The following is a 57,671-nucleotide window of genomic DNA, read 5'->3' as shown; positions in this document are numbered from 1 at the left end:
CAAATTGTGCATCAATTTCAAACGTACCTTCCTCAATTTGTTGTGCCAACACCTCTAAACCTTCTAAAAGCTGTTCTAATTCTTCAGAAGTCAAAATACCAATGCTTTGTAACATTTTAGCATGCGCTTTGGATGCGATAACATCGTACTTTGCTATATGAATATCAATTTCACGGTCGTTCCCAACTGTAAATTGCTCTATTTTATTATCTATTGATATGCCTTTATCCCAGAGTTTCATTATAAAGTTTTTTGTCATTCCCGCGAAGGCGGGAATCTATTTTTTAATTTATTGGATTCCTGCCTTCGCAGGAATGACAGAATTGCTAAACGATAACCCGTTTCAGCAATTCAACATATATTTTAATGCCTTCTTCTATTTCTTTTAAATAAATAAATTCATCTGCACTATGTGAACGTGTACTATCGCCTGGACCTAATTTTAAACTAGGGCAGGATAATACGGCTTGGTCTGATAATGTTGGTGATCCGTATGTACTTCGTCCCATGGCAACTCCAGCTTTTACAAGTGCGTGGCCTGTTGGTATGGAGGATGAATTTAATCTTAAACTACGTGGTGTAATGCTGGTTACTGGTGCTTCTTTTTGTAAAATTTCGGCAATTTCAGCATTACTGTACGCATCATTAACACGAACATCTATTACTAAACTTAAATCGGCTGGTACGGCATTGTGTTGCTTCCCTGCAATTATCTGACTTACGGTTAACTTCACATCGCCTAAAGCTTCGGAGCCTTTTTCAAACCTGTAATCTTTGAACCATTGCAAAGTGTTAATTGCTTTGTAAATCACGTTGTCGTCGTTTGGATGTGCTGCATGGCTTGGCGTTCCTGTCAATACAGCATCGAACACTACGAGACCTTTTTCAGCGACAGCCAAATTCATCAATGTTGGTTCTCCAACAATAGCTACATCTATATTTGGAATAACTGACAGCATACTATTCAACCCATTTGGACCGCTACTTTCTTCTTCCGCGGAAGCGACAATCACTAAGTTATAGTTTAGGTTTTCATGGTTATAGTAATAGGTAAATGTTGCTATTAAAGATACCAAACAACCCCCAGCATCGTTACTGCCTAAACCGTATAGCTTTCCATCTTCTACAATAGCCTTAAATGGGTCTTTTGTGTAAGCAGAATTAGGTTTTACCGTATCGTGATGTGAATTTAAAAGTAAAGTTGGCTTTCCTTCTTTAAAATGTTTATTTACTGCCCAAACGTTATTTTTTGTGCGCTTGTAATTTATACCATAACGCTGAAACCATCCTTCGATATGAGATGCTGTTTGGTCTTCTTCTGATGAAAACGATTGGGTTTCTATCAGTTGTTTTAACAAAGCTACAGCATCATGCGTTAATTCCTGAATCATAATTACAAGGTTATGGTTGTAAAATTATCATTTTCTTGGGTTAACATTGCTGTGTTTCCCATGTTAATAGAATGTACACCATTGTTTAAAGCATCAAAACAATTTTCTAGCTTTGGCAACATACCGTCTGCAATAATACCTTTTTCTAATAATTCGGCATACAATTTAGTATCAATATGTTTAATTACAGAGTTTTTATCGTTAATATCTTCTAATACCCCATTTAGCTCAAAACAATAATAAATAGAAACATCATATAAATGACTCATTCCTACAGCTACCTGACTTGTAATAGTATCAGCATTAGTGTTCAATAATTGTCCATTTCCATCGTGCGTAATGGCACAAAATACTGGTGTGAAATCAGCTTTAATCAATTTATCTATGGATTTACCTGATACGGTTTTTACATCGCCTACAAAACCGAAATCTACATCCTTTACTGGCCTTTTATCAGAAGTAATACTGTTTATATCTGCACCTGTTAGACCAATAGCATCAATATTTAGCCCTTGTAATTTAGCTACTATGTTTTTATTAACTAATCCGCCATACACCATAGTAATGACTTCTAAGGTATCGGCATCAGTAATACGTCTACCATTAACCATTTTAGACTCAATACCCAATTTTGCAGCTACACTAGTAGCGCGTTTTCCACCACCATGTACCAGTACCTTTTTGCCTTCTAACTTTGAAAATAATTGTAGAAAGTTATCTAAAGCATTAGCATCCTCAATGATGTTTCCTCCTATTTTTACGATGGATAGTTTTTCCATTGGCCTCTCCCTCCACCCTCTCCAAAGGAGAGGTAACTTTTTAAGTTCGTTATATGTTTTCTAACAATTTCTTTAATACCAATTGTGCGGCGTAAGTTCTATTATTAGCTTGTTCAATAACTATAGAACTGTCGCTATCTAATACGGTATCCTCTACCACTACATTACGTCTTACTGGTAAACAGTGCATAAATTTTGCATTGCCAAGTTTTTCTTTGGTTATCATCCAATTAGGGTCTGTATCTACCACCTTTCCGTAGTCTTCATAAGAACTCCAGTTTTTGGTGTATACAAAATCGGCATCTTTAAATGCCTCTTCTTGGTTATGATATATTGGTGTGTCTCTTGTTATCTCTGGGCTTAAATCGTAACCTTCTGGATTGGTTATTACAAACTCCACATCCATTTTTTGCATGGCTTGAGTAAAACTATTGGCTACAGCGTGCGGTAATGGTTTTATGTGGGGTGCCCAACTTAACACTACCTTAGGCTTTGCTTTTGTAGCATGTTCTGAAATGGTCAAAGCATCTGTCAACCCTTGTAGTGGATGACCAGTAGCACTTTCCATATTTACAATTGGTACAGACGCATGCTCCATAAAGGCATTCATCACTTGTTCGCTTTCATCTTTGACTTTATCTGTAAGCGTTGGAAATGCGCGTACCGCTATGATATCGCAGTATTGTGATACTACGGCTGCTGCTTCTTTAATATGCTCGGCGGTATTGCCGTTCATAATTGTACCATCTTCAAACTCTAATCCCCAAGCATCTCCCGACACATTCATTACAATAGGATTCATTCCTAAATTTAAGGCTGCCTTTTGCGTACTTAAACGCGTACGTAAACTAGAATTAAAAAATAACAGACCAAGTGTTTTGTCTTTTCCTAAAGTTATATGTTTTAAAGGATTTGTTTTCAAAGCCTTTGCTTCTTCAATCCAAGTGTTAATATTATCAATATCTTTTATGGATGTGTAATGTTTCATTGTTATTACTTTAATTTAAAATAAGTTGAACATCGGACGGTACATTTTGAAGCATCTGGTTTTCTAGAATTTCAACTTCTTCGTTTAACATTTCCTCAAAAGTATTCCAACTATTAGTTAACTCACCACTCTTTCTAAAGCACATTATTTTCTCACCATCAAAAAAATAACCTACATTTTCATCATAAGTATAGGTTCTGCTACCAAAATGAAATAAATCCCTATTGACATCATATCCTAAAATCCAGTTCGAATTTGCGGTTGTCAAATCATGGCATTGCAACCTTCCTCTTGTGAGCGTTCCTTTTGTGTAAAGAGAGGTAGGCAATCCATATAAAGACATTCCATAAATAAATCCTCCATTTATATTTTGCAAAAAACTCTTATAAAAACCAGGAATAATTTTCTTGGTATTGCTCTCAAATTGACTAAACCAATTATTTTTAGCTGGAGAATACAACATAAGTCCCCAGTTTAATTTAGCCACCCATGGCCTATGCAAAATGTTCAGAACAGAATCATCGATTTTTGAATCGTTTCTTAAATATTTTTTTGCTTGCTTTGAAATAGCATCTAATTCAATAGAAAAGCTATTTATTCTTTCTTCAATATTCTGCATAAAAAAACTATATTACCTTAGTAAACAACACATTGTCTTCCATAGCATTGATTATAAAATCATCTTCTAGCCCGTTTACAATCCATGTTTCAACCTCAGCTTCTTTCGCCACTTTGGCAGCTTCTATTTTGCTTTGCATGCCACCACTACCGTGCGAAGATTTAGAATTAACCACCTCGTCTGCCAATTCACTGAAATTAGTAACTTCTTTAATGGTTTTAGGTGTACCGCTTTCTATAGATGCTTTGGTATAAATACCGTTAGTATTGGTAGCAATGATAAATAAATCGGCATTCAACAATGAAGCGGTTAAAGCTCCAAGTTTATCATTATCACCAAATTTTATCTCATCGGTGGCTACCGTGTCATTTTCATTAATTATTGGAATATAATTATTGTTGACCAATACGTTAATCGTATTTGTGATATTCACTTTGCTTTCTTCCTTTTCAAAATCTGAATACGACAACAAACACTGCGAAGTTAACAACCCATATTCCCTAAAAATTTCCTGATATATGCGTATGAGATGTGGCTGACCAATAGACGCTAAGGCTTGTTTTACAAACACCTCTTCTTGCTTACTCTCTAACTTTACAAATTGTTTTGCTACGGCAATTGCCCCAGAACTCACAATAATGAACTCGCAGGTATCTTGAAGTCTCGCTATCTGATTTGCAATGTCTTCAATCTTACCTCTGGAAATATTATCGGTTTCCTTGGTTAGGGTATTAGACCCCATTTTTAGTAATATGCGTTTCTTTTTTTTCATATTAGCTATTGCTAAATTCTAAGAATACCCATTTAAGGTTTAACGAATTTGTCCATTACCATGAACATACCATTTATTGGTTACCAAATGTTGTAAACCAATAGGTCCACGTTGGTGTAATTTATCTGTACTGATGGCTAACTCGCCTCCTAAACCTAATTGTCCACCATCTGTAAATCTAGTTGAAGCATTGTGATACACTGCTGCTGTATCTACATTTTCCATGAAGGTTTTGGCTTCACTATCATCTGTTGTGATGATAGAAGATGAATGTCCCCCAGAATAGGTGTTTATTTTAGCGATAGCGGCGCTGTTAGACTCTATTTCTCCAATTAAGATTTTATAATCTAAAAATTCCTCGTACCAGATATTTTCTGAAGTGATGGCTTCTAAATTATTAGATTGACAAATAGCATCATCGCCTAAAACTTCAATTTTAGAGTCTTTCAATTTTGAAATTAGGGTCTTCACAAATGTATCTTTGTTCTCTAGATTTTTATCAATCAATACCTTATCTACAGCATTACATGCGGATATTTTTGACTTTCCGTTCAAAATAACATCTACTGCAACCTCCAAATCGGCTTTTTCATGTACATACACAAAATTATTGCCTCTACCACTAACAATTACAGGGCACGCTGCATGTTGTTTTACAAAAGCAATTAAACGCTCGCCACCACGAGGCACGATTAAATCTACACGTTGTGTTGGTTTTTCTAAAAATGCTTGGGTTTCTGTTCGGTTAAATTGTAAATATTCCACCCAATCTGTAGACGCACCATTTTCTTTAAGTGCTTGATGCCATAATTCTACGATTTTCAGGTTAGAACGAAGCGACTCTTTTCCGCCTTTTAGTAAAATCTTGTTACCTGATTTAAAAGCAATTCCAGCAGCCTCCACAGTTACGTCTGGTCTAGATTCGTATATGATTAATACCGTACCAAAAGAGGCCGTTTTGTTATACACTTGCATACCGTTTTCGTGTTTAAAGCTAAAACGCTCCACACCAACAGGGTCTTCTTGCGATGCTAGGTGTTTTGCAGCCTTAATCATTTCATCAACTTTGGAGTCGTCTACTTTCAAACGGTCGAACATTGAAATATCATCGCCATTATAAGCCTCTAAATCTGTTTTATTTATTGCGATAATATTGTCTCTTTCTTGTTCTAACAATTCTGCCATTCTTAATAAAACGGCATTTCTTGTTTCTATGGATAATAGTGTATTCATTTTTAGTATTCTGTATCAGTTTGCAGTCAATTCCACATGATTTAGAGCCATTTCTAAAGCTTCAAAAAACTGGTCAATATATTGCTTTTCTATATTTAGTGGTGGTAAAATTCGCAACAACTTTTTATTGGCTGCACCTCCTGTAAATATCTTATAATTATAAATTAAATCTTTGCGTAGGTCGCCTACTTCAAAATCAAACTCCAAGCCTAACATTAAGCCTCTTCCTTTTATTTGTTTTATCTGCGACATTGCCTTTGCTTTTTCAATAAAATAAGCTCCCATCTCGTTGACATTATCTATTAGATTTTCATCTTCAATGGTATTTAAAACGGCCAAACCAGCAGCACATGCTAAGTGATTACCCCCAAATGTAGTGCCCAACATGCCGTATTTTGCTTCGATATCTGGATGGATTAAAACACCACCAATTGGGAATCCATTCCCCATACCTTTGGCAATGGAAATAACATCTGGTATAACATTGTAATGCTGAAACGCAAAGAATTTACCAGAACGCCCGTAACCAGACTGTACTTCATCAGCAATAAACATGGTATTGTTCGCTTTACACAAGGCATCTACTTGCTCAAAGAATTCTGCCGTACCTTGGTCTAAACCACCAACACCTTGAATAAACTCCACAATAACCGCGCAAACATCTCCTTTTTCGAGCTCTCTTTTTACACCTTCAACATCGTTTAATTCTAAAAAAGTTACTTTTTGTTGTGCGTTTAACGGTGCTACCACATTTGGATTATCAGTCGCGGCAACTGCGGCTGATGTACGTCCATGAAATCCATTTTTGAAAGCAAGTACACGAGCCTTCCCTGTTTTAAACGAGGCTACTTTTAAAGCGTTTTCATTTGCCTCAGCACCAGAATTACATAAGAATAGCTGATAACCTTTACAGCCAGAAAGCTGCTCTAATTTGTCAGCTAATTGTTTTTGCAACGGATTTTGAATCGCATTAGAATAAAACCCTAAGGTTTCAACTTGTTTTGTAACTGCCTTTACATAATCTGGATGTGCATGCCCAATGGAAATAACGGCATGTCCTCCGTAAAGGTCTAAATACTCAATCCCTTGGTCATCATATACATGAATGCCTTTCCCCGAAACTGGTGTTACATTATATAATGGATAAACGTCAAATAATGGCATCTTTTCTGTTTTTTAGTTATTGGTTGCTGGTTAACAGCTATTAGTGTTTGACAACTGCATACTGAACACTGCATACTGAATACTGCAATCAACTCTCTTTTAATTGATTAATTTTCTCAAACGAAGCCGTAATTCCTTGAATTAAGGCAGAGCTCAATCCTTTGTGCTCCATTTCATTTAAGCCTGCGATAGTACATCCACTTGGTGTGGTAACCCTATCAATTTCTGCTTCTGGATGCCTACCAGACTCTTTAAGTAAACTAGCAGCGCCATAGCAGGTTTGTAACGCTAAATTATGGGCTTCATCAGCTTCAAAACCTAGCTGAATAGCTCCTTGAGTAGTCGCACGCACAAGGCGCATCCAAAATGCAATACCACTGGCGCAAATTACAGTAGCAGCTTGTATTTGTTCTTCAGGGATTACCATTGTTGTTCCTAACTGATTAAAAATACTTTTCGCTAATTCAAGCTTCAACTGCCCTACATCGTTAGCCGATAAACAGGTCATCGATTTCCCTATAGAAATCGCCGTATTTGGCATCACACGAATAATATGTTTATCATCGCCAATAATATTTTCAATTTTAGCTATAGAAAAACCAGCAGCCACCGACATTATTACATGGTCTTGAGTTATTAAAGGTTCCAATTCCTTTAAAACACCTTCAATATGTCGCGGCTGAAGGGCAAAAATCACAACATCACTGTTCTCTACAGCAGCCGCATTACTATTCGTAATTTTTACATAATCTTCATCTACAAACTCATTGACTTGCGCCGTATTTCTATCACTTAAATACAACGATGTAAACGACTTGTTTTTAATAAGCCCCTTTGCAATTGAGCTTCCTAAATTCCCGGTTCCAATTATAGCTATTCTCATGTCCAAATTCTTTTTTCATTCCTCAAAAGAGGAGGTTTACTTTTATTATTCTTTTTTATGGCGTTACCCACAAGGGGTCGGGCTTTCCGTTCCAAGTCCTCGCTGCACCCTAAAGGGATTCCGCTGTGGGCTTTCCTCTACAATCCCTAACGCGCTCACTCAAGCGCAACAATACGCATGAGTAAAATTCCTCCCCTTCGGGGAGGTTAGGTGGGGCTAAAAATAAGTGCCTTTCAAACCTAAGCCCATAGTTTCTTCCAATCCAAACATCAAATTCATATTCTGTACAGCTTGTCCAGAAGCACCTTTCAATAAATTATCAATCGTACTTGTAATTAATAATTTACCATTATGTTTATGTAAATGCACTAAACACTTATTAGTGTTTACCACTTGCTTCATATGTAAAAACTCATCCGACACAAATGTAAATTTTGCATCCTTGTAAAACGACTTATAAATAGCTTTGGCATCGTCTACAGAACCATCAAAATCGGTATAGATAGTCGCAAAAATACCTCTAGAAAAATTACCTCTATTTGGCATAAAAATAATTTCAGAAGAAAAATTGGCTTGCAACTGATTTACCGACTGGTTAATCTCTCCTAAATGTTGATGCGTAAAGGGTTTGTAATACGAAAAATTATTATCGCGCCAGGTATAATGTGTGGTAGCAGATAACGACGTTCCTGCTCCAGTAGCTCCAGTAACCGCATTAACATGTACATCCTTTTTAAGTAATCCAGCATCAGCCAAAGGCAATAATCCTAGCTGAATAGCCGTAGCAAAACAACCAGGATTAGCAATGTAATTCGCATTTAAAATAGCCTCTTTATTCAATTCTGGCAATCCATATACAAATGTTTTCCCATCAAAAACTTTATCAGCTTCCAATCTAAAATCGTTACCTAAATCAATAATTTTAGTACTATCAGAAAACGTATTAGCCGATAAAAACTTAACCGAATTTCCGTGCCCTAAGCACAGAAACAATACATCTACGTTTGGGTTAACTGTATCAGTAAACACACGGTTTAAAGACCCCACCAAATCTTGGTGTACTTTAGAAATTTGATTTCCTGCATTACTTGTACTATACACAAAATCTATCTCAACCTCAGGATGATTAATCAACAATCTAATAAGTTCTCCTGCAGTGTAACCTGCGCCTCCTATGATACCTACTTTTATTTTCTTCATTTCAATTTATATTCTATTGAGATGCTGAAACGAGTTCAGCATGACAATAAGATTAAGAGTTTACCTGCTGATAAATCTTGTTTTGATTTCCTATAATTTTGATAAAACCTTTCGCATCGTCGGCAGTCCATGCTTTATTTTCTTCGCCGTAACTTCCAAACTTCGCACTCATTAAATCATGTTCTGATATGATACCGTCTAATGAGAAATGATAAGGTTTTAAGGTTACCGTAACGTCTCCAGACACTTTTTCTTGACTGTTAGATAAAAACGCTTCAATATCTCGCATTACAGGGTCTAAATACTGTCCTTCGTGCAAATGCATACCATAGAAACTAGATAAATATTCCTTATGTTGTAATTGCCACTTTGTTAGCGTATGCTTTTCCAATAAATGGTGTGCTTTCACAGTAATTAAAGCAGCTGCTGCTTCAAATCCTACGCGACCTTTTATACCCACAATGGTATCACCTACATGAATATCTCTACCTATAGCATAAGCCGATGCTAAATCATTCAATTTTTCAATATTTACCTCTGGTGCATTAGTTGCGCCATTCAAAGCTACAAACTCCCCTTTATCAAAGGTTAAAGTTACCTTTTCTTCGCCTTCTTTTTCTAATTGCGACGGATATGCTTCACTTGGTAATGGCTTTTCAGAAGTTAATGTTTCTGCACCACCTACACTCGTACCCCACAACCCTTTGTTTACAGAGTATTGTGCTTTTTCCCAAGACATATCAATACCATTAGCTTTTAAATATTCTATCTCTTCTTGTCTTGATAGTTTTTGGTCTCTAATTGGTGTGATGATTTTAATACCAGGTGCCAGCGTTTGAAAAATCATATCAAAACGCACTTGGTCGTTTCCAGCACCAGTACTTCCGTGAGCAATATATTCAGCATCAATACTTTTGGCGTACTCAATAATTTCAATAGCTTGTACAATACGTTCTGCACTTACAGATAATGGGTAGGTATTATTTTTCAACACATTACCAAAAATTAAATACTTCACTACCTTTTGGTAAAAGGTTGTTACAGCATCTATATTTTTATAGGTAGACACACCCATTTTATAGGCATTACTTTCAATGTGTTTAATTTCGTCTTGTGTAAAACCTCCTGTGTTTACACTTACCGCATGCACATCGTATTCTTTGGATAAACTTACTGCACAATACGATGTATCTAATCCGCCACTGTAGGCTATTACTAATTTTTTCATGAATTTGTTTTAACTAATATTTTTAAGAATCTTATTAAACTGATTGATTTTAGATTCGAAATATGGATTAACGTAATACTTATATTTAAACTCATCCCTCAATTTCCCTAATTTCTCAAGTGTTTCAATTAAAACAGGAGACAAGTCTTTTAATGTAATAAACTTCATGCCTAACAACTCATTGTTAAGGTGCACGGTTTTATCTTGGGCTATTGAAATAAGAAATGCTTTTGAAAATTTTTTGGTCAACGCATCCATTAATAACAACCCTAAATTATGATTTCTATAGGTTTTATGAATCCATAAAGAGGAACGCTCGTATACAGAATGCTTTTCTATAGTGTGCCTGTGTGCAAAAATATGACCAACGATATCATCATCTTTTAAAAGCAAAAAACAACCATTATTGAGTCTATCAAGTAACATACCTACACTAGCATGATACATCGCAGGAAGATTTTTAGTTCTTTCTGAAATAATCTGTAGCTGTGTTTTGGAAACCTCATGCGTAAAAACAAGCTCTAAGCCTTTATCTTCGCAAAAGGCTGTTGCTTCTAATAAAGCTTTATTAATATCTTTTTCCAATGTCGTTTCCATGTTTAGTTGTTGTTTTTTTCAAAACACATTTCTAGTTTAATATTCAACTTTGACCTAAATAGGTGTGAATTTTAAATTACTTTTCTGCTGAAATTTTCCATAATGGAATAATCCCAATAAACTTTAATACTTCAATACATAACGAAAATCGCGAAAGTGAATTACTTTCTTAAACAGATACACCCCACTAGGGGCGTGTTTGAGGAAAACGCACAACAACTGCCTCAGCATTGGCTGCTGAAACAAAAGAGATAAAAGATATGTTGTTTCCTGTTTTCACTGAATAACCATCTTAACTATTAACTCTAAATCGTCGGCGTGAGCCCCTTTCGTTAATATGAGCGGCAAAATTACAACTTATTATGAATTAAACAACTACTAAATGTAAAAAATAAAACCTACGGAAATAAAAGTTGTTTTAATCCAACGCTCTAATCCAAATATTTCTGTAGCTCACACGGCTATTATCGCCATGGTCTTGTAACATTAAAGGTAGTTTACCATGGGGGTTATACTTTGGAAAACCTACATGTGCCACAGCACCTTGGATTTCAAAATTATCCTGAATTAACACACCATTGTGCAACACTGTAATGGTTGCTTCTTTAATCACACGTCCTAAATCGTTAAACCTTGGTGCGTGAAAAATTATATCGTAAGTATTCCAATCGCCGCTTGCAACCGATGCTTTTACTAATGGTACCGATTGTTTGTATATGGCTCCAACCTGTCCGTTAACATAAGTATCGTTGTTGTTATTATCTAAAATCTGGACTTCATATTGACTTTGTAAAAACACACCGCTATTAGCACGATGTTGCCCATTCCCACGAATATCTTTCGGCGATTTCCATTCTATATGCAACTGTACACTCCCAAATTGTTGCTTGGTTTGAATGTCTCCAGATCTATCTTTTACCGTCATTGAACCATCTTCATTTAAAATCCATTGTACGGCACTGCTATCCTTTACGTGCTCCCAAGCCCCAAAATTGCTACCATCAAAAAGCACAATGGCATCACTAGGCGCTCCGTTTTGCCCTTTGGGATTTACCGTTGGCGGTACAGGTTTATATAGCTCTGTCTCTTCAGGAGTTGTGGGTTCTTCTTTATTGAGTGCTTTTTCTTTGGCTAACTTTTCACTTTTATCTTCTAGTAAATAGTTACAGGAACTTATTGCAAGCAATAATAACAGTAAGGGTAAAATTCGCTTCAAAACCATGGCTTAGATTCCTAGTATATTTTTTAAATAATCTTCATCTATATCGCCTCCTGCAAAATCATCAAAACTACGTGTAGCGGCTTCAATAATATGCTTTTGAATGAAAGGAGCTCCCTCCCTTGCGCCTTGTTCAGAGGATTTAATACAACACTCCCATTCCATAACCGCCCATAAATCGAGTCCATATTTTGTTAATTTTGAAAAAATGGCACTAAAATCCACCTGTCCGTCTCCCAAACTTCTAAAACGTCCTGCTCTATCTTTCCAATCGGCATAACCGCCATACACACCTTGTCGTCCTGTTGGGTTAAACTCAGCATCCTTTACATGAAACGCTCTTATATGCTCATGATAAATATCAATAAACTGCAAATAATCCAGTTGCTGTAATACAAAATGACTGGGGTCGTATAATAGATTCGCTCTTGAATGATTCCCAGTAGCTTCTAAAAAACGCTCGTACGACACACCATCGTGCAAATCTTCGCCTGGATGAATCTCATAACACACATCTACGCCACAGTCATCAAAATGATTCAAAATAGGCAACCAACGCGCCGCTAATTCCTTGAATCCCATTTCTACCAAACCTGCTGGCCGTTGTGGCCAAGGGTACACCGTATGCCACATTAATGCTCCAGAGAACGACGCGTGCGATTTTAAACCTAAACGCTTACTTGTTGTTCCAGATTTTTTTACAAAATCTATCGCCCACTCGGTTCTAGCCTTAGGATTGCCTCGAACAGCTTCTGGTGCAAAACCATCAAACATAGTATCGTATGCTGGGTTTACGGCAACTAATTGCCCTTGTAAATGGGTAGACAATTCCGTAATTTCTAACCCATAAGACTGTACTTTTCCTTTAAGCTCGTCGCAATAGGTCTGACTTTCTGCTCCTTTTTCAATATCTATTAAGCTAGATTCCCATGTTGGGATTTGTATACCTTTATAGCCTAAATCTGCTGCCCATTTACACATACCATCTAAACTATTAAATGGCGCTTCACTACCTGCAAACTGCGCTAAAAATACTGCTGGTCCTTTTATTGTTTTCATAGGCCCCTCCCTTCCTCCCCAAAGGGGAGGTGTTTTATTTTATTATTAAATTTTTTTAAATCTTCGTCCAATTAGCATTGTTCTTATCACTTTCCACAGCAGCGTAAATAAATTTCATGCCACGTACACCATCTGCGATAGTAGGATAATCTGGATTTTCAATAGTTCCCCCTTCATTTACAGCTGTTATGTGCAATGCGAAATTCTTATATATCGTAGCAAACGCTTCCAGATAACCTTCGGGATGTCCTGCTGGAATTCTACAGACCGCCAAAGCCTCGTCATGCAACCCGTTACCGTTTGGTGTGTAAATTGTTTTAGGTGCTTCCAGCCAGCGCGCTGTCAGTTCATTTGGGTTTTCTTGATACCATTCTATACTGCCTTTTGTACCATATACTTTAATGCCCAAATTGTTTTCTTCGCCTAATGCTATTTGCGAAATGGAGATTGTGCCTTTTGCGCCATTTTCCATACGTATGAGCATATTGCCATCATCATCCAATACCCTGCCTTCTCCAAAGCGTCCTAAATCGGCTGCAATTTCTTCAATTTTTAAGCCTGTAATGTATTCTATCAAGTTTTCAGCATGTGTACCAATATCGCCTAAAGCACCTCCAATTCCTGAACGTTTAGGGTCTACCCGCCATGCAGCTTGTTTTTGTTCGGTTTTTTCCAATGATGTAGATAACCATCCTTGCAAATATTGCGCTTGTATTTTTCTAATGATACCTAATTCGCCTTTAGCCACCATAGCTTTGGCTTGTTTTACCATAGAATTCCCCGTGTAATTATGGGTTAGCGCAAATAATTTTCCGCTTTTAGCAACCACATCTTGTAATGCTTCAGCTTCCTCTAAAGTTAAGGTTACTGGTTTATCGCACACCACGTGAAAACCATTCTCTAAAGCCAATTTTGCAGGTGGAAAATGCATATGATTCGGCGTTACGATGGCTACAAAATCCATTCTAATATCTTTGGGGAGTGCTTTCTCCTTTGCAATCATTTCTTCAAATGTTCCATAGCATCTTGTTTCGTCTAGACCTAATGCTATACCAGATGCAATCGATTTTTCGGCAGTGCTACTAAAGGCACCGCACACCAACTCAATCATCCCATCTATGGCTGCAGCCTTTCTATGCACATCGCCAATAAATGAGCCAGCACCACCACCAACCATTCCCATTCTTAATATTCTACCCATATATTTTTAGACTTCTGCTTTTTGTTGTTTTTTCATGTAAATATGCAATCCTAGAAATGCCACAATTAATATAGCTGGTAAAATAGACATGGTTTGTAATGCCTCGGCAGCATTAGCATCATCCATGAGTTTTCCCATAACAGGTAATACTAGAGACACAGAAAACATACCCACACCTCCCATAATGGAGAGTCCAAGTGCACCCGTTTCTGGCAAATACTCTGCCACAAACCCAAGCATTGTAGGCCAAAAGAACGTAACGCCTACAGCAAAAACCGCAGCTGCTACAAAGGTCATTCCGCCACTGGTAATTGTTAACAACCATAAACCAATAAAGGTAAAAATAGCCGAATATAACAACATGCCAGACGGACTCAACTTATGCACTACCTGTCCTGCAAAAAGTCGTCCCAAAGCCATAATACCATTAATAAACGCCAACACCAATAAAGGTGCGGTTACCGATTCTTTTAGCAAGGATTCTATACGCTGCGTAGTCCCTAATTCCGAAGCCGCTGTTAAAAACATACAGATTACCATGAATAGAAATAAAGGTTTTAATATGCTAGAGAACATTTTTTTATTGCTTATGCCCATTTGCACACGTTCGGTAACAGGAATCTTTTGCCCCCAAAACAACACCCCATAAATAACAAGCGGAATGAATAATGTTCCTACCATAACTTGCCAGCTTAATCCTAAAACATCCATAACCAACCAACCTACAAGTGCACCAATAACGATACCTCCTGGAAACCACACATGAAATCGGTTTAGCATTTTGGTTTTTTCATCAGGATACATAGAGGCTACCATAGGGTTTAGGGCTGCCTCTACAAAACCATTACCTATACCTATAAACAAGGTTGCTATGAATAGTGAAGTCATGGAATCTGCTAATAAAGTCAATACGATTCCAACAGCGTGGGTTATAAACGCCATCCAAGTAATTTTTTTGATACCCAATAAATCCACCAAAGGCCCACCAATAATCATAGCAATGGTAAACCCGAAAAAGGCTGGCGCAAAGGCATAACCTATTTGCTCTAGTGTTAAACCTACGCCTTCAGGACCAAAAACCGTTTCTAATCTTGCCCTAATAGCAAAGGTCATGGCAGTCGTAATTAAAGCCAAACAACTCCCAAGGAATAACCTGTTCTTATTAATCGTCTCCATTTATATTTAGTTTGGTTAGTTGTGTTTTAAGCAAGTTGTTTTCCAACTTTCTTTAGCAAGTCTCGCGTTGCAGTAATACCTGCTTCTTCAGTCATACCTCTACCTTCAAACTCAATACCCACAAAGCCTGTATAGCCAACTTCCTTAACTAGCTTCATTAATCTTAAGTAGTCTAGTTTCGTTTCGTTTCCTTCGGCATCAAAATTATATGATTTTGCACTTACTGCTTTTGCAAACGGCAATAGTTCTTTCACGCCTTTATAAGTATCATAGGCCTCCAGACAATTTCTGTCTTTGTCTTTTTGGATACAGAAATTACCAAAATCAGGCAATGTCCCACAATTTTCATGTTTTATTTGAGAGAACACCTGTGTCATCCACTCGCCATTTGAAGAAAACCCACCATGATTTTCCACCAAAACATTGATATTGGAACCTTTTGCAAATTCAGATAATTTAGACAAAGAATCTATACTAGCCTTAACGGCATCATCCTTATCTATACCGCCTGCAAGATTCACGCGAATGGCATGACAACCTAAAAAATGAGCAGCTTCCACCCATTTGTAATGATTTTCAATAGCCTTTAAACGCTTTGGAGTATCTGCGTCAGCCAAATTTCCCTCGCCATCAATCATTATTAAAACGTTTTGTTGCCCTTCTGTGTTAGCTCTAGCATTCATTTCTTTTAAATAAGACCTATTTTTGGCCTTATCTTTGAAAAAACTATTAACATATTCCACACCTTCACAATCAAAATGGCGTGCTTTTGCTGCAAAGTCTAAGTTATCCATAGTACCATTACGCAACGAACGATTAAACGACCATTGTGCCAATGAAATTTTAAAATGCCAGGCAGGGTTTTCTATTACTGCCGTAGACGCTTCATTATTCTTGTTTGTATTTTTGCAAGAAGAGAGCCCTAATAGCGACAACGCCAAACCTGTTTGACCAGTTTTATAAATAAAGTCACGTCTTTTCATTGTTCCTAATTTAGATGTGTTAGTAAACACGTGAAAATATATAAATATTAGCCTCTTTCTGTTTATTTTTATTCAGTGAAAGATTTTGAACAAATACTTTACAACTCAGGATAAGTAGTAAGCGATTGCTTTTTACTATATAACTCGCGATATTCATTTGGAGAACATTTTTCATGTTTTCTAAACACCGTGGAAAAGTACTGACTTGTTGAAAACCCACACATATAAGCCACCTCCGTAATAGTTAGATTTTCATTTTTAAGTAGTATTTCTTTAGACATCTTCAACCTGCACATGGTCAAGTACCGCATTGGCGTTAAATTAGTCAATTGCTTACAATGATGCGTAAACCTAGTGAGGCCAACACCTGCGGACCGAGACATTTTACCTATCGTCCAGTTCTCAGCAAGATTTTTATCCAGCTCCTTTAAAAAGTAAGCCACACTTCTAGAACTATCGGTTAAAGATTCATTGAACTCAATGTTTTCGTTATCCAACAAATCTAAAATCAATATTAAAAGATAGTTTACCAAAAGTCGAATTCTAGACGCATTACTTCCCTTTTCATCTGTATTAACCGCCATATTGATACGTTTAAAACAGTCTCGTACCCTTTGGTCTGTTTTCAATATCGATTTTTCGTTCTGCCTTAAAAACTTAGTTAATCGTGACAGGTCGGTTTCCGTTAGGGTAATCCAATCTGGCCAAACCCATTCTTGATGCGGCCTACGCACACCCAAATCGATAATAACCCAATAAAATTTCCCCATGCCTATATAGGGATTTCCAACCTTATGCACCTCCCAAGGGCGTGTAATTGTTAAATGATTTGGCGTTAACAACACCTCCTTGTTTTCTTGGGAATACGGCATAGAACCAGACTCTAAAAAATGAAATTCTATCCCTTCATTCCTATGCCAATCCAACCCCCAATCCTGCGGCTCGTTGGCATCCCAATACCCTATACTGTTCAATCCAAGCGTGTTATCATCTAACCTGTCGCCAGGATATGTGTGGCGAGCCAAGGCCTTAAATTTCAATTTCTTTCTCTCAAAAGCATCAATTAACGGCAAACATGTATCGGCATGATACACCACTTCTCCCGACTCGTAGGGCTCTATCTGTTGTATATTTATTTTCACTGAAATATTTTAGACAATTAACCTGCACAAATTAGTTATTTTTCCGAATATTATAAAGAAACTAAGTCTTTTGTAATAATTCTTAGGTTTTTAACATGTATTATGTCCCAAATCAACAATACAAACCTATGCTATAGAAAAACTGAGACATTATGAACACTAAGGAATCAATAAAAATATTAAGTAAGTACGATGCTATAGTTATAGGAACTGGCATTACTGGAGGATGGGCCGCTAAAGAGTTGTGCGAAAACGGACTTAAAACCTTAGTCTTAGAACGTGGCAGAATGGTAGAGCATATTAAGGACTATCCTACAGCGCATTTAGACCCTTGGGATATGGAACTTCGTGGCGAACCCACCGCTAAAGAACTTGCCCAACAACCCAAACAGTCTAGAACGAGCTATGTGGTTAAAAAGGATTCTCGACACTGGTTTGTGAATGATTTAGAACACCCCTACAACGAGAAAAAAAGATTTGATTGGATGAGAGGATATCACGTTGGTGGACGCTCAATTATGTGGGGCAGGCAATCTTACCGGTTAAGCGATTTGGACTTTGAAGCCAATATAAAAGATGGTTATGGTGTCGATTGGCCAATTCGCTATAAGGACTTAGAACCTTGGTACAGTTATGTGGAACGTTATGTAGGTATAAGTGGAGAGGCATTAGGTCTACCACAATTACCCGATAGTGTTTTTGAACCACCTATGGAACTCAACTGTGTAGAAGAACATCTTAAAGCTGAAATGGCAAAAAATCAAGGACGTGTTTTAACTATTGGTAGAGTTGCTAATGATACAGGAAGTACTCCTCGCGAAGGACGAGGTAAGTGTCAATTTAGAGCAAGATGCAGGCGTGGATGCCCTTATGGCGGGTATTTTAGCAGTAATGCGTCTACACTACCTGCTGCTGCCCGTACTGGAAACATGACTTTGAGACCTCATTCTATTGCCTATGAAATTGTGTATGATGATACACACAAAAAAGCAACAGGTGTTAAAATAATTGATGCAGAAACCAAAGAAAAATTGGAGTTTGAAGCCGATATTATTTTCTGTTGCGCTTCTGCTATTGCATCGGCTTCTATCTTGATGCAATCGAAATCCTCCCGATTTCCAAACGGATTAGGGAATGATTCTGGAGAATTAGGTCATAACATTATGGACCACCATTTAGGCTCAGGAGCTTCTGGAACTATTGATGGTTTTGAAGACAAATACTATAAAGGGCGAAGACCCAATGGTATCTATATTCCACGTTTTAGAAACCTAGGCGATAAAGCTAGTGAGCAAAAAACATTTTTAAGAGGTTATGGTTACCAAGGCGGTGCTGGAAGACGCGGTATTTCTGAGCACGTGGCAGAACTAGGGTATGGGGCGGAATTTAAAGAAAGAATACTTGAACCTAAACCTTGGCGAATGCATCTTGGCGGCTTTGGAGAATGCCTACCGTATCATGATAATAAAATGACTTTAGATTATGAAAAACTTGACCAATGGGGTTTACCTACCATAACGTTTGATGCCGAATGGAAAGAAAATGAACTCAATATGAGAAAGGATATTGTGGAACAAGCTGTAGACATGTTGGATAAAGCAGGTTTTAAAAATATTGTACCATATGATAGACCTGCTGCTCCAGGCATAGGGATTCACGAAATGGGAACCGCTAGAATGGGTCGAGACCCTAAAACCTCAGTACTCAATAAGTACAATCAAATTCACAGTGTACCCAATGTGTATGTAACTGATGGCGCCTGTATGACCTCAGCAGGGTGCCAAAACCCTTCATTAACATATATGGCGCTTACCGCTAGAGCAGCCAATCATGCTGTTAAACAATTTAAAACCAAACACTCATGAAACGTAGAGACGCCATAAAACAAATTGGCCTAACACTTGGTTATTCTGCCATAGCTCCCAGTGCTTTAAGCATTTTACAAAGCTGCACAAGTGACGTTGAAAAATGGACACCAGTGTTCTTTACGGAAGAAGAGAGCATTGTTATAAAACATCTAGTAGATTTAATTTTACCTAAAACCGAAGCTACGCCTGGCGCTTTAGACGTTAATGTCCCCAAATTTATAGATTTATATGCTTCTAAAGCTTATGATGAGGAAGATAAAACAAAATATAAACAGGGCATAGAAAGTATAGTTAAGGCACTACCCATTCCTGAGACTGGAGCAAAGGACCTAAACACACAAGATTACACCGCTCTATTAGATAAATACTTAAGAGCATCCAAAACGGAAGAAAAACAATTTGAAGCAGAAAAAAACTTAGTTTACAAAGCTGTCATCAATTTAAGAAATCAAACCGTTTGGGCTTACCGCACTAGTGAAATGGTAGGCGAACAGGTGTTGGCTTACGACCCTATTCCCGCATCACAAAAAGGATGTGTTTCTTTAGAAGAGACCACCAACGGAAAAGCTTGGTCTTTATAAACATCTACTATTATGACGTTTTTTAAACAATTATGCCTTATAGCATTAATACTGAGTATAGCCTTTTCTTGTAAAAAAGAAGACCATTGGACACCAATTTTTAATGGTAAAAACTTAGAGGGTTGGACACCAAAAATTAAAGGATACGAATATGGGAACAACCATAACAATACTTTTATAGTAGAAGATGGTATTCTAAAAGTAAGCTACAAGGCTTACGACTCCTTTAATAATACATTCGGACACCTATTTTACAAAACACCATATAGTAATTACAGGTTTAGAATGGATTATCGGTTCACAGGCAATCAAATTATAGGAGGAAGACCGTGGGCATTAAGAAATAGTGGTATTATGATTCATTGTGAAGACCCTAAAAATATGGAACTAGACCAAAACTTCCCTGTGAGTATAGAAGTGCAACTTTTAGGCGGAAATGGTGTGGATGAACGCACTACAGGAAACTTATGCACACCAGGCACACATGTGTTTTATAAAGACACTTTAGTCACAGAGCATATCATAAAATCATCATCAAAAACCTATCATGGCGAGCAATGGGTACATGTTGAAATAGAGGTTAGAAACGATTCCATTATCAAACATTTTATAAATGGCGAAGAAGTGTTAAGTTACACTAAACCACATATTGGAGGCGGTGCGGTAAACACAGGAGATAAATGGAAACCAAAAGAAAACCAACACCTAAAAGGTGGTTATATTTCACTACAAAGCGAAAGCCACCCAGTGGAGTTTAAGAATATTGAATTATTGGAGTTGAAATAAAACTCACATCTAGCTTAACTAAAATAGAAAGTTTAACCAGTTACAAATCCGTTAAGTTAATTAAAAAAATCAATTATTGATATATCAATATATTTGCTATATTTGTACTCATAAATTTTCATTCATGAAAAAGATAGAAGATGTTATATTATTTCAAATAGACTTAACTAGCAAGGTTTCTAAACAGTACTCACAAAAAGAATTCAACAAAAACAAACTAGGGATTACTGTAGAGCAGTGGATTATACTGAAAATTATTTCAGAATCATCCAACCTTTCACAAAGAGATATAGCTGAAAAATCTTATCGTGATACCGCTTCAATAACACGTACTATTGATTTATTAGAGAAAAAGGAACTTCTGTTGAGAAAATCATTACCTAATAATAGAAGAACCTACCACGTATGTTTAACAAAAAAAGGACAACAGTTTATTGACAATAATATGAAACTCATACAATCTCACAGAAATAAAAGCATAGAAAACCTTACTACAGATGAGCTCAATCTTTTGAGCAATCTATTATTGAAAATTAGAAAAAACATGACATAATATTTTTTAATATATAAATTGATATATCAATAATTGATTTTATAACATAAATATATAATGACTAAAGTGTGTATTAAAATGATGAAACAAATATTGACAATGCTTATGGCATTACTTACTACGGCGTGTAATGCCCAAGAAAATGAAAACAAAAGCATCACCAAAAATAAAATGACTGTAAGTTGGCATTTCAAAAATGACAGAATATACTTTGAAATGACCGCTCCGACTAGCGGTTGGGTAACTATAGGTTTCAATACAAAAACTGGAATTTCAGGAGCGTATTTACTTATGGGAAATGTAGTTAAAGACAAAGTTAATCTTGTTGAACATTACACAAAAAGTCCAGGCAACTATGACCCAATATCAAAATTTGGAGTTAAGCCACAAGTTGAAAATATTGAAGGTAAAGAACAGTTTCGTAAAACTACCATTAGATTTTCACTTCCAACAACTTCAATAAGTAAATATCAAAAAGACCTGTCAGAAGGCATGAAGTATTATATGATTATGGCATATAGTCAAGAGGATGATTTTCAGCATCACTCTACCATGAGAACATCAGTTAACGTTAAACTTTAAAAAAATTATGAAGGAAATGAATTATCATTAATCAAATTATTTAACAAAAAAGAGTATTAATTAATAAAAACAAAATTATAATGAAATCAATAAAAAAAATCGTTTTGACTTGTTTCATATTTTCTGCTTTGTGTTGTAGTGCTCAAAATTCAGAACTTGAAAATATAAAAGAAGTAATTACAGCCTTTGCAAAAGCAGGAGACAAAAATGATTCGCAAGAATTGGCTACGTATTTAGATGATAATTATCGAATAGTTATGAATCGTCTATTTGGAAGTGAGTCTGTTGTTATTATGGACAAATCTACATATCTTAAAAAAATTGAATCAAAAGAATTTGGAGGAGACAAACGTCAATTAAACTTCGAAAACATTACAATTAACGGTTCATCTGCAAGTGTCAAGGTAGCCTTTAAAGGAGAAAAAATGACATTTGTTGCTATTCTTTGTTTAATACAGAATAAAGAAGGAAAATGGAAACTTGTGAGTGATATCCCTGTAATAACATAAGGTACATTAAAACGTTAGGAAAGAGCAAATCTAAAGATTTGCTCTTTTTTTACTTTAAAAAAGAAAGGGTAGTTTTTAGTAAGCTTCTTTTCATACTCTAATCGTAAACAACCCAAAATAAAACGAATAAAAAAAGACTGTCTTGAGACCAGTCATGGTCGGAAGATTTATTCTTCCGACTTTTTCGTTTTACTCTATAGTTACCTGGTTTTTAGAATCTGGTCTTAAACAAGTAATATCTTTATTCTCACGACGTAACTCCGCCAATTCTTTGAGTATATATCTTATCTCTACTCTACAATAAATTTTCCTTTCATTAAGGCATAGTGCCCAGGGAAACTACATAGAAATTCATAAGTACCAGGTTCAGGCGCATCAAACTCAATAACATCTGTTTCGCCTCCTCCAAGCATTTTAGTATGTGCAATTATATCTTGAGTAGACGATTCTGGAATATAACCGTTATCTCTGGCATTAGCTGCTTTATTACCAAATGCGGTAAGATTGACTCCATTTTTAAGTAAAACAAAATTATGTCCCATAACATCTTTACCCATTTTACCAATGTGCCTTAGCGTAATTTTTACAGTTTTACCTGCTTTTACCCTAATTTCCTTTTTATTGAATTGCATGGCATCGTTACCCGTAATAACTACATCATTAGAATTGCTCTCTACGCTTTTTTCTTCTTTTTTTGTCCCTAGTTTAATTTTTTCTTCTGATGCCTCTTTCTTTTTATCTCCTCCACAATTGAATAAAAGTGTTACGGCCAATACTCCTGTACATAGAAATTTAATACTTTTCATGTGTTATATTTTAATTGATTTTACCTTTTTGCAAAGATAATTATTACTTCTTGGGTTTTTGTATGATTTTAGTCAATGAAAGGAAATGAACTTTTGAAAAAAGCAATCTATATTTTAGTCTGTTACTTTTGATTTTCTAGTTCAAAAAATTTAAACCTCCCATTCTTCCTATTTTCCTTTTTAAAACCTTTAGCATCTCTATGCTCAGGAAGCTTAAAGACTGTACGGTTAAGTTTAATGTTTTTAATATCAACTAAACTGAATTCTTGCAATACGTTAGAATTTTTAGCTTCTAACCTGTAATAATAAATTATAGAATTATCTATTTCAAGTGCTATTTCTTTGGGATGAATTTGTTCTCCCATGTTCCTTAAAATATTTCTATTATCGGTCAGTTTTAAACTATCATTTTCAGAAAACACATAAGTTTCATAACCATACTTTCTCTCAACAAAAAGTTTTTTGAGACCATAAGTCTTATTTCTAAATTTTATAACCGTATCTGATTTCTCTAAAGCTATTATTGTACCAAAATGGGAGTTTTCTCGATTATAAAGTTTACCATAATTCAGATTGTCCTCATTCATGGATAGATTCTTTGATTTACTTAAATTGTCTTTATAAATGACATATTCCTTTTTCAAGGAATCAATAAAGATTACTTTTTCGTATTCAGTTGAGTTTTTAATTTTTATATAGTTCTTATTTCCATAAATGACTTTTAATGTGTCGAAATATTTTTCCGAGTTTAAAAAATCTATAGAATCCACTTTCATACTATGATGATAAATCAACTCTCCTTCGAATATCCTTACTGAAGACGATTTCGAAATGAATAGAATAAAACAAAGTAATACGGTAATTCTCATAAAATAACTACAAAATATAATCTGTGCTAATAAAATTAGATGATTTCTGATCTAACAATTCATTTAAAATCGCATTATTATAAGCGTTATCCTTAGAAGCCACAAAAGTTCTTATAGAAAAAGAACGCAACGCATCTGTAACACTTAAGGTGCCTACGGCAGAATCTTTTCGTCCTGTAAAAGGATAAACATCCGGCCCACGTTGACATGAGCTATTTAAGTTAACACGACACACTAGGTTTACCAAAGTATCAATTAACGGTGAGAGTGTTGTAACATTTTTTCCAAACAAACTTACTTGCTGTCCATAATCAGATTCTGCCATGTCATCTAACGGTTCTTCAATATCTGAGAATGACACTACTGGTATTACTGGTCCAAACTGCTCTTCTTTAAACACGCGCATATCTTTGGTTACAGGAAACAACACTGCTGGGAAAATAAAATTATCGGTTGTTTCTCCTCCTTTTTTGTTTAAAATTTTAGCGCCTTGCGCTGTAGCATCATCAATTAATTCTTGAATGTATGCTGGTTTATCTACTTCGGGTAGTGGTGTTAGTTTAGCACCTTCTTCCCATGGTTTTCCAAATTTTAATTGATCTACTTTGTATGCAAAACGCCTATTAAATTCTTCTACAATGGATTCGTGAACATATAACACTTTTAATGCGGTACAACGTTGCCCATTAAAAGACAATGTTCCTGCGATACATTCCTCTACAGCTAAATCTAAATCGGCATCAGGTAATACAATTGCTGGATTTTTTGCTTCTAAGCCCAACACCATTCGTAACCTGTTTCCTTTTGGGTGCTGACTTTGTAATGCATTTGCAGATTTACTGTTTCCTATTAAGGCCAACACATCTACTTTACCAGATTTCATAATTGGTGTTGCCAAAACACGTCCGCGACCATACACAATATTTACAACTCCTTTTGGAAAGCTATTTTGAAATGCTTCCAATAACGGAGAAATTAAAAGCACACCTAATTTTGCTGGTTTAAAAATGGTGGTATTTCCCATAATTAAAGCTGGTATTAACAAGCAAAATGTTTCGTTTAGTGGATAATTATACGGGCCTAAACACAATACTACTCCTAGAGGACCTCTACGAATATGGGCATGTACCCCTGAATGCTTTTCAAATCGTGCAGAATCCCTATCTACTTCCTTGTAAGCTTCGATAGTATCATAAATATACTCAATAGTTCTATCAAACTCTTTTTCAGAATCTGGTAGGTTTTTACCTATTTCCCACATTAATAATTTTACTATTTCTTCCCGTTTGGTCTTCATTTCTCCTACAAAGGTCTCCATACAGGCAATTCTATCTGCCACTTTCATCGTTGGCCATAGCCCTTTTCCCTTATCATAAGCTTTTTCTGCAGATTCTAGAGCTTCTAAGGCTTCTGCTTCTCCAAGCTGTGGAATTGTTCCTAATAAAGTAGGCTTATAGGTTTTCGTACTAGAAATGGTAGAATATATTTCTGCCGTATCTCCATTCCATTGCTTTAATTCTCCATCTACCAGATATGTAGATTGGTGCAACAAATCGTTTATTTTATATTCATTTGGAATTTCAACTTGTGCTTTGCTCATAGTTATAGTTTTAATGGTGCTAAGATATCCAATATTTAAGAAAAATACTTTCTAAAGAGGTCGTCAAAACCTTTACAAACTTATGATTTTCAAAGTGATTTTATATTAAAATGCACTAAAACGTTTGCGAGGTTTCTAATATAGAATATGTTGGAAATAATGATATTTAATAGCTTTCTAAACTATTGAATTAGTTAGATTTAAGCATATTTAAAAATTTTGAAAGTTAGGTTTAACTAATAAAAAAACCTCACATATTAAATATGCGAGGCCTTCCAACATTTAAAAATGTTTAGTTTAGTTGAATTGTTATACTATTGGTTTCATAGCGGTCATAGACGCTCTTAAGAATGTTCCAATTTTTTCAACTGGATGGTTTCTTAACGCTGCATTTACTTCTATAAGTTTTGCATTATCAACACCTTCTCCGTTATCTTTTGCGTAAGTTTTACCAATAACATCAGTACTTACTGTTTTCATAAAATCTGCTAATAAAGGCTTACAGGCATGGTCGAATAAGTAACAACCATATTCTGCAGTATCAGAAATCACACGGTTCATTTCATACAATTTCTTTCTTGCTATGGTGTTTGCAATTAGCGGTGTTTCGTGTAATGACTCATAGTATGCAGACTCGTCTATAATACCAGATTCTGTCATAGCTTCAAACGCTAATTCTACTCCTGCACGTACTAAAGCAACCATTAACACCCCATTATCATAATACTCTTGCTCGCTAATTTCCATATCGCCAGCCGGTGTTTTTTCGAATGCTGTTTCGGCAGTTTCCGCTCTCCATCCTAAAAGTTTTGCATCGCCATTTGCCCAATCTGCCATCATACCGCTAGAGAAGTTACCTTCCATAATGTCGTCCATGTGCTTTTGGAATAACGGGCGCATGATATCTTTTAATTCTTCTGATAATTCGAATGCTTTAATTTTTGCTGTGTTAGATAAACGATCCATCATGTTTGTAATACCACCGTATTTTAAACCTTCAGTTATTGTTTCCCAACCATATTGAATTAATTTTGAAGCATAACCTGGATCAATACCTTCTTCTACCATTTTATCAAAACAAAGGATAGATCCTGTTTGTAATAAGCCACAAAGAATGGTTTGCTCTCCCATTAAATCACTTTTTACTTCAGCTACGAAAGAAGATTCTAGAACTCCAGCTCTATCTCCTCCTGTTGCTGCAGCATAAGCTTTTGCTTGCGCCCAACCCTTTCCTTCAGGATCGTTATCTGGGTGTACTGCTATTAACGTTGGCACACCAAAACCTCTTTTATACTCTTCACGTACTTCAGATCCTGGACATTTAGGTGCACACATAATTACCGTGATATCTTCACGTACTTTCATTCCTTCTTCTACAATATTAAAACCGTGAGAATAAGATAATGTAGCTCCTTTTTTCATCAATGGCATTACTGCATTTACAACATTGGTGTGTTGTTTGTCTGGAGTAAGGTTTAACACTAAATCAGCCGTTGGAATTAACTCCTCGTAAGTTCCTACATTAAATCCGTTTTCGGTAGCATTTACAAAAGAAGCACGCTTTTCTTTAATTGCCGCTTCACGTAATGTATAAGAAATATCTAAACCAGAATCTCTCATATTTAGTCCTTGGTTTAACCCTTGAGCACCGCAACCTACAATTACAATTTTCTTGCCTTTTAATGCAGCTACACCATCTGAAAACTCAGACGAATCCATAAATCTACATTTAGACAATTGGTCTAATTTACCTGCTAATGTAAGTGTGTTAAAATAATTTTCCATTGTTTGTTTATTGATTTAATAATCTAGTTTGCACCCATCAAATTAAGATGCTTTTTTTAGTTTTAATTTATTTATTGATTTCTAAATTCTTCTAATATTTCTGAAACTTTCATTTCATCCTTGGTAACAGCAATACGTCCTGAGCGTACAAATTGCATAATGCCAAAGGCATCTAATTTCTCTCTAAGCTCTTCTATTTCGTATCGTCTCCCTGATTTTTCTAAGACGAAAAATTCCCGATTTACAGTTACTATTCTAGAATCACTATCTTTTATGATATTTTGAATCTGTGGTTCCTCAAAAAGCAATTCGCTCTTTATTTTAAACATACAAGATTCTGTAAATATAGTGTCTTCGTTAGTATGATAGTACGCACGAATAGCCTCTACTTGCTTTTCTATTTGCCCTACTACTTTAATAGCTTGCTCTTCTGTAATTTTAACAACGATTACAAAACGATTTACATTTTTAATTTCTGATTGCGACGTTGTTAAACTCTCTATATTGATGTGCCTACGTTGAAAAATAGCAGATATACGATTGAGTAGTCCAATATTATTTTCTGTGTAAACAGATATGGTATATGTTTTTATCTCTTGACTCATTTTAATCTTTTTAAATACTAGCTTAACCTGATATCAGAAACCGATGCTCCTGATGGAATCATAGGGAATACATTATCTTCTTTTTCCACACACACTTCTAAGAAATATGAGGATTTAGAGGCCATCATTTCTTGTACCGCATCTGCTAACTCCTCTCGTTTTGTAACACGTTTTGCATCTATGTAATAGCCTTTTGCTATGGTTACAAAATCTGGATTTGTCATTTCGGTAGACGCATAGCGTTTATCAAAAAATAATTGCTGCCATTGACGCACCATACCCAAGAATTCATTATTTAAAACTACTATTTTAACTGCCGCTTTTTGCTGAAAAATAGTACCTAATTCTTGAATATTCATTTGGTAACCTCCATCGCCTATAATAGCTACAACCTCTCTGTGGGGTTCTGCCATTTTAGCTCCAATAGCTGCTGGTAAAGCAAACCCCATGGTACCCAAACCTCCTGATGTAATATTACTTTTGGAAAGATTAAATTCTGCATAACGACAGGCAATCATTTGGTGTTGCCCAACATCTGAAACAATTGCTGCATTACCATCGCTGTAATTATTAATTTCCTTTAAGACTTCGCCCATGGTTAAGCCTTCTTTTTCAGGCAATAAATCGTCCTTAATTACGGCATCATACTCAATAGCATACAAGTCTTTAAATTCTTGGTGCCAAGACTCATGGGAATTCTTATGTAATTCTGAAAGGAGTAATGCCAGACTTTCTTTTGCATCTCCTAAAACCGCAATATCAACTTTTACATTTTTGTTGATTTCGGCAGGATCAATATCAAAATGAATGATTTTTGCTTGTTTTGCGTAGGTATCTAAACTACCCGTAACACGATCATCAAAACGCATACCTATAGCTATAAGCACATCACATTCGTTGGTAAGCTTATTTGGCGCATAATTACCATGCATACCTACCATACCTACGTTTAATGGGTGTGAGGTTGGTATTGCAGAAGCTCCTAAGATAGTCCAAGCAGCTGGTACACCAGATTTTTCAACTACTGCTTTTAATTCTTCTTCGGCTTTGCCTAAAATAACACCTTGTCCCCAAACAATCATTGGTTTTTTAGCATTATTAATAAGTGCAGCTGCTTCCTTTACTTTATTTATATCGGTTTTTGGTACAGGTTTATAACTTCTAACTCCTGTACATTTTTCGTATTTAAAATCGAATTCCTCAAACTGTGCATCTTTTGTAATATCTACAAGTACTGGCCCTGGTCTTCCACTTTTTGCAATGTAAAACGCTTTAGCCATGATCTCTGGAATTTCAGATGCTTTGGTAACTTGGGCATTCCACTTTGTAACTGGTGTAGAGATACCTACAATATCGGTTTCCTGGAAAGCATCTGTACCCAATAAATGTGAAGGTACTTGCCCTGTAATACACACTATTGGTGTAGAGTCTATTTGTGCATCAGCTATACCTGTTATCAAGTTGGTTGCTCCGGGTCCAGAAGTAGCCATGGCAACACCAACCTTTCCTGAAATCCTGGCATAGCCTTGTGCTGCATGCGCTGCGCCTTGTTCATGACGTGTTAATACGTGATGAATTCTATCTTGATATTTATATAACTCGTCATAAACTGGCATTATGGCCCCTCCAGGGTATCCATAAAGAATGTCAACACCTTCGGCTATCAAACATCTAATAATAGCTTCACTCCCGCTAATGCGCTCAGTTTTGTCTGTGTTGTTTGTTTCTTTTTTAATGGTTTCTGTATTCATAATCTCAACGTATTATTGATGAGATCCCGATACCGAAATTTCGGCACGGAATAACAAAATGTTTTAAAATGCATCTGTTACACAACCTTTGGAGGCTGATGCAACCGATTTTGCATATTTATATAATATTCCTTTTTTATGTTTTAGCTCTGGCATAACCCAATTGGCTTTTCTTTGCGCCAACTCTTCTTCTGAAATCAATACATTAATAGAGTTATCTTCTGCGCTAATTCTAATGTTGTCACCAGTTTCAATCAACGCGATAGCTCCTCCAGATTGTGCTTCTGGTGTAATGTGCCCTACCACGAAACCATGGGTTCCTCCTGAGAAACGACCATCAGTAATCAATGCTACAGATTTACCCAAACCTGCACCCATAATTAACGATGTTGGTTTTAACATTTCTGGCATCCCAGGACCACCTTTAGGGCCTACATAACGAATGACGACGACATCACCTCTCTCAACCTCTCCATTGGATATCCCTGTATTGGCTTCTTGCTCACTATCATAAACCACAGCTTTACCTTCAAACAACAATCCTTCGTTACCAGATATTTTTGCTACAGCCCCTTCTTCTGCTAGGTTTCCGTAAAGAATCTGTAAGTTTCCAGAAGATTTTAAAGCTTGTTCTTTTTGGTACACTATATCTTGTTCTTCAAACTCTATAGCTTCAACACCAGCTAAATTTTCTGCTAATGTTTTTCCTGTAACCGTCATACAATCGCCGTGCAAATATCCGTTTTCCAATAAATATTTCATAATTGCAGGAATACCTCCTATACCGTGTACATCTTCCATTAGGTATTTGCCACTAGGTTTTAAATCCCCAATTAAAGGTGTTCTATCACTTACTCGTTGAAAATCTTCTAATGTAAAATCTATATCAGCAGCATGTGCTATAGCCAAAAAGTGTAACACAGCATTTGTAGAACCTCCAAGTGCATTTACCAAGGTAACTGCATTTTCTAGAGATTTTTTAGAAATGATATCTAATGGTTTTAAATCTAACTCCAATAAATTTTTAATAGCTCTAGCATATCGCTCTGCTTCTGATAATTTGTTTGGATTTTCGGCTGGGATAGACGAGTTATAAGGCAATGCAAAGCCCATACATTCTATGGCAGAAGCCATTGTATTTGCAGTATACATACCACCACAAGCTCCTGCTCCAGGAATTGCTCTTTTTATAATCTCTTTATATTCTGCTTCATCTATTTCCCCAGCTACTTTTTGTCCTAACGCTTCAAAAGCCGAAACAATATTTAATTTCTTGCCTTTGTAGGCTCCAGAAGCTGTAGAGCCTCCATACATCATTATGGCAGGACGATTTAAACGCAACATAGAAATAATAGATCCTGGCATATTTTTATCACACCCCACTATAGCTATTAAGCCATCGTAGCTTTGCGCATTCATAACCGTTTCAATAGAATCTGCAATAATATCACGAGATACCAAAGAGTAATTCATACCAGAGGTTCCCATGGAAATACCATCACTAACACCTATGGTGTTAAAACCTAAACCAACTAAACCAGCAATATTACATTCAATTTTAACCTCGTCTTTTAATCCATTTAAATGCATGTTACACGGATTTCCATCATAACCAGTACTCGCAATACCAATTTGCGCTTTTAGCATATCCTCTTCCGTCAAACCTGCCGCATACAACATGGCTTGAGATGCTGGTTGAGATTCATCCTGTGTTAATCTTTTACTGTATTTATTAAGTTCGGCCATTTTTATTGAAAATAATTTTAGGGTTTAGCTTATTTAGTTGCAAAAATTTCAAATTCTTTAAGAATTTCAAAAAGAATCCTTAATTTCAGAGAACGAAAATACTTGTTTATGTCATTTTCATCTTTTTCATGCTTACTTAGCGGTTAAATTCACTACATATAAAAAACACACAAATCTCTGTTTTTCAATAGTTTAAACTATATTTTTTATGATGTTCAAATGAAAAAAAAGTCATAAAAAAAACCTTCTTAGAAATCTAGGAAGGTGTTTTATTATTTTAAATATTAAATAACGCTTCCTATCACTGCGAAATGATCACAGTAATACTAATTAGGCTATTTAAAATTTGATTTTTCATTTATAACACATCAAATATTTAAAAATTAAATGAAGTTACCAAGTCTTGGATGAAAAATCTAAAAACATATTTACATATTCTTTTATTTTTTTACTTTTGCATCCATAAATCACAGAGGAAAGATTTGACTGATTGCAACCTCTTTACACTCTAATATTTCAGTGTAAATAAAAATGCTAAAGGCAGTGTTAACTTCCTTGACGTTTTCCGTCAAATCTTATCTCATAAATTAAAAATATACAATGTCGTATTTATTTACTTCAGAAAGTGTTTCTGAAGGACACCCAGATAAAGTTGCAGACCAAATAAGTGATGCCTTAATTGATAACTTTTTGGCTTTTGATGCCGACTCTAAAGTAGCTTGCGAAACCCTTGTAACAACAGGGCAAGTAGTGCTTGCTGGCGAAGTAAAATCTAAAACCTATCTAGACGTACAGAAAATTGCCCGAGATACTATTAATAGCATAGGATATACCAAAGGCGAGTATATGTTTGATGGAAATTCTTGCGGTGTATTTTCTGCAATCCACGAACAATCCCAAGACATTAACCAAGGTGTAGACCGTGCCTCCAAAGAGGAACAAGGTGCTGGCGACCAAGGTATGATGTTTGGTTATGCTACCAACGAAACAGAAAATTACATGCCGTTGGCCCTGGATTTATCACATCGTATTTTAATTGAATTGGCTGCTCTTAGAAGAGAAAACAAGGATATTACCTACTTAAGACCAGATTCTAAAAGTCAGGTAACTATTGAGTATAGTGACGATAATGTTCCGCAACGTATAGATGCCATTGTAGTATCCACACAACATGATAATTTTGCTGATGATGCTACCATGCTAGCAAAAATTAGAACAGATATTGTTGAAATTTTAATACCTCGCGTTGTTGCTAAACTTCCCGAGTCTATTCAAAAACTATTCAACAACACGATTACATACCACATTAACCCAACAGGAAAATTTGTTATTGGTGGCCCTCATGGTGATACAGGTTTAACAGGACGTAAAATTATTGTAGATACCTACGGTGGTAAGGGCGCCCACGGTGGCGGTGCGTTCTCTGGGAAAGACCCCAGTAAGGTAGACAGAAGTGCTGCTTACGCTACCCGCCATATTGCAAAAAACTTGGTTGCTGCCGGTGTGGCTTCAGAAGTTTTAGTACAGGTAAGTTATGCCATTGGTGTTGTAGAGCCTATGGGGATTTTTATTGACACCTATGGCACCTCTAAAGTAGATTTAAGTGATGGCGAAATTGCAAAAAAAGTATCTGAAATTTTTGATATGCGCCCGTATGCCATTGAAACACGACTAAAACTACGGTCTCCTATGTATAGTGAGACTGCAGCTTATGGCCATATGGGACGCAGCAACACAACCGTTACAAAAACCTTTACACAGCCCAATGGCGATAGTAAAACCCTTGATGTAGAATTATTTACTTGGGAAAAATTAGATTATCTGGATAAGGTTAAAAATGTATTTAACCTATAATTAAAAGCCAACATAAAAAAGAAACCCTTTAAACGCTGTAGTTTAAAGGGTTTTTTATTTTTTTAAAACTAAAGGGTAGGAATTTTACGAGCTCACTTGTTATATAAGCAAATGACTGCTTTGGCAGTCATTAACCCAAATTGTTTAACCTACTAATAAAGTAATTATGAAACTTAAACTTATTTTTACACTATTCCTTTTTGGAATTTTTTTGTCGTGCGATAAAGACAGTATTTCAAACGACGACCAACAAGATGATACACCATCAAACTTTAGCGAAAATTTTGGTAGTGAAATTACCCGATCGTTCCTAGGCAACGTAATGGACAGCAACGGAAACCCACTACAAGATGTTACCATTACTATTGGTACAGACCAAACACAAACCGATGAAAATGGGGTGTTTTATATTGAAAATGCCAAGGCAAACCAACGCTTTGCATATATTAAAGCTGAAAAAACAGGCTATATACATGGCTCTAGATCTTTAGTACCATCCAACGGTGTTAATAAAGTATCTATCATGCTTTTAGAAGAAACAGTGGCTGGCTCAACTACCAGTGGCACTGAAAAAACCATTTCTATAGCAAACGGTGCTTCCGTGAGTTTAAAAGGAGATTACATCAAGGAAGATGGCACGCCTTATTCAGGAAGTTTAGATGTTATCATCCATCATTTAGATCCCACAGACGAGAATGTTACCTTACAGATGCCAGGAATGCTTTATGCTGAAAACGAAGCCAACCAAGAACGTATGCTACAAACTTTAGGCATGTTGGCAGTAGAATTAAGAGGTGCTACTGGTGAGGATTTAAACTTAAGCAAGGACAGCTCCGCAGAAATTAAAATTCCTGTTGATGCTAGCTTATTATCTATAGCACCTAGCACCATTCCGCTTTGGTATTTTAACGAAGCCAAAGGGTATTGGATTGAAGAAGGAGAAGCTACTTTAGTGGGTAGTAATTACATCGGAACCGTTAAGCACTTTTCGTTTTGGAACTGCGATATACCAGCAGAAGCCGTAAACCTATGTGTTACTGTAACAAATGAAGACAACACGCCTTTTGCCAACACTAGGGTAACTATAACAAGTAACACCTATGGTACACGTACCGGCTATACCAATGAGTTAGGAGAAGTATGTGGATTAGTACCTAGCGGAGAAACTCTAGAAATTAACATCTATGATTTTGCAATTTGTGGTGCAAATAGTATCTACTCTGCAATGATTGGCCCTTATACTACAGATGACAGTATTGCTGTAGTGGTTGAACAAAACTCAGATATTATAGAAGAAGCAGTATTTGGTACATTTGCCGATTGTAACGAAAACCCTATTACTGAAGGTTATGTGATATTAACCTACGGAGCGCAAACCTTCTATGATACCGTGATAGATGGTGCTTTTGAAATTAACTTGTTGCGTTGTACTTCATCTGATAGCTTTTCAATTGAAGCAATAGACACCAGTAATTTACAAACTACCGGGGCAATAAACTATACTTTTAATGATACTGAAACCAATTTAGGAAACCTACTTTCCTGTAATACTATTGCTGAATTTATTCAGTATACTATTGATGATACTGATGAATTATTGATAACCACAAATATCCAAGCTAGCTTTATGGCTACAGGTGGTAACATAAACAACAGTTTAAGCATTTCTGCAGAAAGAGAGAGCTCCGGTAACACCAATGGTTGTTTTTACTTATTTGGTGTTTTAAATGATGCACCGCACACTGGCACTTATGACAATTTAAATTTTGACAATGAAAATGATACTGGTATAAATATTTCTGAATGTCTTGGTATATCTGGGGATAATAATACTATTATTTATAACGTAACAGCCTTGGGAGCAGTAGATGAATATATTGATATTAACTTTAGTGGTAGTTATGAAGATTTTAACGGTAACCCACATACCATTACAGGTGTAATCCATGTATTGAGAGATTAGAATAATGAATCCATTGACTAGTCCTAAAAAGACCACTTTAAACGGTGGTCTTTTTGTTTTCAATCATTTTAAGCGTGTGTAAATTTACCTTTAACTTGCTCCTTGCCCATTTTTATAAAACATGACAACTCTATTTTTATGTTAGTTATAATAATTGCTTATTCTCGCCTTCTTAAAAAAACGTATTAATTTTTGGTTTATTCCATTTGTTATTTAAAATTTCTTTTACGGCAATCTTAAGTGCTACATGATGTTAGCAAGTAGTATAAAAATTCACAAAACAACAGTTAAATACAAGTATTTACATACGTGTATTTTGTATATCAAGTTTATAAAAAAAGTGAATTTGATATACAAAATGCATGACTATAAAAAAGCATTTTTCTTAGTGTTTGCAGATGTTATGTGAATTTTATTACTATTTTTATGCATGTGCAAAACTTGCATATATATACTAGTTAGCCACAATTTAAAAAATGACGTTTCCAATAATAAACATATCGACTGAAAAATGGAATGATGATGATATTCTTGACTATATTCTATTTAGCAATCTGATATATACAGACAAAAAATCAATTTTTGACAAGTATTATCGTAACAAAATGTTTTGTGATTGTAATGGAAAAGTTTTTAGAGTTAATGGTCTTGAAAAACCGAAAGAAAAATGGCGGAATTGGTTAAAATTTCTACCTGGAATTTATAAATGTAAGATTAAATTTGAACCGACTCAAAAGGAAATGACTGTTAACGAATTGCGAAATCATTTTTTAAATGGAATTTCAGACTTAACAAAGAATGACTATACAGAAAAATGGATTTTGGACATAAAAAACGCTGAAAATCATTCGGAATTAATAAATGGAAAACAAAAAAACAGTGGCTAACAATGTATCCTATGAAAAGCCATTGTTTAAGCAAGTACCTTAGATGAGTTTAAATTTACTATTTTATTTTTAATTATATCATAATGCTAATGTGGTGTTGGAATGTTGGCTAACGCGCAGCGTTATCAACATTACAATGCCTTTTTATATAACTCGCTCAGCATCCTATATGTAATCAGCTTTCTTAAGCCGTTACCAGCATCTGTATGATTATGAGTTATTAAACCTGATCACTTGCTAACCGATGTGGTCGATTTTGAAAACCGCCACCTACATTGTTCTGTGTTTCAGGTTTTTATCTTTTTGAGCTTAGTTATCTTGTTAATTATTGTTCTCTTTGCAAAAGCGTTATTACTCTATTACTCCTATTTCATAAGGTATTTCTGTTTTTATTACTGCCAAGGTGCGGCTCAATAGTTTTCTGGCAATCTTAACAATTATTGATTTTACGTTCTTGCCCTGATGCTTGCGGTAATATGCCTGCATCACAGGATCTGCACGTATCGCTTGCCAACTTGCTTCTATAAAATAGCTGCGCATCAACCTATGAGCACGCATACTTACTCCTGTATGTCTTAAGTTATCCCCACTTTGATGAATCCCCGGACACAAGCCTACATAGCCCGCTAGATGTTTTATACTTGTGAAACGGCGTAGGTCGCCTAGCTCACTGAGTATACCGCTGGCTACTATGGCCCCTATACCTGGTATGCTGCGCAATAGCATATAGTCTTTCTTGTAATATTGCTTTGTATATTTACGAAGCGCTGTTGACACAGCCCTAAATTCCTGATCTATAAACCGAAAGCTGCGCATCCTGCTTTGTAATGCTTCATCTCCTGTTACGTATTCAAAACGCAATTCGTCCAACCAATTTCTAAAATCATGGCTCCAATGATCGTTATCGTACTCCTCTGGAATCTTGACACCGTAGTACAATAACTGCATCTTGATATAACTCTTTATTTGACGCATATCCTTGACCAAATCGTTGCGACGTCTAAATAGACTGCGCAACTGCTCGCGCTTTCGATCGGGTACCTCTATACTCTCAAGCCTGCCATCTTTCAGCTCTCTGGCTATCAACTGTGCATCTATCCTATCTGTTTTTGTATACCGCTCTTTGCCCTTTCTAAAAATATCAGCAGGATTTACTACCAGACTGTGCCATCCGTAACCCCTAAATGCACGATGCGCTCTATATCCGCAACAGCCCGCCTCATAGGCACAACTCACTTGGTAATTCTTAAAATGTTTATCTACATAGGACTTCAATAAGTAAGGCTCTGGAGGCATTGAAAACGTTTTGCCTGCAAATAAATCACTCGAACAGTGAACTTTCCAACTTCGCTTGTGTATGTCAATACCAATGTATAATTTAGGGGTAGCAGTTTGTCGTTCCATATCTCTATTTTTTTTTATCATCTTAAAGATACTCGATAGACTGCTTTTACATAGATGCTAACCGCAATTACGGCGGATTCGACTACGTCCGAATCCATTCGGAATTGCTAACGTCAGTGCTTATCCGAAAATAATCGCTAATTTAACCCGTAACTGACGGTTATACGAGACCGTTGTATGCAATGCCGAAAAACACCAGTAATCAATGAAAATTAGCCAATTTTGGATTAGAGTTTTTGGAATTTTTGGAATATTAGGTGGATTGACTTTATTTGCTGGAGATATGCTTTTATATTATGACCCAGTCAATATGAATTTAAAGCGGAATATGGGAAATGCATCTGACTTTAGAATTATTGCAAGTGGAGTCTGTGCATTATTTGCGACTTGGTTTTATATGCTCGGATTAGGTCAAGTTTATTACGCATTTAAACCGACAAAACCGATTTATAGAAATGGTGTTTTGATTTTTTTCGGAAGTATATTAATAGCGTTTGGAATAGTTCACGGAGCTTTTCTCGCTATTGCAACATCCGCAAAATTAGCGACTGAATATAATCTTGACATAAACAATGCAGTTTCGCTCTCTGAAAAAATAAACGGAATTTTGAGGTTATTTGTTTATCCGATTGTTGGAATTTTGTCCATTCTTTTTATTAGCCAAGTTTGGAAAAGAAAAACTTTATATCCGAAATGGATTATCATTTTTTTTCCGCTAATTCCATTTTTAATTGAGGATTTAATCACAAAGTATTTACCTGACAACATTTGGATTATCATAAAAGGAGGTTACTTAAATATAATTTTGGTTATCTTTTTTACTGCATCGACAATTGCATTGTGGAATAGTAGAAAATCTGAAATAATTAGTGAATAAAGCACAGCATACAACATTGTAAAAATAATGCGTAAGTTTATTCCTAAATCAAAAGGTTAGTGCGTATTTGGTCACTCTGATTTTCCTGCGGAAAATCCTCGGACACAAAACCGCACTATTCTTATACGTAACCGTTGTAGCCAATTACCCAAAATGCCTGAAGAGCTAGGAAATAAACTAATCGATATTATTGAAAGAGATAAATGGATGACTAATATTTTGAAAATAGTCAGAGATTTAAACTTAAAAGATTGTTGGATTGGAGCTGGTTTTGTTAGAAATAAAGTTTGGGACGAAAAACACGGGAAAGACAAAACTGAACTTAATGATATTGACGTAATATATTTTGACAAATCAAATTTGACCAAAAAGTTTGACTTAGAAATAGAGAGCAGGCTGAGAAATCTGAATCCTAAACTAAATTGGTCTGTTAAGAATCAAGCAAGGATGCATATTAGAAACGGTCACAAACAATATACTGATTGTAATAAAGCTATTTCCTTTTGGCCTGAAACAGCTACCTCAATAGCTGTAAGATTGAATTTCAAAAACAAGATTGAGTATATAGCACCTTATGGATTAGAAGATTTATTTAACCTTTTAGTTGTACCAACACCGAGGTTTGATTTGACCATTTACAAGAATAGGATTGAAAAGAAAAACTGGAAGGAAAAATGGAACGAATTAGAAATAAAAACTGGCTACAACAAAGTATAAATTTTATTGCTAGCTAATAGCTTACTTGCGAAAGTTCTCACGAACTTTCTAATCAGTAATAATTTGGTTACTTTTAGCTTGAAAACACGCAACAAACTTTATACAGAGCCGTTGTAGCTAATATGAAAAAACATTTCTGGAAAATATTGAGTGTGATTTTGATTTTATATTTTGGATTTGGAATATTTAAGAAGTATCATCCTACCTTTTATGGAACTTCATTTAACGACGAGCGAATTGAAATCGGACTTGTTCCAATTGATTCGAATTTAGTTACGACAAGTAAAAATACCAGTGTTTATCAAACTTGGAAAAATGAAAGCACTAATATTCCCAGATTTTACGCTAAATACGCATCCTTTGACAAATGGAATAAAGGAATTGAAATGGAAAATGATAATTATGTTGTAATAGTCGATTCCTTAAAAACGATAATTTCAATTAATTACAACTTCGAAACCGAAAAATTCAATTATGCTCTGAAAGAATACGATAGACCCAAAAACACTGTTGATTTATATGGTCATTCAGGAAAGATAATTAGAGATTTGAACAGAGCTGAAACAAAAGAAATATTAAATAACAACGGAATTAAATACTAGCTACAACAACGACTCCTATAGTTCATTACGGCTGAAATTCCTACTCGGAATTTCAGGCCTTTTTGCTAAATTTATGGTTACGGCGGAATGATACTCGCGTACCATTGCGTAACGCAACCATAGACAAAACCGTTACACGCATACCAAACTTTATGGAAAATCAATTAATAACATTTTTCCTTACTGTAGTAACAGCAGTAATTTCTGCTATTATAACCTATGTGGTTTCAATAAGAACTAGTCTAAGAAGCAAAGAAATAGAAATCAGAAAGGAACAAGAATTTAAATATTTTTTTCCTCTAAAATTCAGTGCTGATGAGTTATATCACCGATTAGCTCATATTGAAAAAAAAATCTTTGAAAAGAAAGACATAAATATACAACTACCTCAAACTATAGAAGGGAAGAGTTTAGAATGGTATTTTCTTGATTGGGAAAATCCTGAAAAACCAGAAATAGGAGCTGGTGGATACTTTTTAATAACCACCATATTTATGCATGCTCAATTGTACAATAGAATTAATCAATTACTAAAAGTGTATCCTTTCTTAAAGGTAAGACTCAGAACCACATTGCGAAATAAAATAGAAAATAACAAAAATGAACTAACACGCTGTCTTGAGGATGTGATCAATGATGAGCATACAGTGGGCTGGACAAAAGTTTCTGATGTAATGAATCTATCTGGAGAAATTCCAATAGAAGAATTAATAAAATTTATAAGACTATCAGCTGTTATGAAAGGTGGAATCCCGTACGGTTTACAAACTGCATTTGGCGAATTCTTAGAAAAAAATGATAGTAAAGAAAATTCTCAAATTAACTATGAAGATTTCGCAAGAATTCTTATGGATAAAGAAAATAGAGTAAAGTTTTTACCATTGATTAATTTTTACACGGGACTAGTTGATGACCAGTTTTCCGTTGACTCTTCTAAATTAACTAAGATAAGGGCTTTAATGTTAAGTCTCTTAATGTTCAGAGATGCAGAATTGATTTAAGCACAACAAAGTACAAACCTTATTGCTAGCTTTTAGCGGACTTTTTAGTCAGTAATATTTGCTTACTTTTAAAGTGAAAACAACGCAACAAGACTCATACAGAGCCGTTGCGCGTCTCTCAGAAAATCCACCGAACGATAAATGGACTACCAAACATTCGAAGCACATTCTGACCTAAAATCGCTTGTTAGTTGCTATTGGACTTTGGAAGTGCCTCAATCAATTCAATCCAAAAAGACAACTTATCAAAACGTAGATAACTCGAAAAAGACTTTAAATAGTTCACAGGAATACACCCTAAAGAATTTATTAATCGCGAAAAATTAGCGCTTTCCGCCCTTTGTTACAAATAGTTTTAAGATGTCGCATTTTTACAATTTCAAGCGACTTTCTACTGCTAATTTTGTTCCGTCAGCAATAGACATAAATGAAAAGAAAAATATTTAACACAATTGCCAAATTGAAAAAGAGCGAACGCAGCATTGTGTATAACTCATTGTTAAAAAAGGCTTAACCACGCAACGAAATCATACACTTTACCGTTGGCTACAATTAGTAAAAGAAATTAAGTATAAATAGTAGAATTATGAGAATGAAAAGTATTTTTTTAGCGCTATTGTTTTTATTGCCTTTTAGTATGTTTTCACAACAAGTGGAATACATAGAAACCAAAGGAATAATAAAAAACATAGAAAAGAAAAGGTCGGGAAAAACAATTAAAGAAATAGCAACCGTATCTTTTGCAACACAGCAAGGCGACACCATTGAAACGGTTGTAGAACTCGAACGACTTCCGTTTTTGGGAAGTTTTAAATCTGTTGGAGATGGACTTACCATTAATTATAACAAAGAAAACCCTGCGTTGGCAAAAACAAATGTGGGTAATTTTATTTCAAAATATGGAATGTATATTCTTATCGCTTTAGGAATTATTTATTCAGCAAAAACGTATATAAGAGCAAGAAAAAAACAATATAATTAATAATAGTATGGAACAATTAATATCAGTAAAACCAGAGTATGCTTCTTTGGAAAAAATAGAGGAGTTTATAAAAAAAGAAACTTCATTTGAAGCTAAAAAGGAATATGATAGTTGGGAAGTGCGAACCGATGCCAACGGACAGATGGAAAAATGCGTAATTGTTAAAAAAAGTAATATGCACGGGGCAAAAATACATTTCACAAAAGATAATAAAATGAAAGTTAGCTATATTATACCTAACAAAATAATGAATACTTATTTTGGAAAAAGTCAAAAAAAATATCAAAATATTATTGAAGTTATTACTGGAAAAATAAAAGATTTAATTCTTGCAGGTTCGCAAAAAACAGCTTTTGAAGAAATGACACAATCTTTCAGCAAAATATCAATCTAAACTAAAATAGAAATGAATAAAAACTATTGCTAACAATGTATCCGCAATTACGGCGGATTCGACTACCCTTCGACTGCGCTCAGGGCTGGCTGAATCTACTAGGAATTGCTAAGGTCAGTGCTAAATCGAAAATTAACGCATATTACAACCCGTTAAACCCAAAGACCGTTTTAGTTCGCCTTTTTTCTTCTGTTAATTTAATAATTCAAAGTAAAGAAGACCGTTGGGCAACATTTAGACCATTCGATGACTAATTCACAATCGGAAAAGATTTATAAATAAAAAATAAAGTAACAGCTAGTATTAGAAAGAAAGTCAAAAGAAGATTATATACAACCTGTTTTAAACCATTAGAAAAAGACCAAAAATCTCTAGATTTAATCCCTCTGACAAACAACATTAGGTTAATAAACACAAAACGGATGACCATTCCAATAAAAGCAAATAACAGAATTAAGAATGGATTTCTAGGATAATTTTCTAACATTTATCAAATATAACGATTGAAATTTCTGATTGAAAAACCACATATAATTTATTTACTCGCTATTCCAACTACAATGGTAATTGGAATTTTGAGTGGAGACACAGCATGGGACATTAATGTTCACGATGCTTATTATGTGATTGCCCATTTGCATTTAGCAATACTGATTTCAATACTTTTTGGAATAATCGGAATTGGATATTGGATTATGCAAAAAACAGGCAGAAAATTATCAAAATGGTTAAATGGGACTCATATTGGACTAACTTTTGGCGGAATTATACTTATCTGGGTTTTGACCAAATTTTATCGGACCGAAATTATGGAATATGAATTCAATAATAATCTGACTTTAATCATCAATATGATAATTTTGCTTATGATTATTGGACAACTCATTTTTCCGATTAACATAATTTACGGGCTAATAAAAAAGAAAAATAAAACCAGTGGCTAACTTAAGATGGCTATCATTCATTGCGGTTGAATTCCTAATCGGAATTCATTGCAATTTGCTATCTTTCGGTTACGGCGGAAAATCATAGCTTATTTTCCGCAACGATCCCTATACAGTGGACGTTATGCATAAGCTTGAAAAATCCAGACAATAGTTTATTTTTTTTGATGAAAACAACATTTACATTTTTAAAACAGAAAATGAATTTTTCAAACTTCTGGTTTAGAAATGGGAGCATCATTGTATTGATCTCTATTTTAGTGAACCATCTTTTTGAACCAAAAAATTTTCCGTTCAATAAAGATTATGAATTTCCTTTATTTCCTATTATTGTTTCAATTATTACAGGGTTTCTTGTAATTCTTATCGCAAGTATTAATTTCAATCACTTCAAAAAGAAACACTTTACCGAAAAAATCAACAAAAAATTATTATCACGATTCCTATTATCAACTTTAGGTTACATTACATTGCTATATCTTATTTTGTATTATGGTTTAAACGGTCTAATTAATGGAATTCAATCATTCAGTATTTACCACCTATTAAAAGGACTTTCAATTTCCCTATTAATATGTACTATTGCAATTGTTCTTTTATTCTCAATTGATGTATACAGACTTTACAAGACACTTGCGATTCAAGGTGTCCTTAAAGTTAAACAAGGAGGAAAAATAACATTAGTTAATTATTCTGAAATTTCCTTTATCTATAGTGAAAACAAAGTGGTATATATTGTTAAAACAGATGGGACAACAATTATTTCAGACTTTACTTTAAATGAAGTTGAAAGTAAAATTAATAAACAAAGCTTTTATAGAGCAAATAGACAAACTATTCTTCATTACAATGCTATTGAACAGGTTAAATCCATAGAAAACGGCAAACTATCTATACAACTTAAACCCATTTTTACTACTAAAAAAAGCTTTCAAATAAATATTAGTAGATATAAAAAACAAGAATTTATGAACTGGTTTAAAGACAAGCTGTAAACACAATGATTATTCAGCTATTATTTTGATACCATTCAGTTAAAATGAGTGGTATACAGCCCATTTTTTCGCTTTATAACATTTACTTCGTATTGAAATTAAAAACGATAAAAAAATGAATAAAGCTTTTTTAACTACGAAATTAACACCAATAATTGCCATCCTTATTTGTTACGTTTTATACCTAACAGGTTATTTCCAAATGATATTTGCTGCATTAATAGTATTAATAGCAAGTGCAATAGAGCACAGGAAAAAACTTTTTAGTGCTTTAGGTTTTCAGCGTAAAAATATAAATGTAAAAAGTCTTTTAGTTTATGCGCTGCTATTAGGCATAACAATCTTCTTATGCTACGGATACATAATGATACCAGGTGTTACTAATCTCACAGGAGTACCTATGGACTTTTCGGTATTTGAACAATTTAAAGGGAACCTATCTGCATCACTTAGTCTGTTAGTTTTTATTTGGATTTCAGCAGCATTTGGAGAAGAAATTGTATTTAGAGGGTATTTAATGAGACAGTTCACTAAGTTCTTTGGGACAAGTAAAATAAGCTTGGCAATTAATATTCTTCTTTTTGGATTTCTTTTCGGCCTTATACATTCATATCAAGGAATTAGTGGGCAGATTTTATCGGGTATTATAGGTATGCTTTTGGCTTTTATTTTTCATATTAGAAAGAATGATTTATGGTTCAATATTGCTCTTCACGGATTTATTGACACTTTTGCAGTCGTATATATGTATAATGGTTGGGCTTTATAATTTAAACTAGGAAGCCTATGTGTAACACTTATAACCGCAATTACGACGGATGCGATTACTCTTCGACTGCGCTCTGGGCTGGCTGAATCCATTCAGAATTACTAACGCCTATGCTAAACCGAAAATTAACTTATATTAACCCGTAGTCATATTTCAGGACTGGATATATTCTAAAATCATCATTTCTCAACCGTAAAACGGTTTCAATTAAAAAAATATCTAGTAAAGTGTGACAATTTGTAATTTTTAATACTAATTAAGTAAAAACCATTTTGGGTAAGAATTTCTATAAGACGTCAATTTTACCTTTTGCTACAATCATTATAAAGATTTGTAAGGCATACACCTATTCAGAAGAAGATTTTGAGGACTACTATCAAGAAGTTTGTCTGCAAATCTGGAAAAGCAGAAATAGCTTTTCAAAACAAGCAAAATGGTCAACTTGGGTTTATAAGGTATCCCTCAACACCTGTATAACATTACTGAAGAAGAAAAAGAACAATGAGCACCTTTTTGTTTCGGATTTCAACTCTCTCGATATCAACGAAAAAAATCAAACCTTTAGTGACGAAGCACTTAACGCGCTTTACAATGCTATTAAACTTCTCTCTGAAGTAGATAGAGCAGTAATTCTTCTTTACTTAGAAGAGAAACCATACAAAGAAATCGCTAAAATAATTGGAACCTCACCCAGCAATATCAGTACACGAGTAAACCGAATAAAACAACGCTTAAAAAAAATATTAAATGGAAAAGTCAATTGAAACAATTTGGAAAGAAGGTTTTTTAAACAGCGAACCAATTGCTACACCTAGTATGAATGACCTGTATAATAGAAAATCAATTCACGCCATTGACTCATATGTACGAAGGTTTAAAATTAATGTTCAGTTAATTTTTATAGCATCTCTGGTCATTTTGGGCATATCATTTCTTATTGGATTGCCAATAATGGGAGTTTCTATGTTTTTAATCTTCAATCTAATGGTAGTTGTGGATAAAATTCTATTGAAAAAACAAAAGCGACTTGAAAAAGGAGTTAACTGTTATGAACACCTTACATTATTTTTAGAATGGATGGACCTTAAAACCAAATGGAACATCTACGTGGCTAGAATTATGTATCCTGTGATGCTTATTTCTATGTTTTTAGGATATTGGTTTCTAGAGGTAAATGGAATTACAATAGGCAATAGACTTACGCAAAGATTATTACAGGTTTATCCAGAAATGAATTTTGTATTTGGGGTTCCGTTTTTGGGATTGCTTGGTCTCTTAATAATAGCAAGTATATCAGTGTTTTTTGCCGAAAAACTCTACAAATGGGATTTAAACATGGGATACGGAACATTATTAAGAAAATTAGAGGAAATTAAAAGCGAAATGGAAGAATTAAGAAAATAACCCCATAAAACGTAAAGAAACAGATACTACTTTATTGCAATTCCAAATAAAATTATGGAAATAAAAGACACATTGAATTTCTTCATGAATTTGAAAAGTAATTCTATTGAAAAATCTGAAATAAAACTCTATGACAAGTATATTGGAATTTTGTTGGATTTAAAAAATAGGAATTTAACTCAAAACCAAATTCAAACAATTGAATCTGAATTAGAAACCCTAAACTTAAAAACTGAATCTGTTAACAGAAACAAATATTTAAGTCAAAAACTACCTGAATTTAAAAAATTCTTGAAAGACAAATTCAATTTAGTATCTGAAGGTTATTACGCAGGAATTGGAACTGGAAACGGAATAGTTTTAGGCTCAATTTTCAGTTTACTATTATATTATGTATTAGGAATATATGCCATGTTGATAGGGGTTGTTGGCGGAATGCTTTTAGGGTCTTTTCTAGGTGGAATAAGAGATTCAAAAGCTAAAGAACAAGGACGAGTATTAATAGCAAAACCGGAATAAAAATACTAGCTACAACATCGGTAACCGTTGTACAAGCCCATAATTTTATAAAATCTAATAAATTCCTGACTCTTTTAAGAGCCTTTAGGTTTTAAGTGTATTTTATGGCCTAAAATTAGACCCCTTAAAATGCGACCTATACCATCGTAGTCCTACCTTGTATTACTAAATAAACCACTATAGATATAAAATTCATAGTTTTAAACTAAAGGAAGAAATTCTTTTTCTACGCTAGATTACACAATTGCCCCTAAATTTCATATCGTAGTCTAAACGTCACAAATCGTGGTTGTATAAAATATTCAGAAGCAAAAACAGAAACATTATTGTTACCGTTTTGTATTAGAGACGTTGCATTTAACAAGTTGGTAGCTTTGAGTGTGTATTCCCATTTTGCATCTTTATCTTTTCTATAGGATAAAGATGCATTCCAAATCTCAAACTCTTGCGGAGCACCATTAGGATTACTTTGGCGTGTATAGGAGTAATCTGTTAAAAAGGTAAACTTCTTCCAGATATAAGCATCAAACTCGATAGATGGCGCGTTGGTGGTAAACTTAGTAGTCCTCCCTCCTTGTTGGTTTCTGTTTACAGCATAACGATACGAAATCTCAAAATTTGGTGCTTCCCTAAAATTGGTTCTTAACTCGGGTGTGTAAGATTGTGTAAAATTCTCATTAATGGAACGCTCACCTTGTATAAACTGGTTAAACTTGCTATAGTTAAAACGTGTATTAATACTTGTCCTAAGCTTTCCAAAAGTGCGCTGAAAACGCCCAAAGGCGGTAACTGTTTCATCAGCAAACCCAGAATTAAAAAAGTTATTGGTTCGTACTACGCTTTCAAAATTAGAAATAGAGCGTATTTGGTCTACAGCATTACTATAATTTACTACTGCAAACACGTTAGTGTAATTAAACAGATTGAAACTACGGTAAATTAAACTTATATTATTAGTTAAGGCATTTTGTAACTCAGGATTACCCACCTGAATGCTGTTAAAACCGTTTAACACAATCCCACTTGCCAATCGCGTAACATCCGTAAACTGGTTACGCATGTTATACCTAAGCGTTAAACTTTCACTCTTTTTAAATTGCATACGTGTTTCAAAACTTGGTAACACCAACCCAAAATTATCCTGAAACTCTTGCCCAAATTGATCATTACCATATCTATACGCATGGGCCGAAACCCCAGGAGTAAATGTAAAAATCCCCGCTTTTAGCGTATATTTTACACCTAAATAATAATCGCTAAAGTTATATCTAATATTATTTTCATCTAAACCATTATTAAATGTTGGTGTTGGATCAAAACTGCTATCATTATCCAATAGTTGAAATAAATCTGAATTGAAATCCTGCCTACTTGTTGTTATGCCTAAAGTAAAGTTGATGTTGCTTTTATCATTTAGGATATTCCAATAATCTAATTTTGCATCGAGCTGATTGGTTTTAACACGTCTGGTTTGATTTACATTATAGCCTATTTGATCTGGATCTAACCCCAAAGCATCAGCCGTGTTTTCATAGTTATCCTTATCTTCTAAAATGGCATTGTAAAACGGATCTTCATCCTGCAATAAATGCTGTACTTCAAAAGCGAAAATATTGGTATCATTTAGCGTATAATAATAATTTAAATTTTGATTGATACTATAGGGCGTGTTATCCTCAAATTCATTAGTGTTTCCTATAACCGAAGAAAAGAAATTTTGTTCTTGGGATTCTTTGGTAACCCTGCCCAATACATCATAATCCATTTGATTATTAACATTAGGCTTACAGGATGCGCTTAACTTTAACAACCCAATATCAGAACGCTGTGATGTTAATTGGTCTGTATCCTCATCTGGAATCCCTAAATTTGGATTTGTATATTGCACAGATCGCTTTTGGCGGATATCTACTGTACTACTGTTAAAAATTCCAAAACCACTAATATCTAGTGCTTTGTTGGGCGAATAACTAAAATTACCAGAGGCTAGTGTATTCTCAATATTTTGTGCTCGGTTATTTTGGGTTGCCAAAAACCCTAAATCGTTATTCCCTAGGCTTAAACTGGTACCACTATCTCTATTGGGAGGTCTAAAACCTCCACCAAAACCTCTTAAATCGCGCCGTGTAAGTGCTGGTTCGCCTGTATTATTTAAATCTCCAATGAGATTTATACTGTATTTTGGACTATAATAAAACAATTTTGGCTGCACCAAATACAAGGCATCATCTGGAGCACTACCAGCTCCTGCAGTTACGTTACCAAACCAAAAATTCTTTTTACCTTCCTTTAACTTAATATTAATAGCATAGTTATCTTGATTATTAGTAACACTGCTGAGCTGCCCTACCTCAGCATAATTTTTTAAAACCTGAACTTTATCTACCGCATTTGATGGAATATTTTTGCTAGCGAGTTTAGAATCACCATCAAAAAAATCTTTTCCATCTACCATTACTTTAGAAACCCGTTGCCCTTCTACTTCAATTTGCCCATCATCATTTACCTCTACACCTGGAAGTTTTTCTAATATATCTTCAAGTTTTCGTTCTGTACCGTTTTTAAAAGAATCTGCATTATAAATTAGGGTATCACCACTAATGGTCACTGGCATTTCGTAGGTTAACTCTACAGCATCCAGTGCATTATCGGTGGTCATGCTTATAGTTTTATCAATGTTTTCTGTTGTTGTTTTTAAAATTTCTTCGTAAGTTTTCATTCCTATATAACTTACTTGTAATTTATACGTGGAATTTTTACTTAAATTTAAGATAAACTTACCTTTATCGTTAGTAATACCGTAAGACTCCAATGCGCTGGTTTCTTGGTTGATTGCTACAACATTTGCAAGTTCTAGTGGTGTACCAATACTATCTTTTACAACACCTTGAAGTTTAATTTGCGAATAGCCCATTGAAACTATAAAAACTAATATTATGGATAATTTTATTTGCATTATTCTATTGGTTAATTTGATTTAGCGCCTTCCGCCACCTCCGCGTTGTCCACCTCTTCTAAAGTTTTCTCGCATTTCTTGAAATTTTTTAGTAGCAATTTCAACATACGCTTCTTTTGTAATTTCTTTACCCTTAGTAGGCTGTTTAATATTTGCTTTATCTTCTGGGTTTAATACAATTTTAGAACATAAAATCGTAGTAGTATCGGTATTCACTTCTAAAATTAAACCTGGCAACCCCCAGTAATCTCCAGGGCCTTGATTTACTGGTATTTGCATGGTATACCATGCTATAACTTCTACATCTGGCTGCACTTCTTTATCCTTGGTTTCTTCTTTGGTTCCTTCATTATTATCGTTACTATTTGGTGGTCTTCTTAAAGCTGTAGCATCAAAATCCTGCCAAGTTTTAGTTGCCGTTGCTTTGTAACAGGTATAACCGCCTATTTGTTTTGTCTCACTAGTCATAGTCCATTTTAAATCTGGTAATTCGTCTTTAACTAAAAATAATTTTCCAAACAGCTCTAATTCTTGCAATACCATTTTTGTTTGTACATTCTTATATTTTTCGCCATCTATAGCTCCAGACATAATAGCTCCAAACCTACCATTACCTCCTTGCGTAGGTGCTTCAAGTTTCTCTTCTAATTTATAAACTGACTCTACCCTGTTAAACGCTAAAACAAAGTTTTTTTGGAACATATTTTTTAACCGATTTTCCATACGTTTTCGTTGTTCTTCGGTCATATTTGGTCGCCCAAAATTGCTCATATCTACTGAGGTTTTAGATGTATAATAGGCTTTACCCTGAAATTCTTGACTGTTTGAAAAAATAGTTGCAAATAGAGAAATAAATAAAATAAGACGCTTAAGTTTAATTGAAGTCATAATGAAATTTTAAGTTGATAGGCTGCTCTTGTTCAAAATCATGGTTTTGAACATTCATTAGACATCGTAAACACGACTTAGTTTAAATGTAAACTATTAAAGATATGTTAAAAATTAATCAAGATCGGTTATACCTTCTGCCTACTCTATTATCTCTAAACTCTTTCATCTTTTTAAAGATGATGTCTTTATATTCTTGTTTTGTAACTTCTGTACCTCTTTTAGGTGCCTCCACCTCTGCTTTTTCTTCTGGATTTATCACTATTTTAGAGCATAACATGGTTGTAGAGCCAGAACTTACTTCTAATATCAATCCTGGCAATCCCCAGAACTCTGAAGGCCCTTGACTTACAGGTATTTGTGGTGTATACCACGCTGTAACCTCAGTCATAGGTTCCTCGATATCTTTAGTCTCTTCACTGTTTTCCTCGTCAGTTTCTCCTTGTTCTTGTCTCAATTTACTCCATGAAAATTCCCAAAATGCCATTTTTGAATTTGGTATCATAGCTGTAGCCTTAAAACATGTATAGTTTCCTATTTTTTTTGTTTCAGTTCCCATTTTCCAATCTATTTGCAATAGTGCATCATTTACCAAAAACTTCTTCCCATAAAATTCTTGCTCTTGAATAAAAGCTTTTGTTTTTACATTTTTATATTGTTCTCCTGGTGTAAAGTTTTTTCCCCAAGAATCTGTTGCTCCAGACATTGCATCCAACTTCTCATACTCATCATAAACCGAAGCCTCTTTATTGAATGTAAGGATATACTTTTTCTCTAAACGATTTTTTAAACGTGCCGCAATTTGCTTTTTTTGAGCTTCACTCATTTTCGCACCCCAGCGTCCCAAGTTCATTTGAGCCTTATAAACATATTCTGCTCTTCCTTGAAACTCTTGAGCACTTGAAACAGAACTAACTAGGCTGAAACAAAAAACTAGAATGGATATGATAAATGCTTTCATAATGAGTGTTTTATATTGTTGTTTAACAAATATATAAAATTATTAAACAAAATTTGTTGTTATAACAAAACACTAACAGTTTAAGAAGCAGCTATCCTCCTAACCACTAACACTAATCATTACTCTCTTACCATCTTTTCCACCTCTATTAGTAGATCTAAACTGTTCTAATCTTTCCTCCCTTTTTGCCTCTTGTATACTATTAAATTCTTTTTGTGTTACAAGTTTTCCTTTTTTAGGTTCTGTTATTTCAACAGACTTCTCAGGGTTTATTACAATCTTAGTACAAACTAATGTTAACTTACCATCATTTACTTCTAAAATTAAACCTGGTAAGCCAAAATAATTTAAAGGCCCATTACTTACAGGGATTTGTGGTGTATACCACACAGTGGTTGTTCTTGGTTTGGTAACTTTAACAAATTGCCCCTCATTATTAATAGTTTTTGTTGTAATTTCATCTTTAAATATTGCTTTATAGCATGTATACGCTCCAATATTTTTGGTTTCGTTTATCAGTTCCCATTTTCTGTTGATTAAAGTATCTTTTATTAAAAAGCGCTTACCATAAATTTCAGTTTTACTGGTATATCGCTGCTCTTTTATATTTTTATACATGATATCATCCCCCTGTACTACTTTAATATTTATCCCTGAATTAGAAGGTTGAGGCACATCTAATTTCTGATTTTGTTTATAAATCGATTCGTATTTATTAAACTCTAAAGTATATTCTTTTTGAAACTGTTTTCTTAATTGTTCCTGAATACTTTTTTGTTGATCTGTACTTATTTTACTCTCATCCATTTTCAAGTCTACTTTTCGATGTGATTTATAGGTAGCAATACCTTGAAAATCTTGTGCATCTAGTTTTGAAATTACTAGCAGCACAACTGTAATAATAATATTTACTAAGGTTTTCATTGTTTTAATTTTAAAATTGATGATTGATTAAAAACACAACTGCAGTCGTTTTTTGATTGATGTGATACAAATATCTAAACCAAATTCTAAGAAAAAGGTTAACCAGTGTTAACGTGTGTTAACCGATTAGTTTTTAAGGGTTTTTACATTTACATTTGGAATATGAACGATAAAAGATATCAATATACACTATACATAATTGTTGCTGTAATTGTAGCCACTATCGGGATTCAAGGGTATTGGAATTACAAAAACTACCAATCAAATAAACAGCAATTGATTGCTGATGTGCAAACTAGCTTGGATAAAGCCGTAGATGATTATTATACCGAAATAGCTCAAAAAACAACACTTGGGTTAAGGTTTAATGATCATCATCAAAAAGATGTTCTTAAAAAAGGAGGCATCCTAGAAAACATTTCAAAATCCATAGATAAAAACTACAGCTCCTTTAAAGTTTTAGACTCTATACAACTAAATTCTATTGATGGCATTACCGTTATTAAAGGCTTAAATAAAGACTCTATACACTTTGAAGCCAAAGAAAAAAAGTTTCCGTTTTGGAAAAAGGACTCTACTGAAAAGCATCAACGATTACGTATCATTCAAGGTGATAGCTTACACTTTGAAAGGAATTTAGAGCTATTAACTTCAAAAGTATTTATCTCTATAAACAATGATACGCTTGACGTTAAGAAAGTGGATAGTCTTTTACAACTCAACTTTGCTTACAAGAAAATTGATTTAGATTATAGCCTAAACTACAACAAGACCAAAAAGCGATTTCCAGATTTTTTCAATTCAAAAGAAAATACTGAAAAAATAAAAACAGACACGATTGCTGTGCATCCTAAACTTTTAAGTGTGTCTTCAAAATCCACATTTTTACCAAAAGGCAGTACGTTAAGCGTATATTTTGAAAATGCCAACTGGGTCGCTTTTAAAAAAGGAACTAGTGCTATTTTGATTTCTATTTTATTGGTCTTGGCGGTTATTAGTTGCCTATTTTTTCTTTTAAAAGTTATAAAAGAACAAAAGCAATTGGCAGAAGTAAAAAACGATTTAATTAGCAACATTACCCATGAATTTAAAACACCTATTGCCACGATTGGTGTAGCACTAGAGAGTATTAGTAATTTTAATGTTATTGAAAACAAAGAGAAAACTAAACAGTATATAGACATGTCAACCGGCCAGCTATCAAAGCTAAACCTAATGGTAGAAAAACTATTGGAGACAGCCACTTTAGATAGTGAAGCGTTAAAATTCAACAAGGAAGCTATTAATGTTAATCAATTAGTAAACGTTTTAGTAAATAGATACAGAACGCAACATCAAAAAAAGACATTTCATTTAGATAGCACTGATAAACACCTGACCATACAAGCAGATTCTTTCCATTTTGAAAATGCCTTGAATAACATTCTGGATAATGCCGTTAAATATGGTGGAGATATGATTTCTGTTAGCATTAAAAAAATAAAACATAACATTGAGATCCAAATTTCAGATAACGGAAACACTTTAAAAAAGGAAAGTGCCCCACGTATTTTTGAAAAGTTCTATCGTGTACCCAAAGGCAATACCCACGATGTAAAAGGATATGGTATTGGCCTGTATTACACAAAAACCATAGTTAATAAGCACGATGGTAGCATTACTCTGGATTTAAGCAATAATTTAACCACCTTTAAAATTGTAATACCTAATGGCTAATACTACCAAACTGATATTGGCTGAAGATGAACCCGCTTTAGGACAAATTATAAAGGAAAGCCTAGAGACACGAGGCTTTAACGTTACTTTGTGCGAAGATGGAGAAAAGGCCTTTAACCAATACCATGTTGTAAAACCCGAACTTTTAGTACTAGATGTAATGATGCCCAAAAAAGATGGTTTTACTTTGGCAAAGGAAATAAGAGATATTGATGATACTATCCCCATTATATTTTTAACCGCTAAATCGCAAACTCAAGATGTGGTTGAAGGCTTTACCATTGGAGGTAACGATTATTTAAAAAAGCCTTTTAGCATGGAAGAGCTCATTGTACGTATCAATAATTTACTAAACAGGACTAAAGAACAAAAGGCTACCGAAATCATTAAAATAAGTGATTACACTTTTAATTTCCCCAAACAAACGCTTCAATACAAATTAGAAGATAAAATACCACTTACCCATCGCGAAGCACATTTATTATTCCACTTAGTTAAAAATCAAAATAAAGTGTTAGACCGTTCTTTAATTTTGAATAAACTCTGGGGGAATGATGACTTTTTTAGCGCCAGAAGTATGGATGTATTTATCACTAAACTGAGAAAAAAATTAAAAAAGGATAACAATATAGAGATTATCAACGTTCGTGGATATGGCTACAAACTAATTTGCTAAATATGGTTTGATTTTTGTATTTTTCAAACTCTATGAAATTTTTTCAAATTATATTTTTTTTGGTAACTGGTGTATTAAGTGCCCAACAGTCTGTTGAAATTATCCCAGAGAAAACATCAAACTTCAAGGCAGATACTATTATTGGTATAGACAATTTTGGTACTATATTCTACTCTAACAGCAACACCGTTTATAAAAAAGACAAGGACACCACAATTAGTTACAATAACCTACAATTGGGGAAACTAACAACGGCTAACAGTTTTAACCCTTTAAAAATCAATCTTTTTTATCAAGAGCTAAACACTGTAATTATTTTAGATAACAGACTTGCAGAAATTTTTAAGGTTGATTTTAATAGTATTAACAACTATAAAAATGTGTCACACGTTTCTACTGGTTACGATAATACTATTTGGCTGTTTAATCAGGACACACAGTTACTTGAAGTTTTTGATTATAAAACCAGGAATACAAAAGCGCAAACCCTAAAACCCATAGACAGCCCTATTTTAGATTTAAAAAGCAACTACAATTATGCATACCTACTCACTGAAAACGAGCTTTTAGTATACAATTATTTTGGGAGTTTGGTTAGAAAGGTTAAAAACCAAGGGTATACTAGCCTAGAAGAAAATAACGAAGCGGTATTTCTTAAAAAAGACAATGCATTGTTCTACCTTAACACAGACTCTAACTCTATTTTATCGGTAAAAACTTACAATATTTTAATTCCTCAGTTTTTTGTAACCAATGAAACCTTGTATATTTACAACTTTGAAACTCTCCAAGAATTCCAAATTAAAATAAAATAATTATGCATATTGCTGTTGCTGGAAACATTGGTGCTGGTAAAACGACACTAACCAAACTACTCGCAAAACATTATAAATGGGAAGCCCAGTTGGAAGATGTGGTAGACAATCCTTACCTAGACGATTTTTACAATCAAATGGAACGTTGGAGTTTCAATCTACAAGTTTATTTCCTGAATAGTCGCTTTCGCCAAGTTTTACAAATCCACCAAAGCGGGAAAGACATTATTCAAGACAGAACTATTTACGAAGACGCCCATATTTTTGCACCAAACCTGCATGCCATGGGTTTAATGACCAACAGGGATTTTAGCAATTACAGTTCTTTATTTGATTTGATGGAATCCTTAGTTAAAGGACCTGATTTATTGATTTATTTACGAAGTTCTATTCCTAATTTAGTATCCCAAATCCACAAACGTGGCCGTGATTACGAAAACTCTATCAGCATTGACTACCTAAGCAGACTTAACGAACGTTATGAAGCTTGGATACATGGATACGACAAGGGCAAGTTACTAATTATGGACGTTGACAATTTAAACTTTGTAGATAATCCTGAAGATTTGGGACATGTTATTAATACTATTGATGCAGAAATTAACGGATTATTTTAAATTGTATCTACCCAAACTTTAGCATATACCTTCTTTAAATATCCTCCTGTGTAAATATTTAACATTTCATTAATAGGGGCTAACTGTTTTTTTTGAGTCTTTTACACGACTGTATAGAACCATAGATAAGTAACTAAAGTAGCTTTAAATAAATTTTAAATTCCTTTATTGCGAGCTCGATAAAACTATTTTGATGAAAAAAATATTTTTCCTCCTTGTATTACTAGTTTACACAGCTGGTTATGCCCAAATAATAGCCCCAGTAAAGTGGACTACATCTGTTGAAAAAATATCTGAAACAGAATATGATTTAGTTATAAATGCCGACATTGAAGATGGATGGCATGTGTATTCCCAATACACTGCAGAAGGAGGCTCATTACCTATTGTTATTGATAAAAATGAACCCACCGAAGATTATGAACTGGTTGGTAAAGCTATTGAAAGCGATACCATTAGAAAGTACAATGAGATTTTTGAGGTTTACGAATCTTATTTTGATCATCATGCCACATTAAAGCAAAGAGTAAAACTAAATAATTCCAATATCTCTACAGTTGTATTGAATTTAACTGGCCAAGTGTGTAAAAAGGCGTGTCTACAAATTGATGAAGTATTTACATTTTCATTAAACGGCACCACTAGCAATGAGACTATCCCAACACCAAGTGTTAACAACAACAATGATGTTAACCTGATGTTATATGGAATGACACCAGAAGACATAAAGCTTGTAGAAAGCACATCGGTAGAAAAAAAATCGCTTTGGACTATTTTTGCATTAGGGTTTTTGGGTGGATTACTGGCCTTATTAACGCCCTGTGTTTTCCCAATGATTCCACTTACAGTAAGCTTTTTTACCAAAAACGATAATTCCAATAAAGGGTCTGGAGTTTCCAAAGCCATACTTTATGGCTTCTTTATTTTAATGGTCTACCTAATACTAAGCATACCGTTTCATTTACTGGATTCTGTAAATCCAGACATTTTAAATGAAATATCAACAAACGTATGGTTAAACATTATATTCTTCGCTGTATTTGTGTTTTTTGCATTCTCCTTCTTTGGATATTATGAACTGACATTACCTTCAAGCTGGACCACAAAAACAACACGAGGAGAAAATACAGG

The 57,671-nt window shown here is 34.6% G+C and carries 56 protein-coding genes (2 of these 56 cut by a window edge); 26 read left to right on the top strand and 30 right to left on the bottom strand.

What is annotated here, in order from left to right:
- From argH to JS605_RS17675, 18 genes are all read right to left on the bottom strand, one after another.
- A protein-coding gene (argH, locus tag JS605_RS10280; RefSeq protein WP_203257636.1) for an argininosuccinate lyase crosses the window boundary here: on the bottom strand, window positions 1-241 show its 5' end (the start). 1,034 nt of this gene lie to the left of the window's left edge; only the first 241 of its 1,275 coding nucleotides appear in the window; it begins with the start codon at window positions 239-241; its stop codon lies beyond the left edge, outside the window.
- Between the two features lie 85 nt (window positions 242-326).
- Window positions 327-1,391 carry a M20 family metallo-hydrolase gene (locus tag JS605_RS10275; protein ID WP_203257635.1) on the bottom strand — a complete coding sequence of 355 codons (1,065 nt, stop codon included), beginning with the start codon at window positions 1,389-1,391 and terminating at the stop codon, window positions 327-329.
- Window positions 1,392-1,393: 2 nt separating this feature from the next.
- A complete protein-coding gene (gene argB, locus JS605_RS10270; protein WP_203257634.1) occupies window positions 1,394-2,170 on the bottom strand; it encodes an acetylglutamate kinase in 777 nt (258 codons plus the stop codon).
- Between the two features lie 49 nt (window positions 2,171-2,219).
- Window positions 2,220-3,158 (bottom strand): N-acetylornithine carbamoyltransferase, encoded by a 939-nt coding sequence (locus JS605_RS10265; protein ID WP_203257633.1) that lies wholly within the window; start codon window positions 3,156-3,158, stop codon window positions 2,220-2,222.
- Window positions 3,159-3,168: 10 nt separating this feature from the next.
- A complete protein-coding gene (locus tag JS605_RS10260) occupies window positions 3,169-3,777 on the bottom strand; it encodes an SMI1/KNR4 family protein (protein ID WP_203257632.1) in 609 nt (202 codons plus the stop codon).
- Window positions 3,778-3,784: 7 nt separating this feature from the next.
- The gene (gene proB, locus JS605_RS10255; protein WP_203257631.1) at window positions 3,785-4,549 is read right to left on the bottom strand and encodes a glutamate 5-kinase; all 765 of its coding nucleotides are present in this window, start codon (window positions 4,547-4,549) and stop codon (window positions 3,785-3,787) included.
- A 39-nt stretch (window positions 4,550-4,588) separates the two neighbouring features.
- Complete coding sequence (locus JS605_RS10250) at window positions 4,589-5,782, bottom strand: glutamate-5-semialdehyde dehydrogenase (RefSeq protein WP_203257630.1); 1,194 nt, start codon at window positions 5,780-5,782, stop codon at window positions 4,589-4,591.
- Window positions 5,783-5,797: 15 nt separating this feature from the next.
- Complete coding sequence (locus JS605_RS10245; protein ID WP_203257629.1) at window positions 5,798-6,946, bottom strand: aspartate aminotransferase family protein; 1,149 nt, start codon at window positions 6,944-6,946, stop codon at window positions 5,798-5,800.
- Between the two features lie 88 nt (window positions 6,947-7,034).
- A complete protein-coding gene (gene proC, locus JS605_RS10240; RefSeq protein WP_203257628.1) occupies window positions 7,035-7,829 on the bottom strand; it encodes a pyrroline-5-carboxylate reductase in 795 nt (264 codons plus the stop codon).
- 216 nt (window positions 7,830-8,045) lie between these two features.
- Window positions 8,046-9,029, bottom strand: coding sequence for an N-acetyl-gamma-glutamyl-phosphate reductase (gene argC, locus JS605_RS10235; protein WP_203257627.1), 984 nt, complete (start codon window positions 9,027-9,029; stop codon window positions 8,046-8,048).
- Between the two features lie 52 nt (window positions 9,030-9,081).
- Window positions 9,082-10,257 carry an argininosuccinate synthase gene (locus tag JS605_RS10230; protein ID WP_203257626.1) on the bottom strand — a complete coding sequence of 392 codons (1,176 nt, stop codon included), beginning with the start codon at window positions 10,255-10,257 and terminating at the stop codon, window positions 9,082-9,084.
- 9 nt (window positions 10,258-10,266) lie between these two features.
- Window positions 10,267-10,854 (bottom strand): GNAT family N-acetyltransferase, encoded by a 588-nt coding sequence (locus JS605_RS10225; protein WP_130937669.1) that lies wholly within the window; start codon window positions 10,852-10,854, stop codon window positions 10,267-10,269.
- Window positions 10,855-11,272: 418 nt separating this feature from the next.
- Window positions 11,273-12,070 carry a 3-keto-disaccharide hydrolase gene (locus JS605_RS10220; protein ID WP_239000323.1) on the bottom strand — a complete coding sequence of 266 codons (798 nt, stop codon included), beginning with the start codon at window positions 12,068-12,070 and terminating at the stop codon, window positions 11,273-11,275.
- Between the two features lie 9 nt (window positions 12,071-12,079).
- Entirely contained in the window at window positions 12,080-13,132 is a 1,053-nt protein-coding gene (locus JS605_RS10215; protein ID WP_203257624.1) for a sugar phosphate isomerase/epimerase family protein, read from the bottom strand.
- Between the two features lie 55 nt (window positions 13,133-13,187).
- The gene (locus JS605_RS10210) at window positions 13,188-14,333 is read right to left on the bottom strand and encodes a Gfo/Idh/MocA family protein (RefSeq protein WP_239000322.1); all 1,146 of its coding nucleotides are present in this window, start codon (window positions 14,331-14,333) and stop codon (window positions 13,188-13,190) included.
- Between the two features lie 6 nt (window positions 14,334-14,339).
- A complete protein-coding gene (locus JS605_RS10205) occupies window positions 14,340-15,509 on the bottom strand; it encodes an MFS transporter (RefSeq protein WP_203257623.1) in 1,170 nt (389 codons plus the stop codon).
- Window positions 15,510-15,535: 26 nt separating this feature from the next.
- Window positions 15,536-16,492, bottom strand: coding sequence for a sugar phosphate isomerase/epimerase family protein (locus JS605_RS10200; protein ID WP_203257622.1), 957 nt, complete (start codon window positions 16,490-16,492; stop codon window positions 15,536-15,538).
- Between the two features lie 98 nt (window positions 16,493-16,590).
- Window positions 16,591-17,634, bottom strand: a complete 1,044-nt coding sequence (locus tag JS605_RS17675) for a helix-turn-helix transcriptional regulator (RefSeq protein WP_203257621.1) — start codon at window positions 17,632-17,634, stop codon at window positions 16,591-16,593.
- Window positions 17,635-17,786: 152 nt separating this feature from the next.
- Here JS605_RS17675 and JS605_RS10190 point away from each other — a divergent pair, with 152 nt between their 5' ends.
- The 6 genes from JS605_RS10190 to JS605_RS10165 all read left to right on the top strand — a co-directional run bounded on the left by JS605_RS10190 (window position 17,787) and on the right by JS605_RS10165 (window position 22,513).
- Window positions 17,787-19,499, top strand: coding sequence for a GMC oxidoreductase (locus tag JS605_RS10190; RefSeq protein ID WP_203257620.1), 1,713 nt, complete (start codon window positions 17,787-17,789; stop codon window positions 19,497-19,499).
- Window positions 19,496-20,083 carry a gluconate 2-dehydrogenase subunit 3 family protein gene (locus tag JS605_RS10185; RefSeq protein WP_203257619.1) on the top strand — a complete coding sequence of 196 codons (588 nt, stop codon included), beginning with the start codon at window positions 19,496-19,498 and terminating at the stop codon, window positions 20,081-20,083. The genes JS605_RS10190 and JS605_RS10185 overlap by 4 nt, the downstream gene beginning before the upstream one ends.
- Before the next feature lie 12 nt (window positions 20,084-20,095).
- The gene (locus JS605_RS10180) at window positions 20,096-20,869 is read left to right on the top strand and encodes a 3-keto-disaccharide hydrolase (RefSeq protein WP_203257618.1); all 774 of its coding nucleotides are present in this window, start codon (window positions 20,096-20,098) and stop codon (window positions 20,867-20,869) included.
- A gap of 124 nt (window positions 20,870-20,993) precedes the next feature.
- Complete coding sequence (locus JS605_RS10175) at window positions 20,994-21,422, top strand: MarR family transcriptional regulator (protein WP_203257617.1); 429 nt, start codon at window positions 20,994-20,996, stop codon at window positions 21,420-21,422.
- Window positions 21,423-21,500: 78 nt separating this feature from the next.
- On the top strand, window positions 21,501-22,004 hold the full coding sequence (locus tag JS605_RS10170) for a DOMON domain-containing protein (RefSeq protein ID WP_203257616.1): 504 nt from the start codon (window positions 21,501-21,503) through the stop codon (window positions 22,002-22,004).
- A gap of 80 nt (window positions 22,005-22,084) precedes the next feature.
- Window positions 22,085-22,513, top strand: a complete 429-nt coding sequence (locus JS605_RS10165; RefSeq protein WP_203257615.1) for a nuclear transport factor 2 family protein — start codon at window positions 22,085-22,087, stop codon at window positions 22,511-22,513.
- Window positions 22,514-22,803: 290 nt separating this feature from the next.
- On the opposite strand, the gene azu is transcribed toward JS605_RS10165, so the two are convergent.
- The 7 genes from azu to ilvD all read right to left on the bottom strand — a co-directional run bounded on the left by azu (window position 22,804) and on the right by ilvD (window position 31,675).
- Window positions 22,804-23,319 (bottom strand): azurin, encoded by a 516-nt coding sequence (azu, locus tag JS605_RS10160; protein WP_203257614.1) that lies wholly within the window; start codon window positions 23,317-23,319, stop codon window positions 22,804-22,806.
- Window positions 23,320-23,441: 122 nt separating this feature from the next.
- The gene (locus tag JS605_RS10155) at window positions 23,442-24,188 is read right to left on the bottom strand and encodes a hypothetical protein (RefSeq protein ID WP_203257613.1); all 747 of its coding nucleotides are present in this window, start codon (window positions 24,186-24,188) and stop codon (window positions 23,442-23,444) included.
- Between the two features lie 7 nt (window positions 24,189-24,195).
- Window positions 24,196-25,788 (bottom strand): NADP-dependent glyceraldehyde-3-phosphate dehydrogenase, encoded by a 1,593-nt coding sequence (locus JS605_RS10150; protein ID WP_203257612.1) that lies wholly within the window; start codon window positions 25,786-25,788, stop codon window positions 24,196-24,198.
- Between the two features lie 309 nt (window positions 25,789-26,097).
- Window positions 26,098-27,573 (bottom strand): ketol-acid reductoisomerase, encoded by a 1,476-nt coding sequence (ilvC, locus tag JS605_RS10145; RefSeq protein WP_203257611.1) that lies wholly within the window; start codon window positions 27,571-27,573, stop codon window positions 26,098-26,100.
- 71 nt (window positions 27,574-27,644) lie between these two features.
- On the bottom strand, window positions 27,645-28,178 hold the full coding sequence (gene ilvN / locus JS605_RS10140; protein WP_203257610.1) for an acetolactate synthase small subunit: 534 nt from the start codon (window positions 28,176-28,178) through the stop codon (window positions 27,645-27,647).
- A gap of 17 nt (window positions 28,179-28,195) precedes the next feature.
- Entirely contained in the window at window positions 28,196-29,929 is a 1,734-nt protein-coding gene (ilvB, locus tag JS605_RS10135) for a biosynthetic-type acetolactate synthase large subunit (RefSeq protein WP_203257609.1), read from the bottom strand.
- A gap of 63 nt (window positions 29,930-29,992) precedes the next feature.
- On the bottom strand, window positions 29,993-31,675 hold the full coding sequence (ilvD, locus tag JS605_RS10130; RefSeq protein ID WP_203257608.1) for a dihydroxy-acid dehydratase: 1,683 nt from the start codon (window positions 31,673-31,675) through the stop codon (window positions 29,993-29,995).
- 600 nt (window positions 31,676-32,275) lie between these two features.
- On the opposite strand from ilvD, the gene metK reads away from it, so the two are divergent.
- From metK to JS605_RS10115, 3 genes are all read left to right on the top strand, one after another.
- Window positions 32,276-33,529: a methionine adenosyltransferase gene (gene metK / locus JS605_RS10125; RefSeq protein ID WP_203257607.1), complete on the top strand. Its 1,254-nt coding sequence runs from the start codon at window positions 32,276-32,278 to the stop codon at window positions 33,527-33,529.
- A 166-nt stretch (window positions 33,530-33,695) separates the two neighbouring features.
- Window positions 33,696-35,492 (top strand): hypothetical protein, encoded by a 1,797-nt coding sequence (locus JS605_RS10120; protein ID WP_203257606.1) that lies wholly within the window; start codon window positions 33,696-33,698, stop codon window positions 35,490-35,492.
- Between the two features lie 476 nt (window positions 35,493-35,968).
- A complete protein-coding gene (locus tag JS605_RS10115) occupies window positions 35,969-36,379 on the top strand; it encodes a hypothetical protein (RefSeq protein ID WP_203257605.1) in 411 nt (136 codons plus the stop codon).
- A 351-nt stretch (window positions 36,380-36,730) separates the two neighbouring features.
- On the opposite strand, the gene JS605_RS10110 is transcribed toward JS605_RS10115, so the two are convergent.
- Window positions 36,731-37,783, bottom strand: coding sequence for an IS110 family RNA-guided transposase (locus tag JS605_RS10110; protein ID WP_203257604.1), 1,053 nt, complete (start codon window positions 37,781-37,783; stop codon window positions 36,731-36,733).
- 205 nt (window positions 37,784-37,988) lie between these two features.
- On the opposite strand from JS605_RS10110, the gene JS605_RS10105 reads away from it, so the two are divergent.
- The 12 genes from JS605_RS10105 (at window position 37,989) to JS605_RS10050 (ending at window position 46,987) form a co-directional block, all read left to right on the top strand.
- Window positions 37,989-38,660, top strand: coding sequence for a DUF6796 family protein (locus JS605_RS10105; protein ID WP_203257603.1), 672 nt, complete (start codon window positions 37,989-37,991; stop codon window positions 38,658-38,660).
- A 153-nt stretch (window positions 38,661-38,813) separates the two neighbouring features.
- Window positions 38,814-39,377 (top strand): nucleotidyltransferase family protein, encoded by a 564-nt coding sequence (locus JS605_RS10100; RefSeq protein WP_203257602.1) that lies wholly within the window; start codon window positions 38,814-38,816, stop codon window positions 39,375-39,377.
- Between the two features lie 122 nt (window positions 39,378-39,499).
- A complete protein-coding gene (locus JS605_RS10095) occupies window positions 39,500-39,979 on the top strand; it encodes a hypothetical protein (protein WP_203257601.1) in 480 nt (159 codons plus the stop codon).
- Window positions 39,980-40,131: 152 nt separating this feature from the next.
- Window positions 40,132-40,980, top strand: coding sequence for a hypothetical protein (locus tag JS605_RS10090; protein ID WP_203257600.1), 849 nt, complete (start codon window positions 40,132-40,134; stop codon window positions 40,978-40,980).
- 592 nt (window positions 40,981-41,572) lie between these two features.
- Window positions 41,573-41,962 carry a hypothetical protein gene (locus JS605_RS10085; protein ID WP_203257599.1) on the top strand — a complete coding sequence of 130 codons (390 nt, stop codon included), beginning with the start codon at window positions 41,573-41,575 and terminating at the stop codon, window positions 41,960-41,962.
- Between the two features lie 7 nt (window positions 41,963-41,969).
- Window positions 41,970-42,356: a hypothetical protein gene (locus JS605_RS10080; RefSeq protein WP_203257598.1), complete on the top strand. Its 387-nt coding sequence runs from the start codon at window positions 41,970-41,972 to the stop codon at window positions 42,354-42,356.
- A gap of 503 nt (window positions 42,357-42,859) precedes the next feature.
- A complete protein-coding gene (locus JS605_RS10075; protein ID WP_203257597.1) occupies window positions 42,860-43,300 on the top strand; it encodes a cbb3-type cytochrome c oxidase subunit I in 441 nt (146 codons plus the stop codon).
- 167 nt (window positions 43,301-43,467) lie between these two features.
- Window positions 43,468-44,295 carry a LytR/AlgR family response regulator transcription factor gene (locus tag JS605_RS10070; RefSeq protein WP_203257596.1) on the top strand — a complete coding sequence of 276 codons (828 nt, stop codon included), beginning with the start codon at window positions 43,468-43,470 and terminating at the stop codon, window positions 44,293-44,295.
- Window positions 44,296-44,410: 115 nt separating this feature from the next.
- Complete coding sequence (locus JS605_RS10065) at window positions 44,411-45,064, top strand: CPBP family intramembrane glutamic endopeptidase (protein WP_203257595.1); 654 nt, start codon at window positions 44,411-44,413, stop codon at window positions 45,062-45,064.
- A 272-nt stretch (window positions 45,065-45,336) separates the two neighbouring features.
- Window positions 45,337-45,828 carry an RNA polymerase sigma factor gene (locus JS605_RS10060; RefSeq protein ID WP_203257594.1) on the top strand — a complete coding sequence of 164 codons (492 nt, stop codon included), beginning with the start codon at window positions 45,337-45,339 and terminating at the stop codon, window positions 45,826-45,828.
- Window positions 45,812-46,468: a hypothetical protein gene (locus JS605_RS10055; RefSeq protein WP_203257593.1), complete on the top strand. Its 657-nt coding sequence runs from the start codon at window positions 45,812-45,814 to the stop codon at window positions 46,466-46,468. The genes JS605_RS10060 and JS605_RS10055 overlap by 17 nt, the downstream gene beginning before the upstream one ends.
- Window positions 46,469-46,522: 54 nt before the next feature.
- Window positions 46,523-46,987, top strand: coding sequence for a hypothetical protein (locus JS605_RS10050; protein WP_203257592.1), 465 nt, complete (start codon window positions 46,523-46,525; stop codon window positions 46,985-46,987).
- A gap of 250 nt (window positions 46,988-47,237) precedes the next feature.
- On the opposite strand, the gene JS605_RS10045 is transcribed toward JS605_RS10050, so the two are convergent.
- From JS605_RS10045 to JS605_RS10030, 4 genes are all read right to left on the bottom strand, one after another.
- Window positions 47,238-49,943: a carboxypeptidase regulatory-like domain-containing protein gene (locus tag JS605_RS10045; protein ID WP_203257591.1), complete on the bottom strand. Its 2,706-nt coding sequence runs from the start codon at window positions 49,941-49,943 to the stop codon at window positions 47,238-47,240.
- 21 nt (window positions 49,944-49,964) lie between these two features.
- Entirely contained in the window at window positions 49,965-50,831 is an 867-nt protein-coding gene (locus JS605_RS10040; protein ID WP_203257590.1) for a GLPGLI family protein, read from the bottom strand.
- Window positions 50,832-50,949: 118 nt separating this feature from the next.
- Complete coding sequence (locus JS605_RS10035; protein ID WP_203257589.1) at window positions 50,950-51,792, bottom strand: GLPGLI family protein; 843 nt, start codon at window positions 51,790-51,792, stop codon at window positions 50,950-50,952.
- 99 nt (window positions 51,793-51,891) lie between these two features.
- On the bottom strand, window positions 51,892-52,716 hold the full coding sequence (locus JS605_RS10030) for a GLPGLI family protein (protein ID WP_203257588.1): 825 nt from the start codon (window positions 52,714-52,716) through the stop codon (window positions 51,892-51,894).
- 162 nt (window positions 52,717-52,878) lie between these two features.
- Between JS605_RS10030 and JS605_RS10025 the strand changes: the two genes are divergently transcribed.
- From JS605_RS10025 to JS605_RS10005, 5 genes are all read left to right on the top strand, one after another.
- Complete coding sequence (locus tag JS605_RS10025; RefSeq protein ID WP_203257587.1) at window positions 52,879-54,432, top strand: sensor histidine kinase; 1,554 nt, start codon at window positions 52,879-52,881, stop codon at window positions 54,430-54,432.
- Window positions 54,425-55,108 (top strand): response regulator transcription factor, encoded by a 684-nt coding sequence (locus JS605_RS10020; RefSeq protein ID WP_203257586.1) that lies wholly within the window; start codon window positions 54,425-54,427, stop codon window positions 55,106-55,108. The genes JS605_RS10025 and JS605_RS10020 overlap by 8 nt, the downstream gene beginning before the upstream one ends.
- A gap of 32 nt (window positions 55,109-55,140) precedes the next feature.
- A complete protein-coding gene (locus tag JS605_RS10015; protein WP_203257585.1) occupies window positions 55,141-55,923 on the top strand; it encodes a hypothetical protein in 783 nt (260 codons plus the stop codon).
- A 2-nt stretch (window positions 55,924-55,925) separates the two neighbouring features.
- Complete coding sequence (locus JS605_RS10010; protein WP_203257584.1) at window positions 55,926-56,540, top strand: deoxynucleoside kinase; 615 nt, start codon at window positions 55,926-55,928, stop codon at window positions 56,538-56,540.
- A gap of 193 nt (window positions 56,541-56,733) precedes the next feature.
- A protein-coding gene (locus JS605_RS10005) for a protein-disulfide reductase DsbD family protein (protein WP_203257583.1) crosses the window boundary here: on the top strand, window positions 56,734-57,671 show its 5' end (the start). It continues 1,039 nt past the right edge of the window; only the first 938 of its 1,977 coding nucleotides appear in the window; its start codon is at window positions 56,734-56,736; the stop codon falls past the right edge of the window.

Origin of the sequence: Hyunsoonleella ulvae (genome assembly GCF_016827605.1) — a bacterium.
Taxonomy (GTDB): domain Bacteria; phylum Bacteroidota; class Bacteroidia; order Flavobacteriales; family Flavobacteriaceae; genus Jejuia; species Jejuia ulvae.
Note: the sequence above shows the minus strand (reverse complement) of the source record. Positions and strands in the feature narration are given on the sequence as shown.

What these genes read in the sequence shown, in the direction of transcription:
- JS605_RS10275 (WP_203257635.1), bottom strand. Translation starts at nt 1,391, where the DNA reads ATGATTCAGGAATTAACGCATGATGCTGTAGCTTTGTTAAAACAACTG.
- argB (WP_203257634.1), bottom strand. Translation starts at nt 2,170, where the DNA reads ATGGAAAAACTATCCATCGTAAAAATAGGAGGAAACATCATTGAGGAT.
- JS605_RS10265 (WP_203257633.1), bottom strand. Translation starts at nt 3,158, where the DNA reads ATGAAACATTACACATCCATAAAAGATATTGATAATATTAACACTTGG.
- JS605_RS10260 (WP_203257632.1), bottom strand. Translation starts at nt 3,777, where the DNA reads ATGCAGAATATTGAAGAAAGAATAAATAGCTTTTCTATTGAATTAGAT.
- proB (WP_203257631.1), bottom strand. Translation starts at nt 4,549, where the DNA reads ATGAAAAAAAAGAAACGCATATTACTAAAAATGGGGTCTAATACCCTA.
- JS605_RS10250 (WP_203257630.1), bottom strand. Translation starts at nt 5,782, where the DNA reads ATGAATACACTATTATCCATAGAAACAAGAAATGCCGTTTTATTAAGA.
- JS605_RS10245 (WP_203257629.1), bottom strand. Translation starts at nt 6,946, where the DNA reads ATGCCATTATTTGACGTTTATCCATTATATAATGTAACACCAGTTTCG.
- proC (WP_203257628.1), bottom strand. Translation starts at nt 7,829, where the DNA reads ATGAGAATAGCTATAATTGGAACCGGGAATTTAGGAAGCTCAATTGCA.
- argC (WP_203257627.1), bottom strand. Translation starts at nt 9,029, where the DNA reads ATGAAGAAAATAAAAGTAGGTATCATAGGAGGCGCAGGTTACACTGCA.
- JS605_RS10230 (WP_203257626.1), bottom strand. Translation starts at nt 10,257, where the DNA reads ATGAAAAAATTAGTAATAGCCTACAGTGGCGGATTAGATACATCGTAT.
- JS605_RS10225 (WP_130937669.1), bottom strand. Translation starts at nt 10,854, where the DNA reads ATGGAAACGACATTGGAAAAAGATATTAATAAAGCTTTATTAGAAGCA.
- JS605_RS10215 (WP_203257624.1), bottom strand. Translation starts at nt 13,132, where the DNA reads ATGAAAACAATAAAAGGACCAGCAGTATTTTTAGCGCAGTTTGCAGGT.
- JS605_RS10210 (WP_239000322.1), bottom strand. Translation starts at nt 14,333, where the DNA reads ATGGGTAGAATATTAAGAATGGGAATGGTTGGTGGTGGTGCTGGCTCA.
- JS605_RS10205 (WP_203257623.1), bottom strand. Translation starts at nt 15,509, where the DNA reads ATGGAGACGATTAATAAGAACAGGTTATTCCTTGGGAGTTGTTTGGCT.
- JS605_RS10200 (WP_203257622.1), bottom strand. Translation starts at nt 16,492, where the DNA reads ATGAAAAGACGTGACTTTATTTATAAAACTGGTCAAACAGGTTTGGCG.
- JS605_RS10190 (WP_203257620.1), top strand. Translation starts at nt 17,787, where the DNA reads ATGAACACTAAGGAATCAATAAAAATATTAAGTAAGTACGATGCTATA.
- JS605_RS10185 (WP_203257619.1), top strand. Translation starts at nt 19,496, where the DNA reads ATGAAACGTAGAGACGCCATAAAACAAATTGGCCTAACACTTGGTTAT.
- JS605_RS10180 (WP_203257618.1), top strand. Translation starts at nt 20,096, where the DNA reads ATGACGTTTTTTAAACAATTATGCCTTATAGCATTAATACTGAGTATA.
- JS605_RS10175 (WP_203257617.1), top strand. Translation starts at nt 20,994, where the DNA reads ATGAAAAAGATAGAAGATGTTATATTATTTCAAATAGACTTAACTAGC.
- JS605_RS10170 (WP_203257616.1), top strand. Translation starts at nt 21,501, where the DNA reads ATGATGAAACAAATATTGACAATGCTTATGGCATTACTTACTACGGCG.
- JS605_RS10165 (WP_203257615.1), top strand. Translation starts at nt 22,085, where the DNA reads ATGAAATCAATAAAAAAAATCGTTTTGACTTGTTTCATATTTTCTGCT.
- azu (WP_203257614.1), bottom strand. Translation starts at nt 23,319, where the DNA reads ATGAAAAGTATTAAATTTCTATGTACAGGAGTATTGGCCGTAACACTT.
- JS605_RS10155 (WP_203257613.1), bottom strand. Translation starts at nt 24,188, where the DNA reads ATGAGAATTACCGTATTACTTTGTTTTATTCTATTCATTTCGAAATCG.
- JS605_RS10150 (WP_203257612.1), bottom strand. Translation starts at nt 25,788, where the DNA reads ATGAGCAAAGCACAAGTTGAAATTCCAAATGAATATAAAATAAACGAT.
- ilvC (WP_203257611.1), bottom strand. Translation starts at nt 27,573, where the DNA reads ATGGAAAATTATTTTAACACACTTACATTAGCAGGTAAATTAGACCAA.
- ilvN (WP_203257610.1), bottom strand. Translation starts at nt 28,178, where the DNA reads ATGAGTCAAGAGATAAAAACATATACCATATCTGTTTACACAGAAAAT.
- ilvB (WP_203257609.1), bottom strand. Translation starts at nt 29,929, where the DNA reads ATGAATACAGAAACCATTAAAAAAGAAACAAACAACACAGACAAAACT.
- ilvD (WP_203257608.1), bottom strand. Translation starts at nt 31,675, where the DNA reads ATGGCCGAACTTAATAAATACAGTAAAAGATTAACACAGGATGAATCT.
- metK (WP_203257607.1), top strand. Translation starts at nt 32,276, where the DNA reads ATGTCGTATTTATTTACTTCAGAAAGTGTTTCTGAAGGACACCCAGAT.
- JS605_RS10120 (WP_203257606.1), top strand. Translation starts at nt 33,696, where the DNA reads ATGAAACTTAAACTTATTTTTACACTATTCCTTTTTGGAATTTTTTTG.
- JS605_RS10115 (WP_203257605.1), top strand. Translation starts at nt 35,969, where the DNA reads ATGACGTTTCCAATAATAAACATATCGACTGAAAAATGGAATGATGAT.
- JS605_RS10110 (WP_203257604.1), bottom strand. Translation starts at nt 37,783, where the DNA reads ATGGAACGACAAACTGCTACCCCTAAATTATACATTGGTATTGACATA.
- JS605_RS10105 (WP_203257603.1), top strand. Translation starts at nt 37,989, where the DNA reads ATGAAAATTAGCCAATTTTGGATTAGAGTTTTTGGAATTTTTGGAATA.
- JS605_RS10100 (WP_203257602.1), top strand. Translation starts at nt 38,814, where the DNA reads ATGCCTGAAGAGCTAGGAAATAAACTAATCGATATTATTGAAAGAGAT.
- JS605_RS10095 (WP_203257601.1), top strand. Translation starts at nt 39,500, where the DNA reads ATGAAAAAACATTTCTGGAAAATATTGAGTGTGATTTTGATTTTATAT.
- JS605_RS10090 (WP_203257600.1), top strand. Translation starts at nt 40,132, where the DNA reads ATGGAAAATCAATTAATAACATTTTTCCTTACTGTAGTAACAGCAGTA.
- JS605_RS10085 (WP_203257599.1), top strand. Translation starts at nt 41,573, where the DNA reads ATGAAAAGTATTTTTTTAGCGCTATTGTTTTTATTGCCTTTTAGTATG.
- JS605_RS10080 (WP_203257598.1), top strand. Translation starts at nt 41,970, where the DNA reads ATGGAACAATTAATATCAGTAAAACCAGAGTATGCTTCTTTGGAAAAA.
- JS605_RS10070 (WP_203257596.1), top strand. Translation starts at nt 43,468, where the DNA reads ATGAAAACAACATTTACATTTTTAAAACAGAAAATGAATTTTTCAAAC.
- JS605_RS10065 (WP_203257595.1), top strand. Translation starts at nt 44,411, where the DNA reads ATGAATAAAGCTTTTTTAACTACGAAATTAACACCAATAATTGCCATC.
- JS605_RS10055 (WP_203257593.1), top strand. Translation starts at nt 45,812, where the DNA reads ATGGAAAAGTCAATTGAAACAATTTGGAAAGAAGGTTTTTTAAACAGC.
- JS605_RS10050 (WP_203257592.1), top strand. Translation starts at nt 46,523, where the DNA reads ATGGAAATAAAAGACACATTGAATTTCTTCATGAATTTGAAAAGTAAT.
- JS605_RS10045 (WP_203257591.1), bottom strand. Translation starts at nt 49,943, where the DNA reads ATGCAAATAAAATTATCCATAATATTAGTTTTTATAGTTTCAATGGGC.
- JS605_RS10040 (WP_203257590.1), bottom strand. Translation starts at nt 50,831, where the DNA reads ATGACTTCAATTAAACTTAAGCGTCTTATTTTATTTATTTCTCTATTT.
- JS605_RS10035 (WP_203257589.1), bottom strand. Translation starts at nt 51,792, where the DNA reads ATGAAAGCATTTATCATATCCATTCTAGTTTTTTGTTTCAGCCTAGTT.
- JS605_RS10030 (WP_203257588.1), bottom strand. Translation starts at nt 52,716, where the DNA reads ATGAAAACCTTAGTAAATATTATTATTACAGTTGTGCTGCTAGTAATT.
- JS605_RS10025 (WP_203257587.1), top strand. Translation starts at nt 52,879, where the DNA reads ATGAACGATAAAAGATATCAATATACACTATACATAATTGTTGCTGTA.
- JS605_RS10020 (WP_203257586.1), top strand. Translation starts at nt 54,425, where the DNA reads ATGGCTAATACTACCAAACTGATATTGGCTGAAGATGAACCCGCTTTA.
- JS605_RS10015 (WP_203257585.1), top strand. Translation starts at nt 55,141, where the DNA reads ATGAAATTTTTTCAAATTATATTTTTTTTGGTAACTGGTGTATTAAGT.
- JS605_RS10010 (WP_203257584.1), top strand. Translation starts at nt 55,926, where the DNA reads ATGCATATTGCTGTTGCTGGAAACATTGGTGCTGGTAAAACGACACTA.